The organism is Deferrisoma palaeochoriense (assembly GCF_054656955.1).
On the sequence record NZ_BAAHXI010000031.1, the window covers coordinates 1 to 45025 of the forward strand.

The window sequence follows — 45025 nt, forward strand, 5'->3', positions numbered from 1 at the left end:
ATACCAAGCTGCGTTCGGACGGACACTCATCCCGGGGGCCCGGCAAGGGGCCTGGTGGAGCGCCGGGCGTGAGTGCGGAACCCGGCTCTCCCCCAACCCCCACCCGTTGGTGCCCGTAGCAACACCGGAGATCTGGCGTTGGTATCAAAAACGGCCCCCCGGGGCTTCCGGGGGGCCGTTTCATTGCGCGATCCCCGTTTCGCCGTCCTACCCCAGGTAGTCCCGGATCAGGATCTCGGCGATCTGCACGGCGTTTAGGGCCGCGCCCTTCCGGATGTTGTCGGCGACCACCCAGAGGTTCAGCCCGTTCTCAATGCTCTCGTCCTCCCGGATCCGGCCCACGTACACCGGGTCCTTGCCGGCCGCGTCGATGGGCATGGGGTACCGGTTGGCCTTGGGGTCGTCCACCACCACCACGCCGGGCGCGGCCTCCAGGAGGGCCCGCGCCTCGTCGGCCGTGATCTTCTGCTCGAACTCCACGTTCACGGCCTCGGAGTGGCCGTAGAACACCGGCACCCGCACCGTGGTGGCCGTGACCCGCACCGTGTCGTCCTCGAAGATCTTCTTGGTCTCGTTGACCATCTTCATCTCTTCCTTGGTGTAGCCGTTCTCCAGGAAGACGTCGATGTGGGGCAGGCAGTTGAACGCGATCTGGTGCGGGTAGACATCCCGGGTGGGCTCCCGGAAGTTCAGCAGTTCCCGGCTCTGGCGCTCGAGCTCCTCGATGGCCCGCTTGCCGGTGCCCGAAACGGCCTGGTAGGTGCTCACCACGATCCGCCGGATGCGGGCCCGGTCGTGGAGGGGCTTGAGGGCCACCACCATCTGGATGGTGGAGCAGTTGGGGTTCGCGATGATGCCCCGCTTCGGGTACCCGGCGATGGCGTGGGGGTTCACCTCGGGCACCACCAGGGGCACGTCGGGGTCCATGCGGAAGTGGCTCGTGTTGTCCACCACCACGGCGCCCGCCGCGGCCGCCGCCGGGGCGAACCGGGCGCTCACCGAACCCCCGGCCGAGAAGAGCGCGATGTCGATCCCCTCGAAGCTCCCCTCCGTGAGCTCGGCCACCCGCACGGCCTCGCCCCGGAACCGCACCTCGGTGCCGGCGCTCCGGGCCGAGGCCAGGGGCCGCAGTTCGGCCACCGGGAACTCCCGCTCCTCCAGCACCCGGATCATCTCGGTTCCCACGGCGCCCGTGGCTCCAACCACCGCAACGTTGTACGTACGCTTCATCCTCATTCCTCTCCCGTTCCGCTGCGCTTTGGTCCCCTGAGATCCTCCGCCCCTCCCAGTTCCAGAAGAAGCCTCTTATACGCCGGCCGGGGAGCCCGGATCCAGGCCTCCCGGGCCTCGCGCCGGGCCTCGGTCACCCGGCCCACGGCCGCCAAGGCCACGGCCAGATTGTACCGGGCCCACGGCGCCTCGGGGGCAAGGCGCACGCACTCCTCCCACGTTTCCACGGCCTCCCGCCACCGGCCCTGGCTCGCGTGGAGGATGCCCAGCTCGTTGGCGTGCACCAGCGCCCGGCTCACCCCGAGCCCCACCACCTCGAAGGCCACCTCCCGCCGCTCGTGGTCCGGCACCAGGGCCCCCAGCACCCGCCGGTTGAGCTGGCCGAACAGGCGCTGCAGGAGCCGCCCCTGGGCGGCCCGGATCAGGCCGGCGGGCACGTCGCCCCGGTAGCAGAACGACGGCACCTCGGTGGTGAGGGCCCGGGGCAGGGTGGCGACCACCTCGCCGCGCTTCAGGTCCCACACCCGGTACTCGGCCCCCACGGTCCCGAGATCGGTCCGGCAGAACAGCGGCACGGGGCGGTACTCCACCCGCTCCCGATAGGCGATCTTCCCCTCCTCGGTCTGCTCGAACACGAACTCGCCCGTGGGGGTCGGGGTCCAGGTGAACTTCTCCTCCTCGAATCCCTCCACCCGGAACTCGGCCACCCGGCCGCCCACCACGGCGTCCACCCCGGTGCGGGCGTGGACCCATCGCAGGGCGTTGGGTGACTCGTCCCACCGCACCGCGAGCCCCGCACGCATGAGGCGCTCTTCCATGTCGTCGGGGCCCACCACGTGAAACGCCCCGGTCCGGGCCAACTGCCGGGCCAGGTCCCGGGCCAGCGCCTTCCCCTCGGGGCCCTCGAAGGGGATCACCCCGAGGACCTCGACCCTCCGGTCGTAAAGGTTCACCTCGGGCGGCCGCACCACCCGGGCCGTGATCCGGCGGAGCGGCGGGTCACCGGCCTCCCGGACGGGGCCGGGAGCGACGCACCCCGCGGCCAACCAAAGCGCGGCAAGCCACCACCCGGGCCCGTGCCCCCTACCGCGCCGCAAGAAGATACCGGTCCGATCAGCCTTCCTCACCCAGAATCCGCCCCACCACGAGATCGCCCACCTCCGAGGTGGTGAAGCCCATCTGGCCGGCCGAGAGGCTCTTGAGCTTGGTGGCCGTGACCCACTGCACCGCGTCCTCGATGGCCCGGGCCGCCTCGGCCTCGCCCAGGGTGTCGAGCATCATGGCGGCGGCGCAGATGGCGGCCAGGGGGTTGATCACATTCTTTCCCGTGTACTTCGGGGCCGAACCGCCGATCGGCTCGAACATGCTCACCCCCTCGGGGTTGATGTTGCCGCCCGCGGCGATGCCCATCCCCCCTTGGATCATGGCCCCCAGGTCGGTGATGATGTCGCCGAACATGTTGTCGGTGACGATCACGTCGAACCACTCCGGGTTTTTCACCATCCACATGCAGGCCGCGTCCACGTGGGCGTAGTCGCGCTCGATGTCGGGGTACTCGGCCCCCACCTCGTTGAACGCCCGTTCCCACAGGTCGAAGGCGTAGGTCAGCACGTTGGTCTTGCCGACCAGGGTCACCTTCTTCCTCTTGTTGCGGCGCCGGCAGTACTCGAACGCGAACCGGATGCACCGCTCGACGCCCTTCCGGGTGTTGATCGACTCCTGGATGGCCACCTCGTCGGGGGAGCCCTTTCGTAGAAACCCGCCCGCTCCCACGTAGAGCCCCTCGGTGTTCTCCCGGACCACCACGAAGTCGATGTCGTCGGGGCCCTTGTCTTTGATGGGGGTGTACACGCCCGGATAGAGCTTCACGGGCCGCAGATTCACATATTGGTCCAACGAAAACCGAAGCTTCAAAAGGATCCCCTGTTCCAGGATCCCCGGCTTCACGTCGGGGTGCCCGATGGCCCCCAACAGGATCGCGTCGGCGCCCCGCAGTTCCTCGACGGCGCCGTCGGGCAGGGTCTCCCCGGTTTTCAGGTAATGGTCGCCGCCGAACGGGTACGTCTTCGTCTTGTACCCAAACCCAAATCGCCTCGAGGCCGCCTCGAGGGCCCGAAGCGCCTGTTCCACCACCTCGGGGCCGGTTCCGTCGCCGGGGATCACCGCGATCCGATACTCTTTCGCCGCCATGCTGCCTCCGTCGTTTCGATCGAGTGGGGTGCTGGAAAGCGGCTAGAAATACACGGCCTCCGATCGGCGAGTCAAACGTAAATCTTCTTTGGGATGACCAAACCCTGGGCCCGCGGGCCGGCCCACCGACTGGAACCGGAGAGGCCACGGTCCGGTCTGAGTGTAGACCCCTTGCGTCTGTTTTTCGCACAGCCAAAAACACGTGTTCTTCTCTTTACATTCGGGGTTTCGTTTGGCTAAGATGTCGTTCGTCCGATTTCCCGCGGGGGGTCACCGCGGAGAAGAGGCCGTGTCCGTTGCCCATCGCATCCTGTACGTGGAAGACAACCCGGCCAACTACCGGCTCGTGGAGCGCATGCTCCGAGATCAGGGGTACGAGGTGCTCCACGCCCGCGACGGGTTCGAAGGCGTGCGGAAAGCGATCGAGGAGCGGGACCGCCTGGACCTCATCCTGCTCGACATCAACCTGCCCGGGATGGACGGGTACGAGACGGCCACCAAGCTCAAGGCGATCCCGGGCCTCGACCGGATCCCGGTGGTGGCCGTGACCGTGAACTCGATGGCCCACGACCGCAAGCGGTCGCTGGCCGCCGGGTGTGACGGCTACATCCCCAAACCCATCGCCCCCGACACGTTCCCCTCCCAGGTCCGCTCCTACCTGCGGGGCAAACGCGACCGGATCCAGCCGGCGGACGAACGGGTCTACCTGCGGGAGCACGCCCGCCGCCTGGTGGACCGCCTGGAATCGAGCCTGACCGAGCTCCAGGTGACCCACGAGCGCATGCGCCACGGGGACAAACTGGCCACCATCGGCGAGATGGCCGCCGGGTTCGCCCACGAGATCAACAACCCCCTGGCCTCGATCGCGGCGGCCGTGGAGATTCTGCTCCAGAAGACCGGCGAGGCGGACTCGGCTCGCCGCCACCTCGAGGTGATCGCCCGTAACGTGTCGCGGCTGCAGCGGCTCGCCTCGGGCCTGACCTCGTTCGCCCGGCCGTCGGAGGCCGAACGGGCGCTCCTGCCGGTGGGGCAGGCGGTGGAGGACGCGCTCGTGGTCACCCAGTACGAGATCCGAAAGGCCGGGATCGATCTCCAGGTCGAGGTCGATCCCGGGCTGCCCCCCCTCTGGGCGAGCCCCGACCACATCCAGCACGCCCTGGTGAACCTGATCCGGAACGCGGCCCAGGCCGTCAGGGAGAAGCTGGAGGCCCAGCCCGGGGCCGAGGCCCAGGTGCTCGTGAAGGCGACGCTGGATGACGGGCACATCGCGCTCTCGGTGACCGATACGGGAACGGGGATCGCGCCCGAGTACCAGGACCGGCTGTTCACGCCGTTCTTCACCACCAAACCCAAGGGCCGGGGCACGGGGCTCGGGCTCTACATCGTCAAGCAGATCGTGGACGACCTGGGCGGCCGGATCGAGGTGCGAACCCTACCGGGCCACGGGTCCACGTTTCGGCTTCATCTTCCGCCGGCCCGCCAGGGCGGCGGCCGGGCTCCCAAGGGCACCCCTTGATCGGCGCGACCCACCCCGCCCGGCCTCTTCCCAAGGCCCTTCCCACCCTGCCGGCCGTGGCGGCGCGCATCGTCGCCCTGTTCGCGTCCCCCGAGTTTGAGATCGCCGACGTGGTCGGCACGTTGGAGCACGACCCCCCCGTTTCGGCCCGTGTGCTGCGGCTCGCCAACTCGGCCTACTACGGATTTCCCGGCCGGGTCGACCGGCTGGACCGGGCCGTGGTGCTCCTGGGGGCCACCACGGTGCAGGCCCTGGCCCTGGCCACGGCCGTGATGGACCTCTGGAAAGACCCCCCGCCCGCTTCCGTGCGCGCCCTCTGGGTCCACAGCTACCTCGCGGCCGAGGGCTGCCGGTTTCTGGGCCGGCGGCATCCCGTGACCGGGTTCGAGCCCGACGCCCTGTTCGTCGCCGGGCTCGTCCACGACCTGGGGAAGTTCTGGTTTCTGTCCGAAGCGGCCGAGGCCTACGCCTCGGAACTCGCCGAACGCTCGGGACCGGAACTTCGGGCCGCCGAGGAGGAGCGGTTCGGCGAGGATCACGCGGCAGCGGGCCGGGCGCTCCTCGAGGCGTGGAACTTCCCCCCCGGCACCGCGGCCCTGGCCGGGTTCCACCACGGCCCGGCGCTCCGGGCCGAACTCCGGCCGGCCCAGTCGGTGGTGGCCGCGGCCAACCGGGCGGCGGGAGGATCGCCCGAGCCCTCCGACCTGCCCCCGGCCCTGGAGGAGGATTTGGCGCGCCACCTGGACGCGCGGCGGGGGGCGGCCGAGGCCTTCGTGGAGGCCCTCGTTTGACCCCACCGGGAGAGGCCCCGATGCCCGACACCGTTCCGACCACGGAGCACAAGCAGGAGCTTTTCGCCCAGGCGCTTCGCTCGGCCACCCGAGAGCTCGAGGCCCGCACCGAGGAACTCGGGGTGCTCCGGGATTTGGGAGCCCTGTTCGAGCGCTCGGCCGACCTGGAGCGCCTGATCTCCTACGCCCTGGGAAAGGTGTTTCGGCTGTCCCGGGCCCGAAACGCCTCGGTGCTCCTCGCGCGGGAGGCCGAAGGGGAGCTCGTGCTCGCCGTGGCGGCCTCCAGGGGCGACCGGGCGCCCGCCTACTACGGCCCCGACGGCCATCCCCGGCGGATGTTCTCGCCGGGGGAGGGGGTCGCCGGGTGGTGCGCCGCGGCCGGAGAGCCGGCGCTCCTGGAGCGCGCCGCCGAAGACCCCCGGTTCGTGCCCGTGCCGGGGGGCGTGCCGGTGGGGTCGCTTGCGACGTTCCCCCTCGTGGCCCAGGGCCGGTGCGTGGGGGTGCTCAACTTGAGCCACCCCGACCCCGGGGGCCTCGACCTTCACAACGCCCGGTTCTGGGCCATCTTGGCGAGCCACCTGGCCGTGGCCGTCTCCCACGCCCTCCTGTTCGAGGAGGTCCGCCGGGCCAACCGACGGCTCGAGGCCCAGGTGCGCGAGCGCACCCGGCGGCTCGAAACGGCCAACCGGGAGCTCGCCCAGGCCCGGGCCGCGCTCGAAGCCCAAAACCGCTCGCTCCACGAGCGGGTGGCGGCCCGGACCCGGGAACTCGAGGCCGCGCTGGAGGAGCTCCAGGTCCAGAACGTGAGGCTCGAGGAAGCCAACCGGGTCAAGGATGAGTTCCTGAACAACATCAACCACGAGCTCAAAACCCCGCTCAATGCCATCATCGGGTACGCCGGGCTCCTCCTGCAGGAACTCGGGCCCCGGCTCGACCCCGAGCACCGCACCGACCTCGAGCTCATCGCGGCCAACGGAAAGCACCTCCAGTCGATCCTCGAGAACATCTTCTGCCTCATGGACATCGAGGCCGGCACCCTGGAACCCGAACGGGAGGCCCTCGACCTGAACGAGCTCGTCTCGGCGGCGGTGCGCTCGGTGCGGCCCCGGGCCGCCGAGAAGGGCCTCGAGCTCGTCTTCGAGCCCATGGACGTCCCCCCGGTGCCGGCGGACGAGACCCTCGTGCTCCGGGTGCTCTACAACCTGCTGGACAACGCGGTGAAGTTCAGCGACCGGGGCACGATCCGGGTGCGGACCCGCACGGCCCGGCTCGACCCGCAAGACCCTTCCGCGCCCGAGCCCCCGGCCGCGGGCGGCGTGACGGCGGCCGTGGTCGAGGTGGAGGACCAGGGCCGGGGCATCCGGCCCGAGGACGTGGACCGGGTGTTCCAGAAGTTTCACCAGGCCGAGCCCCCCACCCGGAAGACCGAGGCCGGCTCGGGCCTGGGGCTCACCATCGCCAAGAACCTGGTGGAGCTCCACGGCGGCCGCATCTGGGTCCGGAGCGAACCCGGGGTGGGGAGCACGTTCTCGTTCTACCTGCCGCTGGAGGCGAACTAGCGCGTGCGGACGCGAGGACGTTGGGACGCGCGGACGCTCCCCCCGAAAGCTCCGGACCCGGCGCCGCCCAGCCGCCTGGCCGCCTAGCCGCCCAGCTGCCCAGCCGCCCAGCCGGAATTGACTTCGCTACCGTCCCCCCCGTACCCTACGGATCTCGTGCCAACCCCCACAAAGTCCGCCGGCCGGCACCCCGGCCCCGCTGCGAGGAGGAGGGCCCCGTGAACCGTTGGGACCGTAGGTCGTTTCTGAAACTCGGCGCGGCCGGAGCGGCCGGCGCCGCCCTCCCCGCGTTTGCCGTCGCCCGGCCCAAGGGCGCCGCGCCCCATCGAAGCCTCCGGAAGTACCGGAACCCCCTCCCGACCCTGTGCGGCATGTGCCCCGCCCGGTGCGCGGTGATCGCGTCTCGCGACGGCGATCGGGTGGTACAGATCGAGGGGAACCGGGGGTCTCCAACCAACGAAGGGGGCCTGTGCGCCCGGGCCTATGCCGAGCTCGAGCGGCTCTACGCCCCCGACCGGGTGCTTCGGCCGCTCCGGCGGGCCGGCCCCCGGGGGTCGGGCCGGTGGGAGCCGATCTCCTGGGCCGAGGCCCTGGACCGGATCGCCGCGGCGCTCGACGGCCGGGCCGTCTTGCACCTCTCCATGGACCGGTTCCTGGCGGGCGACCTCCAGGACCGGATCGGGTGGGAGCGGGTGCTCCTCGACCGCCGGCTTCCGGGCCGGCCGGGCCCGGACTCCGACGCCGACCTCTACGGGGCGCCGGTGGCCGACCCCGATCTCCGGCGGGCCGAAACCGTGTACCTCCTCGGGGCGCCGATCCTGGACGGCCGGTTCCGGGTGCCGCTTGCCCGAAGCCTCGTGGAGGCGCGGGCCCGGGGGGCCCGGGCGGTGCTCTTCGCCGAGGCCGTGGGGGCCACGGGCTCGGTGTGCGAGTGGGTCCCGGTACCCCCGGCCGCGGCGGCCTGGGTAGCCCTGGGCATGGCGCGCATCCTCTGGGACGAGGGCGAGGTGGACGCCGAGTTCCTGCGCGAGCGGACCCCGGAGTTCCCCGACGCCCTGGCCGAGGCCCTTCGCCCCTACGACGCCGGAACCGTGGCGGAGCGCACCGGCATCGGGCCCGAGCGCCTCCGGCGCCTGGCGCTGACCTTCGCCGGGCGCCGACCCTCGGTGGCCGTGGCCGCGCCCGGCACGCCCGAGGCCGCGGCGGCCGCGCTCCTCAATCATATCGTGGGGAACGTGAACCGCCCCGGCGGCGTCCAGACCGCCCGCGGCCCCTACTTCACGACCCCGGCACGGGCCGAGACCGCGCCCGCCGAGTGGTGGGAGGCGTTCCTGTCCGGCGGCGAGACGCTGGACCTCTACCTCGCGGCCGAGGCCAACCCGGCCTACGACGGCCCCCGGCCCGACGCCGTGGCCCGGGCCCTGGCGGATCCCGAGCGGGTGGGGCTCGTGGTGGCCCTCGACACCCACCTGACCGAGACGGCCCGGCTCGCAGACCTCGTGCTGCCCCTGGCCACGGCCTACGAGTGCTGGGACCTCGTGGAGGGAGCGCTCCCCGACGGCCGGCCGTACCTCGCCCTCCAGCAGCCGGCCACCCGGCCCGACTCCGAGCCGGACAAGCTCAAGGACCCGGCGGCGGAGCACCTCTCGCTCTTCGAGCCCTGGCCCCGACCCCTGGGGGAGGCCCGGGGCATCCCCGACGTGCTCCTGGACCTCGCCCGGCGGCGGCCGGGCCCCGAACTGCCCGCCACGGTGCGGGACGTGCTCGATGAACTGCTCCGGAAATCCTGGGGCCCGGGGAGCCTCCAGGCCCTGGCCCGCCGGGGGGTGTGGGTGGCCGAGGAGCCCAAGGCCCCGAACCCCCTCGAATCCGCCCGGCTGGCCCACCGCCTGACCCCGCCCGAGGTGCCCACCGAGGGGTTCCTGGCCCGGGTCGAGGCCCCGGCGGTGCTCCCCCGCACCTACGCGGGTACCCGGCGGGGCCGGGAGATCGCCCCCCACGCGGAGGCCTGGGTGCCGGCCGGGGCCGGGGTGCCCGACGGCGCCGAGGTGCTCGTCCGGTCCGACGCCGGAGAGGCCCGGTTCCCGGCCCGGGTCGTCCAGGGCCTCCACCCCCGGGCCGCCGTGCTGCCCGACGGCTACGGCCACGCCGAACCGGCGGACGGGACCGCCTGGTGGCGGGAGGCCGGCCCCGGCGCCTCGGCCCGGCGGGTGGTGCCGGCCGACGGCCGGCCCCACCCCGTGGAGATCGAACCGGCGGAGGGATGACGGGCGGGACGACCGCTGGGCGGCTGGGCTGCTTGGCGGCGAGGCGGCTGACATTCCCTGGGACGTCCGTGTATCAGCCGGTCCCCATGCCAGGGGTCAGAATTCAGAGGACAGGGGTCAGAACCACCCCGTCCTCTGTCCTCTGACACCTGACATCCGGCCCGGGGGGCGCTCCCGCGCCGGGACCTGCCCCGGCTCTTCCCTCGCGGAGGTGAGCTCCCCCCGGCCCCGCCTCTCAGAACAAGGTGAGCTGCCGGGGCGGGCGGGGTCCCCCGGCCACCGAGATCCGCTCCACACACGCCACGCCCTCTAGGAACGGGCTCTCCCCGGGCCGGCGCCGCTCCCCGTAGAGCCGGCGCTCCCGCGCCCGGGTGAGCACCAGCACCTCCCGGGCCCGGGTCATGCCGACGTAGAGGAGCCTTCGCTCCTCCTCCCGGTCGCCCTCCCGCCCGGGCGCCCGGTAGGGCAGGAGCCCGTCCTCGCACCCGGCGACGAACACCACGGGAAACTCGAGCCCCTTGGCGGCGTGGAGGGTGAGCACCGCGATCCGGTCCCCGGGCCGGTACGCGTCGCCCGCCTCGGCCAGGGCGGCCCGGTCGAGGAGTTCCCCCACCGCCCGGCAGCCGGCGGCGGCCGCAAGCCACGCCGTCGCCTCCACCGCCTCCGGATCGACCCCTTCGGCCTCCAGCGCCGCACGGGCGGCGTCCAGGGCCGGGGCCCCCGCATCGGCCCGCCGCAGCCGGTCGCGCACCCGGCGCCAGCCCGGCCCCACGGCCTCGCCGGCCTGCACCGGAAACCCCTGCCGCTCCAGGGCCTCGGCGATCACGGCCGCCTGGGCCCGGGTGCGCACCAAAACGGCCACGTCCCCGAACCCGTGGGCCGCGGCCGACTGGAGCGCCCCCCACCGGCTCCGGTGGGAAGTCCCGCCCAGGAGCCCCTCGATCTCCCGGGCGATCCACGCGGCCTCGTCCCGGTCGGTCGCGAGGTCCACGAGCCGCACGGCCGGCCCCGGCGGGGCCGCCGACACGAGGCCGTCCCGTCCCAGGGCCGCCCCGGCCGCCCGAAGGATCTCGGGCGAGCACCGGTAGGTGCGCCGGAGCCGCACCGTGCGAAGCCCGGGGTCCTCGGCGGCGAGCCGGTCGAACAGCCCCGGGTCCGCCCCCCGGAACCCGTAGATCGACTGGTCGGGATCGCCGATCACGGTGAGGTCGCCGTCGGACGGCACGAGCGCGCGCAGCAGCCGGTACTGGACCGGGTCGAGGTCCTGGAACTCGTCCACCGCCACCCAGCCGGCCCGCGCCCGCCAGGCCTCCCGGAGGGCCCCGTCCGCCTCCAGCGCCTCGGCCGCCCGGAGGACCAGCTGGTCCAGGTCCAGGGCGCCCCGCCGGGTCAGCGCCGCCTCGTAGGCCCGGGCCGCCTCGGCCAGGCCGGCGCCAAGGGGCGCCCCGCTGCGGCGGGCCCGGCTCAGGGCCTCGGCCGCCGCGGCGGCCTCCCGCCGGCCCAGGCCCGTGGCCTCCTGGAACACGGCCAGGGCCTCGTCCCGGTCGAGGAGGCGAAATCCGCCCGGAAGCCCCGCGGTCTCCGGTGCTTCCCTTAGGATCTCGAGGGCAAGCTTGTGTAATGTGGAGACCCGGATCCTTTCCCCGCCGAGCGCCCCCCCCAGACGCCCGGCCAGTTCGTCGGCGGCCCGGTTCGTGAACGTCACGGCGAGCCCCCGGTCCGGGTCCACCTCGCCCCGGGTCACCCGCCGGGCGATCCGCTCCACCAGGGTCCGGGTCTTCCCCGTGCCCGGCCCGGCCACGATCCGCAGCGGCCCGGCCGGAGCGGCGACGGCGGCCTCCTGTTCCGGGTCGAGGTCGCCGCCGGTCCGGTCCTCCGACCGGGGGACGAACACCTCCGGCGGCCGCGACGCGGCGGGCGGAACCGCCCCCCCCTGCGGTGGCTCCTCGGCGGTCCCGGGGGCGAACAAGACCCCCTGCCGCTCGATCTCCCGGCGCTCCTCGGGCGAGAAGATCCGCACCACCCCGAACGCCCCGTCGTAGCCCCCCTCCACGTGCACCCTCCCCTCGCGCACCCGCCCCACGGCCTCGGCCACCACCGGGCCGGCCGCCCGGGCCACCTCCCCGGGGTCGGCCCGCAACAGGATCGGGAGCTCCGGCCCCGCCTCCCGGGCCAGCCGGCCCAGGACCCGTCCCACCCGCTTCGTGCGGGGCCCGGTCCCCAGGGCTTCGGCCACCACCTCGGCCAGGGGGACCAGGGTTTGGAAGGGCTTCGCCCCGGGGGGCCTCGCCCCGGGCGGACGGTCGGCGAGCTCCTCCACCCGGTGGAGCACCCCCACCGTGAGCCGGCCGCCGCACGCCGGGCACCGGCCGCCAAGCTCCCGGGTCTCGGCCGGCGTGAGCCGCACCCCGCATTTTCGGTGGCCGTCCAGGTGGTACTTGCCCTCCTCGGGGAAGAACTCGAGGGTGCCCAGGAGCCCGGGCCGGCCCGGGGCCTCGAGGGCCCGGCGCAACGCCCCGAAGGAGGGATCGAGGGCGAATCGGCAGGCCTCCCGGCCGAGGTTGGCGGCGGAATGAGCGTCGGACGAGGAGATCAGGGCGAACCGGTCCAGGGCCGAGACCCGCCAGTTCATGGCCGGGTCCGAGGAGAGCCCGGTCTCCAGGGCGAACACCTCGCCGGCCAGGTCCTCGAAGCACGCCTCCACCGCGTCGTAGCCCGAGCGGGAGCCCAGGATCGAGAACCAGGGGGTCCAGACGTGGGCCGGCACGAGAAACGCGCCGGGGGCGGTTTCCAGGAGGATCTCGAGCACCTGCCGGCTCGAGAGGCCCAGGATCGGGCGGCCGTCGGAGCGCACGTGCCCCAGGCGGTCGAGGGCTGCCAGGAACCGGCCGGCGGCCTCCAGGTGGGGCAGGAACACCACGTGGTGGACCTTTCGCACCGCGCCGCCGTGCTTGTAGATGCAGCTCACCTCGCCCTGGAGCACGAACCGCACCGGCCCCCGGCACGCCGCCGGCACCCCGGCGTCGGCCTCCCGGGCCAGGGGGTCCCGCAGGCGGTAGAGCCCGGGCTCGGCCTCCACGAGCTGGTCGGAGAGTTCGGCGAACCAGGCCGGGTGGGTCACGTCCCCCGTGCCCACGAGGTAGAGCCCCTTGCGCTGGGCCCAGGCGTGGAGCTCCGGGAGGTTCAGGGACCGGCTGGTGGCCCGGGAGAACCGGGAGTGGATGTGGAGGTCGGCCAGGAACTCCACGGCCGGGTCACCGGGTCTCGGCGCGGATCCAGTCGAGGAAGGCGGGGTTTCCGGCCGCGATGGGAAGCGCCACCACGCACGGGCACGAGTAGGGGTGGAGCTCCCGAACCCTCTCCGTGAGCCGCTCCACGAGGTCGGCCCGGGATTTCAGGACCAGGGCGGCCTCGGGGTCCTCCTGGACCTCCCCCTCCCACCAGTACACGGATGTCAAACCCGGGAGCACGTTGGCGCAGGCCGCGAGCCGCTCCTCCACCAGGGCCCGCCCGATCCGCAGCCCCTCCTCCCGGCTGGGTACGGTCACATAGATCCACACGCAGTCCGTCATGGCACCCTCCTTCGCGGGGCGGTCCGGCCGCCGGGCGTGCGAACCCCCACTCTACCACACGCGGGGCGACCGTTCATGGGCCCGGAGGCGGCGGCCCCTCGTTCCGGAACCGCACCGCGCCGAGGTGGGCCTTCCGGACCCAGAGGGCACGGCCCCCGGCCCGCACCAAGAGCCACGCCCCCGGCGCCCGCAACGCGTCCACGGGCCGGCCCTCGGCCTCGAGCAGGAGGTCCCCCGCCACGGCGTGGCCCCCGGCCAGCTCCACCCGCACGGCCACGGCCCGGACCCAGGCGGACGCGGGGGCCGGGTCTTCCCTTTCGATCATGGCGATCTGCGCGGCTCCGACCAGACAGAACTCCCCGTCGGCCGACCGAAACGGAAGCACCGGGTCGGCCTCGTCCACGAGCTCCCACACCTCCTGGGGCCCGGAGCCCCGGGGCGAAACCGGCGACACGAACACCTCGCCCTCGAGCACGGCCCCCGTGGCCAGGCCGAGCCGCACCCGCACGGGCACCTTCTCCACCCTGAGCCGGCTCATCCCAGGGCCTCCCGCTCCTCCTCCGACAGGAACCGGAGGAAGGGCTCCTTGACCACCGCCTTCTCGTAGGCCTCTCGGGGCGAGATGATCTTCTGCTCCAGGAGCGCCAGGATCGCGGTCTCCAGGGACTGCATCCCGTGCTTCTTGCCCGTCTGGATGGCCGAGGGGATCTGGTACGTCTTGCCCTCCCGGATCAGGTTCGAGATGGCCGGGGTCACGATGAGCACCTCCAGGGCCGCCACCCGGCCCGGCTTGTCCTCCCGGCGAAAGAGGTTCTGGGCCACCACGGCCTTCAGGCTGTCGGCCAGGGTGGAGCGGATCTGGGGTTGTTCCTCGGCCGTGAACACCTCGATCACCCGGTCCACGGTCTTCGCCGCGTTCTGGGTGTGGAGCGTGCCGAACACCAGGTGCCCCGTGGCCGCCGCCTCGATCGCAAGCGCGATCGTCTCCTTGTCGCGCATCTCCCCCACCAGGAGGATGTCCGGGTCCTCCCGCAGGGCAGCCCGCAACGCCGTGGCGAAGCTGCGGGTGTGGGTGCCCACCTCCCGGTGGCTCACGAGGCACCCCTGGCTCTGGTGCACGAACTCGATGGGGTCCTCGATGGTGATGATGTTGTCCCGCCGGGTGCGGTTGGCCTCGTCGAGGATGGCGGCCAGGGTGGTGGACTTGCCCGAGCCCGTGGGCCCGGTCACGAGCACGAGCCCCTTTCGGAGCCCGGCCAGCCGGCGCACGGCGTCCGGGAGCCCCAGATCCTCGCAGGTCAGGATCTTCGAGGGGATCGTCCGGAACACCGCGGCCGCCCCGAACTTCTGCACGAAGTAGTTGGCCCGGAACCGGGCCACCCCCTCGAGCTCGTAGGCGAAGTCCACGTCGCCGGTCTCCTCGAACCGGGCCCAGGCATCCTCGGGGGCGATCTCCCGCAGGAGCTCCCGGAGCCCCTCGTCCGTCAAGGGCTCGGCCTTGAGCTTCTTGAGCTCGCCGTGGATCCGCATGGCCGGCAGATTTCCGGCCACAAGGTGGAGGTCCGAGGCGCCCTGCTGGACCATGGCGCGGAAATAGGCGTCGAGTTTCGGCATGGGGGAACCCTCCTCGGCTGGGCGGCCGGGCCGCCGGACGGCCCGGCGTCTCCCGCTACCGAATCGTCCGGAGGGGGGTGTTTCTTGAAGGGGAAAGAAAGGCAGGGGGGGAACGGCTCCCGATCCTCACGCAACGCGCGCCACGAGCGCCAGGGGGAAGGACCGGAGGCCGTGGGGCGCGGGCGTAGCACCCCTACCCTTGCGTATCCACGAACCGCCGGGTAGCATGGCCCGAGGTGATCCCAGGAACTCCCCCCCCAAGAGGCGTTTCCGGTGTCCATCGCCCTCGACATCTACCAGGCGTTCAAAGACGACGAGGTCAAGGCCCGGGCGCTGGCCGAGGCCTTCGACCGCCTAGAGCACCGCATCCCGGCCAACGTGGCCACCGAGGAGCACCTGGAGGCCACGAAACTCGCCCTCCAGAAGGAGATCGAACAGGTCCGCGCCGATCTTGCGAAGGAGATCGAACAGGTCCGGGCCGATCTTACGAAGGAGATCGAGCAGGTCCGGGCCGATCTCACCAAGGGCATCGAACAGGTCCGCGCGGACCTCACCGCTCGCATCGAAGAAAACCGCCTGAGTATCGAGCGGGTCCGCGCCGATCTCTCCGTCGAGATCGAAAAGGTCCGGGGCGAAATCGCCCGGACCCACGCGTCCACCCTGCGGTGGGTCACCGGCCTCCTCATCGCCCAGGCCGGCGTGATCGTCGCGCTGATCAAGATTCTCCCCTGACGACGCGGCCCCAGCCCGAGCCCACCCCGAAACAGGCCGTTCGTCGTGGACCGGCCGCCTTACGCCCCGCTGTCCGTCACCCGTCACCCGTCACCGGTCCCGTCTCCACAACGCTGCGCGCGGTGCGGGCGTGGCGTGAGCCCCCCAAGAACGGGGGGCATCCTGCGGCTCGTCGGCCGCAGGTGGTTGCTCGTGCGCCTGGGGCCGACAACCCGTCACTCGTCACGGATCACGTGTCACTGAAGGAATCACCCGTGACCGGTCCACCGTCACGGCACGATGCGGAGCCGGTAGATCGCGCTGTCCACCTTGGAGAGCGCAAAGAGGTCGCCGGTGCGGGGGTCCACGGCGGCCGACACGAGACCCCGGAGGTCGAGGTAGTCCTTGTCGCGGGAGTAGAACACCTCGCGGATCTCGCCAGAAAGCGAGAAGGTCTGGAGGCTCGAGCGGATGCCGTCCACCACCAGGAGGTCGCCCGCGGGGGTCACGCACACTCCCTTGGGGAGATCCAGGGGACCCTCCAGGGTTTTGGTTCGGGTCCAGTCGATCACCACCTGGCCGTCCCGGTCCAGCACGAAAAGCCGCGCGAGCAGGCTATCCACCACGACCACCCGCCCCATGGGGGTGTGGGCCGCCAGGAACGTCGGGCTCCGGAACGGTCCGGCATCGTCGGCAGGCCGAGGGATACCGGTCCGGCCGATCTCCCGGCCGGACCGGCCCAGGTGGACCACCTGGGCGAAGGTGTACTCGGTCACCCAGAGGCCGCCCTCGGCGTCCAGCGCCACGTCCATGGGCTGGGGCGGCTTGGGGTAGTCCTCGTACCCTTTGGGGGGCGGCACGGGAACGTCCAAGAGGAGATCCCCGGTGCGGGAAAACACCCGCACGTTGGGCGACCGCAGGAACGTCACCGCGATCCGCTCACCGTCGTCCGAAACTCCGATGCCCCAGGGGATGCCCCAGGCCCCCTCGTACCCCGGGGGCTCTGTGGCAAAGCGGTAGAGAAAGTTCCCGTCGCCGTCGAGCGCCACGACCGACCGGCTCCCCAGGTCGGTCACGAAGAGCGTCCGGTCGCTCCAGGTCAAATCCGTGGGCTCCCTCAGGCGGTAGGCGGTGGTCTCCCGGAACACCGCCGCCACCTCCACCGTGCGCCGCGTTGCCTTGGCCTCCCCCTCGGCCGCCCCGGCCTCCCCCACCCGCACGGAGAGGGGCTTCGAGTCGGCCGACTCCTGGCTCTGGAGCCCCACGGCGCGCACCGTGTAGGTGTAGGTCGCACCGGGCTCCACCGTGGCGTCCACGTACTTCACGTCCTGGACCGAGGCGAGGAGCGCCGGTTCCTCCCCCTGTTTGGACCGGTAGAGGTTGTAGAACACCGCCCCCTCCACGGCGCCCCACACTAGATGGACGCTCCGGCCCTCCACGTAGTGACCGCCCCACTCCGGCGGTTCCAGGGGCCGGAACCCCTCGAGCTTCTTGGGCTCCGACGTGGCGAGCACAGCGCCGGCCGGCCCCAGGGCCTCGACGGTGTAGAGGTATGTGGCCGTGGGCGGCGCCTCGGGGTCCACGTGCTGGGGCGCGGTCACCGTCCAGGTCCGCTCCTCCCGGGTGCGCAGGTCCCGCCGGACCACCCGGTAGGTCTGGGCACCGGGCACCGGGAGCCACATAAGGAGCACCTGGTTCCCCGCCCGCATGGGAAACCCCGGTTGCCACGAAAGCTCCGCCGCGCCGGCGTTGAGGGAAAGGAGCAACGCCCCCGCGAGCCCCAGGCACAAAACGGCCCCGAGGGCCCTCCGCGTCCACACGTCAATCCGTCCACCCATCCGAACGGTCTCCCCCTCACCAGTTGTGGGCGCTCTTGGCGAGCCCCACGTGGCAGTCGATGCAGGTGAGCCCGTCCGATAGGTCGCCCGGTTCCCCCGGCGCGGCGTACCAGGAGAGCTCCCGCCCCTGGAGAAACGCGCTCAGGTCCTCCGCCGATGTGAGGTGGTGGGCGTTCTCGCCCGAGACATCGTCGTTGGGCAGGTGGCACACGTCGCAAAGGTATTTTTTTCCACGATCCTCGGCCCGGAGGCACCGCGATCCCGGGCGGCCCTGATGCATCCGGTGGCAGGTGGCGCACAGGAGCCCTCCGCCGTCGGCCACGGGCCACTCCGGGGGAATCGCGATGTCGAGCCCCCTGTGGGGCACGGTCGAGGTCTCCCACGGGGGAACGGCCTCGTCCTGCACCGGATGGTAATAGAGCGTGCCGCCCGGGTTCTGGGGCTTACCCTCCTCGCCGTGGCATCCGGCGCAAAGGGGGTCCGTGCCCGAGGCCGTGTCGTAGGCCTCGATCACCAGCAGGTTCTCCTTCACGCTGTGGGCGCTGTGGCACGTGGAGCACATGACGCCCCCCTGGGGCGGGTCGTCACCGAACCCGGCCAGGTGCCCCCCGGTCGTCCAGTGGCGTGCCGGATCCGCCCGCTCCTCGGGCCCCAAACCGGGGACCCGAAGGCGCGGGTCCACGGCGTTGAACGCCATCTCGGGGCCCGGGAGATCGGGCCTCACCCGCTCGGCCCCGGAGAAGACCACAGGCATCCCCACCGGGTGGGCCCGGTTCCGGCCCCCCGTGTCCTCCACGGCGGTCCACCGCCCGTCTCCCGCCCGGTCGCCGCCCGAGTGGCACCGCTGGCAGAGCTCCTCGATCGGAACCTTCAGGAACGGCGGGTTTTGGTCGGAATGGGGGTCGTGGCAAGCCGTGCACTCCATGCGGGACGGAAGGGCCCCAGTCTCCGGGTCCGGAGGCACGAGCCCGCTCGCCTCCACGTTGGCCCGCCCCTCCAGCCCGCCCGTCGCCGCCGATAAGTCGTCGATGTCAAGCCCGTGGGAGCGGGTCAGGGCCTCGATGCCCAGGGTGCCGTCGGGCGCCTCCACCAGGGCCGTGGGCACCACGGTGCCGTCGTGACAGGTGTAGCAAAACGCCCCCACCCGGCCGAGCTCCGACACGTACACCCCCTCCCGGGCGAGCAGGCTCTCCTCCGACGAGGCCCGGTGGGGCACGTGGCAGTACGCGCACACGCTCTTTTCCTCGGCCAGGTTGTAGATGCGCATGTCGTGGTGGGTGCCCTCCACCCCGGCCCGGGCTCCCGCCGCCCCAAAAGCGGCCAGTCCCACGACGGCACCCACAGCGATCCGTTTCACGGCCCCTCCCCTACTCATGGCAGCTCCCGCAGAACTTCACGTCTGCGTACCGGCCCCACTCCTTGCCGTCAAAAATCCGGTCGATCCCGAGACCGCGATCCTTCCCGCCCAGGTTCTCCCCCCTCAGGATCGCCGCCCCCATGGAGGGATCGCCCCCGTGCCCGGGGGCGTGGCAGGTGACGCAGTGGAGGTTGTAGGGGTCGCTCGGGAGCACGATGGGGGGAAGGGGCACCTCCCGGATCGGCATGGTGCCCTTGCGCGAATCGGTCCGGATCGGCTTGCTCACCATGTTGGGGCTGAGCACATCCACGTCCCGCACCAGGAGCCCGGCCTCGGCCAGGGGGAAGTCGATCACGTCCCCGGTCATCACGTGGTGGTTCCGGGGCTTCGCGATCCCCCGGATGTAGTGGCGCTCGTTGTTCCCCCGCCGGCGCCCGGCCACGTGGCTCCAGTTCCGGGGGTCGTTCCAGTTGGAATGGAGCGAGTTGGCCTCGCCCCCGTCGTCCTGGTACAGGAACCCGTGGCAGCCCACGCAAAGGGGCGCGTGCCCCCCCTCCACCGTATCGTCGGGAACGGGGGAACTGGTGACCTTGGCGAGGAGGTTGTAGCGCCCCTCGATGTTTACCCGGAGGTTGTGGCACGACTCGCAGATGAGCTCCAGCGCCCCCATGGCCGCCGGGTTCGTCTCGGACCGGCAGGCCTCGGCCGCGATCACCGCCTCCCCCCCGGTGTAGACCACCGATTCCCAGGTGTCGGCGTCGCCGTACTTCGACGACCCGCCGTTCCCCCAGTCCTCCTCGAGCCAGGGGGTGATCTTGAAGAACTCGCCCGCGTCCCTCACCCCCCACATGGCGTCGGGCCACCCGCCGCCGGAGTTCGTGCGTCGGAGCGTACCGGTGAGCGCGTTCAGGACGAAATGGGTGCCCTTCCCGGGCGTGGGGTTCTCCGTGTGGCACTCCACGCACAGGGCCGACGCCCCGTTGTTCGGGATCCCCTTCTCGCCGTAAGCGTCGGCCTTGGCCAGCCCCGGGTCCGCCGGGTTGATGGCCGCCCCGGCCGCGGCGGCCCAGAGGGCGCCGGCGAGCGCCCAAACCAGTCTCCCCCGCATGGGCCCCTCCCTCAGTCGTTGGCCGTGTGGCACGCGTCGCACAGCGGGTCCGGGTTGGCCACCAGGCGCTTGCCCGCGCCCGCGGCCGCCTCCACGTCCACCTGCCGGTCGATCCCCGGCACCGTGTCGCCGGTGTTCCACTGCTTCACCGAGCCCGCCGTGTCGCCCGGCTCGGGCACGTTGTCGTAATAGATCACATTGACCGGCTGCCCGGCCACGCCCGGGATCGAGGTCACGGCCGACCAGCCCCGCTTCAGGATCCGGGCCCCGGTCTGCACCTGGGCCCCGTGGGGCCAATGGCACGAGGCGCAGTTCACGGCGTTCGCCGCCGGATAGGTCACCTCGCTTCCCGCCGTGGGGGTGGAGCGCACGTGGGAGGTATGCCCGGTGTTCAGGGTGTGGCTATTGGGGTCGTCGTCGTCGGGGCCCACCGTGTCGCCGGTCATCGGGTGATGCGCCGGCGGCCCCCCGGCCTGGGCCGCGTGGCATCCCTCGCACAGGGCCGAGGGGTCGAGATCGCGGCCGAAGGCCTCCAGCAGGTTGTTCCCGCCGGCCGCGTTCTTGACCAGGTTGTGGCACGACTCGCAGATGATCTCCCCGGTCTGACCCGTGACCGACTGGGCCGAGGGGTTCGGGGGGGAGGGAACGGCGTACTTCGAGAGATACGAGGCGCCGCCGCTCCAAGCGTCGGTTTTTTCGTACGTGGTGTTCTGGGTGGTGCGCACCGAGGCGCCGTCGTGGTGGGTCACGAAATGGGTGCCGCCGTTCGGCTTGGGATTGGCCGTGTGGCAGTCCACACAGAGGGCCGAGGCCGCGTTGTTCCCGTAGGTGGTTCCATAGGCCTGGGCGTTGGGCAACCCCGGGTTCGCCGGGTTGAGCCCTGCCCAGGCCGGCGCGGCCAATGCCACTGCGCCCCACACGAGCCATCGCGAGATCATGATGCGGACCCCTCCGTTCCCTACGCCAAAACTGTTTCCCGGCAACCCACGGCCCTTGTACCCCGCCGGCACCCCGGAAGTTTCGCCCCCACCTTAGCAGAACGCCCCCCCAAACAGGAAGGGGCCCGTTCGGGCCCCTTCCGTTCCGCGTCGATCCGGTCGCTGGGCTAGAGCGCCTTCAGAATCTCGTCCACGTCGCCCCGGTACCCGGTCTTCTTGAACAGGATCTTCCCGCCCTTGTCGAGAAGCAGGGTGGACGGGGTGGCGTAGAGCCCCACGGCCTCGCCGAACGAATACTCCGGGTCGTGGAGCAGACCGAACAGCTTCTGGAACTTCTCGTACACCTTCATGGCCCGCTCTTTGTTCTGGTCCACGCTCACCAGGTACACCTTCACCTTCTTGAGGCTGTCGGCGTTCTTGGCGAGGTCCTTCATCTCTTTGGCGCACAACCCGCAGATCGAGTTCACGAACACGAACAGGGTCTTCTCCTCGATCTTGCCCGTGTCGAACTCGTCGCCGTCCATGGTGTGGATCTTCACCGGTTTGGCCACGTCGCCCACGTTGGTACCGTACTTCGGCCCCTCCTGGGCTAGACCAGCCGTCCCCACCGCAACCACCGCCAGCGCCCCCACCAGCATCGTGAACAGTTTGCGCATGCTCGCTACCTCCCGTCGGGTTGGAAAACCGGGGCCCCTGCCCCGCAGGGGCCCCTCGTTGGCACGCCGCTTACGCTTCCGCGACCCCCGCTACTGGTGGCACTGGCCGCAGTAGGTCAGGTCGTCGATCTTCTTCCAGCCGCCCCGGTCGCTGATCCGGGAGATCGGCCCCAGCGCCGTGGGCGCCGCCGTGTAGGTGGCGTTCCGCAGGATCGACGCGGCCGGGCTCGCGCCCTGGCCGTGGGCGGGAGCGTGGCAGTTCGTGCAGGTGAGGCCGCCGCCCGAGGGCTTGGTGAGACCGTTGTCCCAGGTGGCCTTCTGGGGGTAAGTGCCCTGCGTCGAGGTGTTGCTGATCGGGCTGTCCGTGTAGCTCACCACGTCGTTGTCGGTCCAGAGCACCATGAGCCCCGCCTGGGTAGCGTCGATCACGTCGCCGGTCATCACGTGGTGGTTCTGGGGCCGGGCCACGCCCTTGACCCAGTGGTACTCGTTGTTGCCCTTCCGGCCGCCCGAGACCTCATTCGTGTTCCGGGCGTCGCCCCAGTTCGCCAGACCGCTGGCCGACTGGTCCACGGCCGCGGTGTACATGAACCCGTGGCAGCCCACGCACAGGTCGGCCACCGGGGTGTCCTCCCACTCGTTGTTGGCCTGGGCCTCGAGCAGATTGTTTCCGCCCGCGTCGTTGATCACGATGTTGTGGCAACTCTCGCAGACGATATCGTAGCCGGCGTAGTTCGACGCCGTGGCCTGCAGGGTGGCCGTGGTGACCCCGGCCACGGTGTTGTCCGGGACATAGCTCGCCGGCACGGAGGTGTCGGCGTACTTCGAGTAGGTGGCCGCGCCGGTGGAGCCGTTCGTGCTCCAGAGCGAGATCTTGAAGTAGGCGCCGTTGTCCCGGGCCGCGATGGCGCCGGTGTTGTCGATGCCGGAGCCGCCGGAGTTCGTCAAGCCGCCCGTGCTGGTCGGGTTCACGAAGTGGGACCCGCCGGCCTTGGGCTGCACGGTGTGGCAGTCCACGCACATGGCCGAGGCCTGGTTGTTCGTGGCCGTGAAGCCCGTGTAGGTGGACGCACCGTTGTTGTTAGACGTATCGGCCGTCGGGAGCCCCGGGTCGGCGGGGTTGATGCCGGCCAGGGCGGGCGCCGCCAGAAGCGACGCGCAAAGCACCGCAAGTACCTGTTTCGTCTTCATGATCCCCATCCTCCTTACCAGTTGTGGGCCGTGCTGTGGGTGGACCCGCCCGCCGTCGGGAACACGTGGCAGTCGGCGCAGCCGAGGCCGTTCGCGTGGTCGGCCGCGGTGAGCCAGGAGGCCGCGTTCGTGCCGTCGAGGTTCAGGGTGTCGCCGTCGGCGTCCGTGACCGTGGCGGTACCCCAGTCACCCGTCCTGGTGCGGTGGTGGCTGTTGGCCGGCTCACCCGCGCTGCCCGCGTTGTCGGCCACGTCGGGCAGGCCCACGCCGGTGTGGCAGGCGTCGCAGATCTTGCCGGTGAACGCGCCGTCGCGGGCGCCATCGAGGTCCACCAGGGCCATGGAGTTGTTGATGCCGCCGTGCACGTCGTGGCAGGAGCCGCAGCGGGGCTTTCCGGTGGTGCCTTCGATCCCCACCACGTTGTCGGCGATGCCGTTCTGGCCCCCACCCGACGCCGCGTTGATGGCCGAGAGGTCCACCTGGAACGAGAAGTTCCCGGTGCTCGTGGTGTAGGTGTAGATGTTGCCGGCGCCAGCCGTGCCAGCGTTTGCCGCCGACCCCACCGGGTGGTAGTAGGCCGTGGTGCCGGGGTTCGGGTCGTCGACGCCGGTGGCGTCGGTACCGTGGCAGCCCACGCAGATCGGGTTCCAGGTGCCGTCAGCGCTCACGGCGTCCCGCAGGATCAGGTTCGGCTGACCCGGCCGGTCGTTGGTGGGCACGTGCACGCCGTGGCAGGTGTAGCACCCGAAGGTCTCGCCGCCCGCGGCGTTCGCCCAGGTGCTCACCTTGCCGCCGGGCGTGTAGTGCTGGGCCGGGTCGTTCAGGGCCGCGCCGTTCGCGGTGGCCACGTCGAAGATGTTCCCGTCGAGGTTGATGTACCGGCCGTAGCGCTCGGCGTTCGTGCGGTTTCCGGCGCTGGTTCCCACGTTGGCGTTCAGAATCAGCGCGAAGTTCACCGGGTGCTCGCCGTTGGGGGCGGCCTCACCGCCCACCCAGCTGTTCCCGCGGTCGGTGTGGCAGGCCTCGCAGAAGCTCTCGCCGCCGGGGCCGCCGGTGAAGAGGTCCAGCTGCAGGAACGGGGTGTTCGTGTTGTCGTGCACGTTGTGGCAGCTCGTGCACTCGAGCTGGGTGGCCGTGCCGTAGGGCAGCCCCTGCCCGACGGCGTCGAAGGTGACTTGGGCGCCCGTGGTCGACACGAGCAGGTCGGCGGGGTTGAGCCCGTGGGCGAACCCGTTCGTCACGTTGACGGCGTTCACGCTGTAGGAGACGGGTACCACCGTTCCGCTCTCATCGAGCGTGGCCGCGATTTCCGGAACCACCGTCGCCGTAGTGACATAGGCCGTGCCGCCGCGGTGGCAGCGCGACAGGCACAGTTCGCCGACGTTCCCGTAGTTCCCGGTGGCGGCCGTGGTGTCGAGCACGCCGTGGCAGTACAGGCACACCTCGGTGGCGCCCTGGTAGGCGCTCAGGTCGTGGTGGCTCCCGTTGACCGCCGCGTTCGCCGAGGCAGCGGCCAGCACGGCGGCCGCGGCTCCGGCCAGAAGGATCCTCATCGTTTTCACGGCTTTTCCTCCTCTGTTCATGGTTGAACCCGCGGTTCACATGGGGTGGGCCTGCGGCCTCGGCCGCCTCGGCCCCGTCTCAAGACTTTGTCCGCGGGCCCGGCCCAGCCCGCTTGTGGTGGATCGCTTCGCCTCTAACCTCCTTTCGCGCCGGTGGGAGGGGCCTCGCGCGGCCGCACCCCGGGTCCCCTGCCGTCAGGGCAGGTCGTAGACGGCCACTTCCTTACCCTGCACCGACAACACGTACAAACGGCGTCGCTGCGGGTCGAACTGCACAATGGTCGGATTCGCTGACATGGACTGGAGCTTTGGTGTTTTCCCTTCCGGATCGTCGACGAGGTTCGCCAGGTAGTCCCCGTTCGTGTCGTCGCCCGGCTTCGTCACCTTCACCTGTTTGATCTCGCCCCGCAGCGAGTCCACGATCAGGATCGAAGAGTCGTCGTAAGGCGAGAAATCCGAAAGCTGCGACACCTGGTTTCTGGCCCCGCCGATTCCGAGAATCGAGAACACCTTCTTGTGTTCCTGGAGGTCCACGGCGCTGAGGCGCCCCTCCCCTGATTCCAACACGAACATCCAGTCCGGAAACGCGGGCAGAAATCGCGGGCGGGACGGGGCGATGAACCGGTCTCCGTGCTTCGCCGGATCGTACTTCTCGCTGGACACCCTCGGGAATCCCACGCGTTCCGGTTCCGTCGCGCCTCGGGAGAAGATCTCCAGCAGACCATAGTTACCGTCCACCACCCAGAGCGCACCATCCGGAGCCTGGGCGATGCCCACCGGACCGGGTTTGTCGCGCATTCCCTCCATCGGGGGCACGACGATTTCGCGCACGAGCGCATCACCGGCCGGGTTCACCTCCCGGATGGCCGTGTCACCCAGAAACGAGAACAGCAGGTTCCCGTCAGCCGACACGCCCATCATCCACGGTCGGCTCCACTCCCGGCTCCCCACCTTCTCCTGGAGAAGCGGCAGTCGCTCGAGGTAGTTGCCGTCCGCGTCCAAGACCTGGACGCCGTCCTGGCAGGCCACGTAGAGTCGGCCGTTGTGGAACAGGATGTCGCTCGGGTTCTGGAACTCGTCAAACTCCTCGCCCCGGGTGGTCTTGACGAGCTTCATCACGATGGCCTTGAACTCGAACTGCTTGACCTGCTGGATCTTCGGGAACTTGACCTCGACCTTGAGCGGTTCCCCGCGCTTCGACTCCTGCCCGGTGGTGCTCACCGCGGTGACGAAGTAGTAGTACGTCTTGCCGTCCTCCACCTTGGCATCGGTGTGCTTGGGCTCCTGCACCGAGCCGAGCAGGGTCCCGGCCTGGTCCGGGGCGTCGGCCCGGTACACGTTATAGAACGACGCGCCCTCCGATAGCCCCCAGCGGAGGTGGACCGCCTTGTTGATGGCGTCGAGCCGGAACGTGAGCTCCTTGGGCGGCTCGATGGGCTTCTGCCCCTTCAGCACGGCCACCGGCGAGGGGTCGGTCTCGGCCCCGCCCACCACGGCCGTGACCTTGTAGGCCACGTCCTGGTCGGCCGGCGCCGTCGGGTCCTGGAAGTTGTTCATGGGCCCCTTGTACACCACCTCCCACTCGCCCTGGCCGATCTTGCGGTAAACTTTGTACTCCGAGGCGCCCGGAACCGGCATCCACATGCCCATGGCCCCCGCAGCCCCAAGGCGCATCGGGAAATTGGGCATCCAGTTCGGCCCCGCCGCGGCCTGCGCCGGCCGGACCCCGGCCCCGAGCCCCATCCCCAGCACCAACAGAAGAACCCCGAGTCCCCACATCCACCGAGCCTGTTGTTTCATCGCCTCACTCCGTACGAAAAAGGTGAACCGCCTTCCGTTCCCCCGCTCAGAGAACGTCTCCGAGCAACTCGATCTCCACCCCGCTGCGCGCCCGCTCCACAAGGGCGCTCAGCCTCTCTTTGCGCTTTTCGGCCATGATCATCGACCGGACCCCGCCGATCACCTCCTCCCCCAGGTTCTCCCGGGTGCCCTGTTCGGCCGGGTAGTACCGGTAGAGCTTGAACACGTAGTAGCCGGGGGCCTCGCCCTGGTCGATGTACACCGGGTCGAGCACCGTGCCCGGGGCCACCGAGGACAGATCGCCCTCGACCCCGCGCAGGGGCACCACGCCGACCCGTCCGCCCTTGGCGGCCAGCCTCTTGTCCTGGCTCCAGCCCTTTGCGACGGTCTCGAAGTCCTCGACCTTGAGCCGCTCCAGCACCTGGTCGAGCCGTTTTTCGGTTTTCACGTAGATTACGCCGAGGTCGGCCCGTTCCGGGAGGGCGTACTTGTCCTGGTGCTCGGCCAGGTACCGGTCCACTTCTTCCTCGCTGACCGTGAGATCGTCCGTTTTCTCCCGGAACCACAGCCGGACCGCGTAGTGTTTGAGCAGCGCATTTTTGCGATGGGTGAACGCCTCGTGCTCCCCGAACCGGTCCACGAAGAGCTTCATGAGGATCAGGTCACGAAAGGAGTTTTCGGCAATCGTGGTGATATCCTTTAGGCTGTGCACGGAACCGCCCGACCGCGCCAGGAGGTCGCGCACCGTGTAGGCCACCCCGTCCACCCGCAGGGCCACCCGGTCCGGGTCGTCCACGAACGCCTGGGCCTCGGCCTCGGTGACGTAGAGTTCGGTGTCGGCGTGGGCATGGTCGTATTCGTGGACCCGGTCCCAGCAGTACGCCTTCGCGTCGGCTTCCACGTAATCGCCGAGCACGCTTTCGGCCTCGGCCCGGCGGACCTCCTCGGCGGTTTTCCGGTCCTTCACCCAGAACACGGCGTACCCGAGCCGCTCCTTGACCACAGGGGTTATCTCCCCCACCGGGGTCTCGTCGAAAATCAGGCGGAGGGTTTCCGGATAGTACCGGTCGTCGGTGCGCTTGATGCCGCCCACCTCGCCCCCCACCCGGGCCGTGATCCCCTCGCTGAAGGACCGCGCCGCGTTCTCGAAGGTGAGTTCACCCGCCACAATCCGCTCCCGGATCCGCTCCAACTCGGTCCGGTCGGACATGGTGATCTGGAAGATGTACGCAAGGTCCTCGCGTTCGGGAATCTTCTCGATCACCTTCTCCAGCGTCATGCGCTCCCGCGCCGCCGGCATGGCCACCCGGGCATAGTAGGCCCGGTAGTAATCGCGCGCCGCAGCCAAGGTGGCCGCCCGCTCCGCGTGCGGAAGGAGCTCCGGCGCCTCCTTCTGCACCAGCCGGAAGACCGCGTGATTCGTGACCGCCTTCTTGAGGGCGTCCAGGTACCGGGCCCCCTTCACCTCGTCGCGCTCCAGCCCGAGTTCGAACCGGGCCAGATGGAGGACCTCCTCCCTGTAGATGGGCTCGCCGCCCACCCGGGCCACCACCTCGTCGGGGGCTCCGCCCCGCGCCCCGGCGACGGCAGACGCGGCGAGCAGCGCGACCAGCGCGCCGACCCCCGCCAAACTTCGAAAACAAGCCGAAATGTTCATCCCTTCTCCTCACTGGGGCCGGTGCGCAGCACCGGCCGGGTGGACGTCCATGCAAGACCTCTGCCACCCGGGCCGCGCCGGCACCGTGATGGCAACCTTCCGAAAGTGCAACAACTTTTTCTCGCGGCCGAAACGTGAGTCCCCAACCCCAAGCGTGAAATCGCCCACCCCCATGTGCGCCAAATCACCAACGGGGAAACCGCCCCGCGCTCAGTGGGGCAGCAGCACCTCCACCTTGGCCTCCCGGCCGGCCTGCTTCAGGGTCCTTTCCACGGCCCGTCGCAGCTTGATCCGGCGGGCGTTGGCGAACGCCTCCTCCCGGACCTCCTCGAACGAGCGATTCTCGGGGGGAACCACCTCGGTCACTAAGAACATGTGGTAGCCGAACCGGGTTTCCACCACGGGGGTCAGTTCCCCGGGCTCTACGGAGAAACAGGCCTCGGCCACCTCGGGAGGAAGGTCGTCCCGGGTGCGGTAGCCCATGAACCCGCCTTGGAGCCGGCTCGAGGGCTCGTCGGAGAACTCCCTCGCCAGAGGGGCGAAGCCCTCCCCTTTTTCGAATCGCTCGCGAACCTCCTCGAGGCGTTGGAGGGCGGCCTCCTTGCCTCGGCTCCCTGCGGCCAAGATTCCGTAGATCTTTCGTTCCTCGGGGTGGACGTACTTCTTCTTGTTCGCCTCGTAATAGGAGCGGGCCTCGTCCTCGGTCACCTCGACATCCCGGCCGATCACGTTCTCCACATACCACGAGTTCGCCAGTTCGCGGCGGATGATGTGCCGCACCCGTTCCTCGTTGAGGCGCTGGAGAGCCGCCTGGCGCTCGAACGCCTCCGGCCCGCCCACGCGCTCCACGAAGGACTGGAACCTGCGCTCCACCTCCTCGTCCAGCCCCGGGATCTCCTCGCGCATGGCCAGATCGTAGAGGAGCTCCTGCTCCACCAGGCGCTCCATGGCCTTTTCACGAATCATCTTGTTGTCCACCCCGTGGGCCTCCGACGCCCCTTGGAGTTCGGCTGCGGTTTCAGCAAGCGCCCGCTCGTACCAGATCTCCCCGATGTCCCGGCCGTTGATCCGCAAAATGGGGGTATCCGGGTCGATGGGAGGAGCCTGTTCTTCCGTCCGGGGCGGCGCTTCCTCTTTCCCCCCCGTTTCGGACGCGTCGGCCTGGCCTCCCAGAGCGGCCCCGCCTGAAATCGCCAAGATGGCCAGCAAAACCAGCGACAAGCGTATCCTCTGCGCCATGCGTCTCACCTCCTAGTCGATGAGTAGGTCCCATGGCGTGTCGTCAAGCAGTCTCCGGCGAACCGCCTCGCGCAAGCCAAGGTCCATGAGGTCGATGGGGTTGTGTTCGTCGGTCAGGACGGGCCCCGGGAGCTTTCGCCCCCGAACCGACACCCGACGGGTCCAAAACCCGTTGAGGCCCGCCAGGGCGATGGGGTGGATCGGCCGGCCCCGTAGGACCTCGGGGCCCACGGGGGCGGGCGGCCCGTCGTAGCCGATAATGGCAACGTTTCCGTGCTCGTGCCGGCTGGGGTCGAAGGTGGGATAGAGGTCCACGTTCTCGAACACCCGGGCCAGGGTGCGGGCCACCGCGGCGGTGCCGCCCCGCTCCAGGTCCAGCCGGCCGTGAAAGTTGAGGGCCAGCACCCCGCCGGGCACGAGCCGCGCCTTGGCCTGGCGGAATGCCTCGAGGGTGACCATGTGGGCCGGAACGCCGTCGCCGTTGAAGACGTCCACGACGACGTAGTCGTATCGGTCATCGGAGCGGCCGAGATGAACCCGGGCGTCCTCGAGGAACACCCTCCCGGCCGTTCGAAACCCGAAGTGCCGGCGCGCCAGGTCGAGCACGTTGGGATCGAGTTCCACCGCGTCGGCCTGCACGCCCGCTGCCTCGTAGAGCCGGGGCACCAGGCCCGCGCCCAACCCGAGCACCAGGCAGCGCCGCCCCTGGGGCCGGATGGCCCGGGGGATGCGCTCCATGAGGTAGAGGTACTCGTACACCGGCAGGCCGGACGCGGGGTCCATGCCCCCCTGGATCAGGCCGTCGATGGTGAGTTCCCGCACCGCTTTGGGGCCGTACCGGTACTCGATGACCCGGACCTCCCCGTAGAGGCCACTGCGGGCGTCCAGCAGGGCGGCGACCGTGCCGGACGGCAGCACCCGTTCCACCTTTCCGGGCGCCGGCCGGGCCGGCCACAGGGCCGCGCCAGCCGCCGCCAGGAGGCACACGGCGGCAAACCCGGGCCGCTTTCTGAGAAAGAGATACCAGCCGCACAGCCCGAGCAGTACCGCGCCCGAGAGATAGAAAATCCTTGAGACCCCGAAGGCTCCGATGAGCACGAACCCGGTAAGCACGGTCCCGAGAACGCTTCCCACGGTGGACAGCGCGTACACCCCACCGGCCGTGCGCCCCACCCGCTCGAGTCGCCGCGCCGCCAGGCGGATGACGCCGGGCGACACGCAGCCCAGGCAAAGGAGCGGCGGGCCAAACAGCACCGAGGCCGACACGAGGGCACCCCCGCGCAACCCGAACCCTAGGCCCCAGGGGAGAACAGCATTCTTGAGGTGGGGCACGAGGAACAGCCAGAGGGCCGAGGCGGCCACCAGGCCGAACAGGACGTCCGCGTCCTCCCGGCGATCGGTGAGAACCCCTCCCAGGGCGTAGCCGGCTGCGAGCGCGACCATGGCCACGGCAATCTGGGCGGTCCAGACGAAAAGCCCCACGCCGAAAAGGGGCCCCAGGACGCGGGCTCCCAGGATCTCGACCACCATGATGAGGCCGCCGCACACGAACGCGGTGAGGTAGAGGAACCCCACTGGGCAGGGTGGAGGCAGCGGACCGACACCGGCGCGGTCAGTCACGAACCACCTCCACACTCCCGAAGTTGCAAACTTCGTGCACGCCGGAAGGATGAGCGATGGGCAAGGTCAGGTGTCCTCGCGGGGCAGAGGGTTTAGCGAACGGGCGGCAGCCCCCTCCTTGTTCCTCCGTGGGCACCCGTCTCCGTCGTCCGTATCACGGAGTAGCAACATCGTAGAAGGTTGCCCCAGCTCGCACAACCGGCGATTTCCCCCAGTGCTGCGCAATTTCACGCAACCGCCGAAAGAGCGGCGGGCGGGGGGGGCGTCCAGCAGAAGAATCACCTGGGGCCGGGCCCGAGGCCCGTGGACCTCGTCGCGGCGGAGACTCCGGGCGAGCAGCAAGGCGAGTGCGCAGGCAAACGCGATGGGCAGGAGGCTCAAGGGACTCCTTGGAACCGCGAGTGAACGGTGCGGGGCGTGAATTTCATCACAACCCGTCGGCGGGGACACCCCCCGAGGAACGGGCCGAAGCCGGAGTACGGGGGCGGGGAGGAATAGTTTCGAAGAATTCTAGGCAAAGGCCGGGGGTCGCAGGTCGTTGGTCGTGGGTCGTGGGTCGTTCGTCGTAGGTCGCAGGTCGTTGGTCGTGGATCGCGGGTGCCGGTGGCGGCCTCGTGGACTCGCACGACCCGTTTCGCTCCGCCCCGGGCCGAGGCCTTACCGCAGCGGCCAGGCGCCCTTGACCCCCACCAAGGGGCACCCTAGGATGAGGGTAGTACTTCGGCGGGAGGTAAGGAGCATGCCTGTAACGGTGACCGCAAAAGGCCAGGTGACCATCCCCAAGCCGATCCGTGACTTCCTCCGGATCGGCCCCCGCGATCGCGTGGAGTTCGTGCTGGAAGACGGCCGCGTGGTTCTACAACCCGTGAAAACCCTGCGGGACCTGAGGGGTGCCGTGCCTCCGAAGGGGACGGGCGATTTCGAAGAGGAGCGCGCCCGCGCCAAACACGCGGTGGCCCGGCGGGTGACGGAGGAAACGGCGTGACCCGGGTGTTCGTCGACACGAACCTGTTCCTCCGCTACCTCACGAACGATGATCCGGCGAAGGCCGACCGCGTGGAACGCCTCCTGGACCAAGCCCAGGACGGCGAGGTGAGGTTGGTCACGGCGGAGATGGTGATCGCCGAGATCGTGTGGGTGCTGGAGTCGTACTACGGCCTCGGGAGGGCCGAGGTGGCCCCCCTCGTGCGCGGAATTTTGGCCACTCCGGGCCTTGAGGTGGTCAACGGAAACCTGGTCGCCCGGGCACTCGACCATTACGAAACGCTGAACATCGATTTTGTCGACGGCTACATCGCCGCCCTCATGGAACACCTGGGGATCGAGGATCTCTACTCGTTCGACAAGAAGCACGCCGATCGCCTCCGGGGAATCCGGCGTCTGGAACCGTGAATCCCGGGGTTCGTCCGAGCAAGGGATTCCCGGGGTAGACCGAACTCCGGAGCGCCAAAACGCCGGCAGGCGGGGCGCGCCTTCTCCCCCCTTGCGCACCGGGGAACCGCCGGGTAGCATGGCCCGAGGTGATCCCAAAAACTCCCCACCCCGCGAGGCGTTTTCGGTGTCCATCGCCCTCGACATCTACCAGGCGTTCAAGGACGACGAGGTCAAGGCCCGGGCGCTGGCCGAGGCCTTCGACCGCCTGGAGCACCGCATCCCGGCGAACGTGGCCACCGAGGAGCACCTGGAGACCACGAAGCTCGCCCTCCAGAAGGAGATCGAGCAACTTCGGGCCGATCTCACGAAGGAGATCGAGCATGTCCGCGCCGACCTCACCAAGGAGATCCATCAAGTCCGGGCCGACCTCACCGCCCGGATCGAAGAAAACCGCCTGAGCATCGAACGGGTCCGGGCCGATCTCACCAAGGAGATCGAGCAGGTCCGCGCCGACCTCACCGCCCAGATCGAAGAAAACCGCCTGAGCATCGAGCAGGTCCGGGCCGAAATCGCCCGAACCCACGCGTCCACCGTGCGGTGGGTCACCGGCCTCCTCATCGCCCAAGCCGGCGTGATCGTCGCGCTGATCAAGATTCTCCCCTGACGACTCCGCACTCGCGCGACGAGCGCCGAGGGTTGTAATAGGTCGTTTGTCGCGGATCGTGGATCGTTTGTCGTAGGTCGTGAGTCGTTGGTCGTTGGTCCTGGACGGTTGGGCACCGACCGGACGGGGCGGTTCGCCGGGCGGCGACCTCTCGGGCCCGTCACCCGTCACCGATCACCCTTCACCCGAGGCGCCGTCAGGCGACGCGGCTCTTGAGGTGCTCGACCTCGCTTTCGACCGAGGTGATGCGCCGCTCCATATGGCGGATGATGCGGTCGTACTCGTCGCGGCGCACGATGGCCTCGCCGAGCCGGTCCATCCGCTCGGAGAGCTTGTCGTAGCGGTGGGTGAGGTCGGAGCGGACGGACTCGATTCTCTCGGTCAGTTCGGCCCTCACGGACTCGATCTTCTCCGTCAACTCGACCCGGACGGACTCGATTCTCTCCGTCAACTCCGTGCGCACCGCGTCGATCCGCGCGTTCGTCTCGTCGATTCGCTTGTTCGTCTCGTCGATCCGTTTGTTCGTCTCGTCGATCCGGCGGCTCAGGTCGGCAAGCTGCACCTGCATGTCCGAGAGGCGCTGGTTCGTGACGGCGAGGCCACCCTTCACCTCGGCCACGCCGAGCTGGAGCGTCTCGAACTGGGGCACCACCAGGTCCTGGATCGCCTTCTGGATGACCTCGGCCACGTCCATCGCGCGCCTCCCGGCAGTTCGCGGAATCTCTGGCCAGGCTACCCCCCGCGGGGCGATTTGGCAAGCGGGGCATGGGCCTTCGGCGTCGGCCTCCGGCCACCTTGGCCCTGTAGGAGCCTGCTCCCGCAGGCGACCCCCGCGGGCGGGCCCCGGCGCCCTGGGCGGGCCTTCGGCCCGGGTCGCCACCGGGAGGTGGCTCCTACGGGGGCGGCAACCCGGGTCGGCCCGCCGTGTAGGAGCCTGCTCCTGCAGGCGCCGCCCGCGGGCGGCCCCCGGCACCCGGGGCGGGCCTGCGGCCCGGGTCGCCACCGGGAGGTGGCTCCTACAGGGGCGGCGGGCCGAGGCCCGCCCAGGGCCACGCCTCGGGTCTTTCGACAAGGCCCTTTCGCACCGGGTTCTCCAACACGTAACGGGCCACAGCCTCCCACGACTCGTCCTTTCTGAGAGCATGGTCGTAGAAGCCCCGTTGCCATACGCCGGGGCCCCCGACCCCCAATTGACGAATGTGCCTCGACGTGAACGTTTTGAACCGCTGCACACAGGTCGAGAGATCGAGTTCGGCGCCCAGCGTGACCACCAGATGGAGGTGGTCGGGCATCAGGCAGTAGGCCAAACATTCCCACACCCCGCGTTCGTGCATCCACCGGATCGAGCCCAGGACCACCCTGGCGGCCCTCGTGTCCTCCCCCACGCCCGGAAACAAACGCGCCCGGTCCGCCGTGCAAAGGGTCAGGGCGTACCACTGACCGGGGATGGACACCCTGCCCTTTCGCAGCCGCCATTGGTGGGGAAGCGATTCCATGCGGCACCCCGTCACAGGCCCTCGTTGCCCACCTCGGATGCGCAACCTACCGCAGACGGCGTGAAACGGAAGCGCCGCCCCGCCCGGCCCCGCATTCCCTCCATTCCCGGCAGGCGTGGCGCCGTGGGCGCGCTTTGGCGGGCCTGCGGCCCGGGTCGCCACCGGGAGGTGGCTCCTACGGGGGCGGCAACCCGGGTCGGCCCGCCGTGTAGGAGCCTGCTCCCGCAGGCGACCCCCGCGGGCGCGCGCTCGGCGCCCCGGGCGGGCCTTCGGCCCGGATCGCCACCGGGAGGTGGCTCCTACGGGAGGGGGGTGGGGGGCATGGCGATGGGGCGCGGGGTCCGGAAACGGGGCCCTGGTGGGGCGGGGTTGCCCCCCGTACGGGGCTCGGGGGCCCGAGATCGCCGCGTTTCCGGGGTGGCACGGGGATTGTATGGGGTGGGATGCGGCCGGGCGGCGGGGGCCAAAAAATTTCTCGGGGCCCCTAAAGGTTTCCGCCGCGCCGGCCGATCGGTGGGCCAGACGGAGGAAACGGGCGGACCCGCCGGGCCACGGACGGCCCGGCCCAGCCGCGAAAGGAGGTGAAACCGGGTAGACGCGCAAGCAGCCGAGACGGCCCGCGGGAGGGGCCGAGGAACTCCCGGGGGAACGCCGCCCCCCTGAAGGCGGCTCGCAAAACGGCACGGACGCCGGAAGAACCCAAACCCAACTTTCACGGAGGAAAGTCATGAGCCTCAGCATCAACAACAACATCACCTCTCTGAACGCCTGGCGGAACCTCAAGCAGACCGATATGCGCATGTCGAAGACCATGGAGAAGCTCTCCAGCGGTCTTCGGATCAACCGCGCCGCCGACGACCCGGCCGGCCTCGTGATCAGCGAGAAGATGCGCGCCCAGCTCGTGGGCCTCGACGCCGCCGTCAAGAACTCGGAGAAGGCCATCAACATGATCCAGACGGCCGAGGCGGCGCTCGACCAGGTGCAGAAGCTCCTGGACAAGATGCGGCAACTCGCCATCGACACGGCCAACCTGGGCGTGAACGACGACGCCATGCGCCAGGCGAACCAGGACGAATTGAGCGAGGCGATCGATTCGATCACCCGCATCGCCAACTACACCCAGTTCGGCACCAAGAAGCTCCTGGACGGCTCGAACGCCCTGACCGCCCAGGTCACCGACAACGCCGGCACCGACGTGGACGTGGTGAAGTCCACGCTGGAGGGCGGCTCGTACAAGCTGAACGTGGCCGTGGACACCGCGGGCACCACCACGGGCACCTTCACGAACACCGGCGCCGCGGTGGTCGACGCGGCACAAACCGCCGAGGATCTGAGCGAGGGGTCCCACACCCTGACGGTGAGCGGTGAGTTCGAGAAATTTGCGAGTTCCAACGAAGCCGGGGGCGCCACCGTTTCGAACATCACGCCTGCAGACGGGACCAACGCGTATTCTGATGGCACCTATAGCACCATTTACTTCCGGACCCAGGACAATGGCGGTGGCGGCACCAAGCTCCAGTACAGCACCGACAACTCCACTTGGAACGACGTGACGGGTGCGGGGGCCATCACGAGCGGTGACACGATCAACTTCACCGACGTGAGTGGTACGAAACTCCAGTTTGATCTCGCGTTCGACGGCGGAAACGACGAAACCTTCCAGATCGACATCACCGCCAGCACCGCCCAGGCGTCCCTGGACAGCGGGACGGCCGTTTCCTTCTACAGCGGCTCGACGCTGACCAGCGTCAACCTGACCAGCGGGGACGCGGGCGGCGGCACGACGGCGTTCGACCTGAGCGGGGTCTCGTTCAACGGAACCAGCAAGAGCGACACGTTCAGCGTCACGAAGACCGTGTACACCGGCACGCTGTCGAAGGCCGACGGGTCCGACGCCGGCGCCTCGGTGAACTTCAAGGCCAACGACACGAACGTGCTCTTCACCGCCGGGGCCGAGGGCGAACTCGGCACCCTCACCGTGAACTTCGGGTCGACGGTCGCGGCCGGGGACATCACGCTCTCCACCGACGACAGCAACGGGCTCCTGTTCCAGGTGGGCGCCAACGAGAACCAGACCATCAAGGTGGGCATCCAGAGCGTGAAGGCCGCGGACCTCGGCAAGGGCGCCTACTACACGAACGCCGACGGCGTGAAGACCCGGGTCACCGCGTTTGCGAGCGTGGTGGAACTCAAGACCAAGCTCGTCCTGAAGGACGGCTCGGCCGACGACATCGCCCAAGCCGTGGGCGTGATCGACAAGGCCCTCGAGGAGGTGTCGAACATCCGGGGCACCCTGGGGGCGGTGCAGGCCGACAACCTCCAGGTGCAGCTCGACAGCCTGCGGGTCAGCTACGAGAACCTGCAGGCCGCGGAGAGCACCATCCGCGACACCGACATGACGCTGGAGATGGCCCAGTTCACGAAGTACCAGATCATGATGCAGGCCGGCACGGCGATGCTCGCCCAGGCCAACCAGATCCCGAACAACATTCTCCAGCTCCTGAGGTAGTGAGCAAACCGAGGGGGGCCTCGGCCCCCCTCGGTTTGCGCTAGGAGGCTAGAAGGCTAGGAAGCTGGAAGGCTGGAAGGCTGGAAGGCTGCGGCCCTTCGGGCCGGGTCGCCGCCGGGAGGCGGCTCCTACAGGACGGCGACGGGTTACGCGTTACGAATCACCCGTCACGGGGCGCGAAGCGCCCGACGATTCACGATTCACGGAACCTAGCGCATGGAGGCGTAGGCCATGAACGTACAGGCGATCACGGAGATTGCGATCCGCGGGTCGCCCCAGAGCGGGGGCGCCCAGAACCAGGAGATCCAGCGGGCCCAGGAGGCCGTGGGCCGGGCCGTGGAGGCGGCCCGGGAGGAGCGCCAGCCCTCGGCCGACGAGCTCGCCCAGGCCGTGGAGGCCATGAACGGGTTCCTGAAGGCGAACAACAGCCACATCCAGTTCGCCCTCCACGACAAGGCGAAGCAGCTCATGGTGCAGGTGGTGGACAACCGCACCTCCGAGGTGATCAAGACGTTCCCGCCCAAGGAGCTCCTCGACCTCGCGGCAAAGATCGGGGAGATGGTGGGGGCGCTGTTGGACAGGAAAGGCTGAGGAGCGCAGGTCGTTCGTCGCGGGTCGTTGGTCGTGTAGAACCCCTTCCACCGGCCTTTCCACGACGAACGAGCCCCGACCGACGACAAACGGACTTCCACCATGCCTGGGACGATCAGTTTCGACGGGCTTGCGACCGGGATCAACACCACCGAGACGGTGGACAAGCTGATCGAGGTCGAAAGCCGCCCGAAGATCCTGAAGGAGGCCGAGAAGGCCCGGCTGGAGAACCAGCTCACGGCCTGGCAGGAGGTGAACTCCAAGCTCCTCGATCTCCGGACCCAGGCCCAGGAGATCTGGAAGTCGTCCACCTGGGCCACGCTCACGGCCACGAGCTCCAACGAGAGCATCCTCACGGCCACGGCGTCGGCCGACGCCCAGGCCGGCACCTACACCGTCGAGGTGACCCAGCTCGCCCGGGCGCACCAGATCTCCACCGGCGGCTATGCCTCGGACCTCGACACCGTGGGCACGGGCACCCTCACCGTGACCGTGGGGGCCAAATCGGCCGAGATCACGGTGGACGCCTCCAACAACACCCTCAGGGGCCTGGCCGACGCGATCAACCAGGCCGACGTGGGGGCCACGGCCTCGGTGATCTACGACGGGTCCCAGTACCGGCTCCTCGTGACCTCGGACGAGACCGGCACGGCGAACACCGTGAGCCTCGCGGCCTCGGGGTTCACGCTCACCACCTCCACGGTGCAGGACGCCCAGGACGCCCAGATCCGGTTTGGCTCCGGCGCCGGCGCAATCACGATCACCTCGTCGTCGAACCAGATCGACGACGTGATTCCCGGGGTGACCCTGAACCTGGTGAACGCGAGCCCGGGCACCCAGGTGACCGTCTCGATGAGCCGGGACACCTCGGACGTGGAGGAGAAGATCCAGGCGTTCATGGACGCCTACAACACCGCCATGGGGTTCATCGGGGAGCAGTTCGACTTCGACCCCCAGAAGAACCAGGGCGGCATCCTCATGGGGGACCGCACGCTTCTCACGATCCAGACCCGGATCCAGTCCATCGTCTCGAGCCCGGTGGCCACGGGCGGGGATTTCACCTCGCTTCGGTCGGTGGGGCTCGAGCTCGACGACGACGGGCTCCTGAGTTTCGACGCCTCCAAGTTCCAGGAGGCGGTGGCCCAGGACCCGGACGCGGTGAAGAACCTGTTTCGGACCTCGGGCCGCACCGAGCACGCCAAGGTGTCGTTCGTGTACGCGGGCAAGGACACGGTGGAGCCCGCAAGCTCGGGCTACTCCGTGGTCATCACCCAGGCCGCCGAACGGGCCGCCGTGACCGGGGCCTCGGCCGTGGGCTCGCTCACCATCGACGCGACCAACGACACCCTCACCCTGGCCCTCGACGGGGCGGGCTCGTTCACGGTGACCCTGGAGCACAAGACCTACACGTCGGTGGCGGACCTGGCGGCCGAGATCCAGGCCAAGGCGAACGCGGCCGCCCCCGACGGCACGGAACTCGCCGTGTCGGAGAGCGGGGGCATGCTCACCCTGACCTCCCAGCGGTACGGGTCGGCCTCGAAGGTGGAGCTCGTGGGCGGGAACGCCCTGGCGAACCTGGGGTTCACGGCCGGCGACTCGGACACCGGGGTGGACGTGGCGGGCACGATCAACGGCGAGAGCGCCACGGGCACGGGGCAAACGCTCACCGGCGACAAGGGGAACCCGAAAACGAGCGGGGTGGTTCTGAAGGTGGAGCTCACGGCCGCCGATCTCGCGGCGGCCGGGGGCTCGGTCACGACCACGCTCCACTTCGCCAAGGGCGTGGGGAACCAGTTCGACGAGTACCTCCAGGGCCTCACTCAGCCCCTGATCGGCACGATCGGGATGAAGCAGACGGCGCTCGAGGACTCCATCGACTCCATGGCCGAGTACATCGCCGAATTGGAGGAACGGCTCGACCAGCGGCGAGAAAGCCTGCTCGGGCAGTTCTACCGCATGGAACAGGCGGTCAACGAGTTCAACAGCCAGGGCAACTACCTGGTGAACGCCCTGTCGGGGCTCAACGCAAACTGGAAGTGGAATGGGTGAGGACGCTTCGCGTCCGCTGGGACGCGAGGACGTTAGGACGTTGGGACGGGAAAAACCTTAAATCGTGAATCGTCGCGGCCCTGCGGGCCGGGTCGCCGTCAGGAGGCGGCTCTTGCAAGGCTAGAAGGCTGGAAAGCTGGACAGGCTAGAAAGCTAAAAGGCCATGGCCCTTCGGGCCAGGTCGCCGCCAGGAGGCGGCTCCTACAATGGAAAGACGCCGCCCCTCACCCCGGCCCTCTCCCCCTGAGGGGGAGAGGGAGACAGAGGGCAGGTGTTTCCTGCCGCGCAACGCGGTTCCCCCTCCCCTCGTGGGAGGGGGACAGGGGGAGGGGGAGGGGTTCACGACCAGCGACCTGAGACCAACGACCTGCTGCCGTTCCACCCTTCACGGCACTTCACAGAACCCACAAGGAGGTGGCGTTCATGACCTACGGACCGGGAGCTTCGGCGTACCGGCAGACCCAGGTGGCCACCACGACGAGCCAGCAGAAGCTCATCGTGATGGCCTACGACGGGGTGCTGCGGTTCCTGAACCAGGCCATCGAGCACATGGAGAAGCGGGAGATCGAAGCCAAGCACGAAAAGCTCACGAAGGCCCGCGCCGTGATCCAGGAACTCGCGAGCACGCTCAACATGGAGGCCGGAGGCGAGATCGCCCGGAACCTCTGGAACCTCTACGTGTTCTTCATGCAGAAGATCACCGAGGCCAACCTGACGAACGACCCCGAGCCCGTGCGGGGCATCCTGCCCGCGATCCGGGAACTCCGGGACGCCTGGGCGGAACTGAAGCTCGAGGAGGCCGACGAGGACGTGAAGGCCCTCGACCGCCGGGTGCCCGTGGCCGAGGAGGGGGCGAGGCTGAGCGTCACGGGCTGAGGGCGGGGAAAAGGCCGTGAATCGTGAATCGTAAATCGTGAATGGTTCACGGCCCTGCGGGCCGGCCCCCCTCGCCCCGGCCCTCTCCCCCCTCGTGGGGAGAGGGAGACAGACGGCGGGGATCCCTGCCGGGACAAAGCGGTTCCCCCTCCCCTCGTGGGAGGGGGACAGGGGGAGGGGGGAGCAACGACGGCCCTCCCGACCTTCTCCCCCCGGCGAGGGGAGAGGGAAAGAGGAAGGACGCACGACCGACGACCGACGACGAACGACCTGCGGCCGTTCCACTATTCCCCATTCACGGACCGTACCGATGGCCCACACCGCGAACCGAGAACCCGCCGATCCCCGGGGGGAGACGCTCAAAGCGATTCTGGTGGCCGAGATCCGGCTGTGCCGGGAGATCCTCGAGGCCACCCGAGCCGCGGCGCTGGCGGCCGAGGCCCTCGACATCCCGGGCATCGAGGCCGCGATGGCCCGCCGGGGGCGGGCCCTCGGGGAACTCGAGCACCTCGAGGCCGAGGCCGAGGGCCTGCGGGGCCAGGATTTCGCGCCCCCTCCCCTTTTGGCCGAGCACCTGGCGGCCCTGTCGGACCTGACGGTCCGGATCCGCCAGGCCGACGCCGAGGCCCGGTGCGCGGCCGAACGGGCCCAGGAGGAAATCCAGCGGCGGGTCCGGGAACTCCAGAGGGGCCGACGGGGGCTCGCCGGGTACCGCGGCCCCACCGACCCCACGCCCCGGTTCGCGGACCGCAAGGGATGACCCGGGATCCCGGGGTGGTCCGCGGCTAGGCTGCGAGGCGGCCGGGCGGCGAGGCCGCTGGAGGCCCTCGGGATTCCGGCGCAACCGCTTCTCCGGACCGTGGGAGCGGCTTTCGAGCCGCGAGCGCTCTTTTTGCGGGCCTTCGGCCCGGATCGCGCCCTGGAGGGCGCTCCCACGAGTTGCCTTCCCGCGTCGGAGGGCCCCGTAGCGGGCGACAGAGGCTCCCGAACGAAAAAACGCCCCGGCGTCAGGCGCCGGGGCGTTTTTTGGTGCGGGTGGTGGAGATGAGCGGGATCGAACCGCCGACCTCTGCGTTGCGAACGCAGCGCTCTCCCAGCTGAGCTACATCCCCACGCGGGAAGCCGGGTGTATACCACACCGGGCCGAGGCGGGGCAAGGGGGGTTTCGCACGCCGCGCGTGCGTGCGCGGACGCGGGGACGCTGGACGCGCGGACGGAAAGCGCCCGGGGCGCCCGCCGACGGCGGTCTTTCCCTGCGCGCAGATCCCGGGTGCGCCCCTCTGCTTGACACGTTGCGCGGTGCGCCGGAAGAATACGGGATTCTTTGCCGGGTCGGGCCTGGACTTCTGGTCCGGGTGCGATCGGGGCGGGGCCCGGGCGCCCGGAAGACCGGCGGCTCGTTTGCCGCCCGACCGCCGCGCCGCCAAGCCACCCAGCAAGCGAGGGCTTCCATGGACCATCCCATCCGCCACAAGCTCGACCACCTCCTGCCCCACTGGATCGAGCACAACGCCTCCCATGCCGAGACGTACCAGGACTGGGCCGGGAAGGCCCGCGCCGCGGGACTCGACGACGTGGCCGCCGCCCTCGACCGGGCCGTGGAGGCGGCCGGCGCGCTCGACGGGGCGCTCCGGCAGGCACTCGCGGTACTGGGAGGCGGTTCGGGGCACCCCCCCCTCAAGAATTCGCACCAAAGCGACGAAGGATAGGAAGGACCGCTTCCGAGGGGCGCCCGCGTGGAACTTCGGGGAACACTCCGGGACTTCAGCCTGGCCGACATCATCCAACTGGTCGCCTTCGGCCAGAAGACGGGGGTGCTGCGGGTGGTGTGGCCCGAGGGCCGGGCCGCCATCTATTTCGATGGAGGGGCCGTGGTCCACGCCGAGGCCCCCGGGTGCGCGGGTGCGGAGGCCGTGTACCGGATGTTCCGGATTGGGGACGGGGAGTTCCAGTTCCACAACAGCGACGACCCCCCTCCGGCGCGCACGATTACGGTGGACCCCACGAACCTCGTGATGGAGGCGGCCCGGCTTCTCGACGAGGCGGGCCGGTCGAACGGCGGCCCCCCCGAAGGCGAGGCAACCGAGGGGGACGGGGAGGAGATGTTGGAGGATTTCGGCGACCTCTCGTTCGACCTCCCCGGGGAGGAGGCGGACGCCGAACCCGACCCCGCTGCGGCAAAGGAACAGATCCGGGACCTGTTGCGCCGGCGCTTCGGCCGGCGTGCCAAGCGAATGATCGAGGCGGTGGACCGATGCGGAGATTCGAAAGAGGACCTGCTGGATCTCGCGGACCGGGTGGAGAAGTACGTCCGGGTGTTCCTGGACGAGTCCGCCGCGCCTGCGGTCGGCGAGGAGATCCGGCGGCTGGTCACCGGCGGGCGTGGGGGTTCGGCATCCTGACCCTCCTGGCGGTGCTCCTCCTGGCCGCCGCGACCCCGGCGGCGGACCTCGCACTCCGGTTCGACAAGGACACCCTCTACGACATCGCCTCCGACTCCCAGAACCGCCGCTACATGGAACTGCGAAACCGGGTCAAGGAACTCAACCCGGGACTCGCCCACTTCGACATTGTGCGGGAGGGGGACTCGATCACCCTGGAGATGGGATTTCGGGAAGGGCCCGACCGGGCCGATTTCCGGCTCCTCGGGTCGAAGCACGACTACTACCGCCTGGCCATGGGCGTGCGGCTCGACGAGACCCTGGAGATCCTGTGCCGGGCGGATCCCGTGGTGGAGCCCGCGGGGGTCGAGCGGGAGGGGAATGTGTTCGTGCTGAAACTCCGGTACCTCGGAGAGTTCCCGACCGCCGGGGCCCAACCCGCCGCCTCCCCACCGGCGCCCTCCCCCTCCCGGGCCGCAACGCCCAACCCGCAGCCCCAGGCGGCCGAACCCGAGGGGGTCGAGAAACGGGTGAAAATCCCCGCGGCCCCGGCGCCGGCTCCCGAGCCCGTGGCCGAGGCCGAGGCGCCGCCCCCTCCCCCGCCCCCGCCCCCGCCGGAACCCACCCCGGAGGAACAGGCGGCCGCCGCCTGGGAGGAGGCCAGGCGCGAGGACACCCTCCAGGCCTACGTCCGGTTCCTCGAACTCCACCCCGACGCGCCCCAGGCCGACCAGGCCCGAGCCCGGGCCGACGAACTTCGGGAGAGCCTCGCCTACCGGCAGGCCCTCCGCCGGGACACCGAGGAGGTGTACCGGGCGTTCCTCGACCACTTCCCGAACTCGTCCCACCGGGCCGAGATCGAGGCCCGGCTCCAGGCGATGGAGGCCGAGCGCGAGCGGCGCAGGGCCCAGGAAGAGGCCCAGGCCGCCGAGCGGCAGCGAAGGGCCAAGGCCTACGCCGAGGCACGGAAGATCGACACGGCGGAGGCTTACCGCATCTTCCTGGCGGCCTACCCCGACGCCCCCGAGGCGAAGGAGGCCCGGCGCCGGCTCAAGGAGATCGAGGCCGACGATCAGGCCTACGCCGAGGCCCGGGGCGACGAGCAAAAACTCGAGGGGTACCTGGCCCGCTTCCCGGAGGGGCGCCACCGGGCCGAGGCCCAAGACGAGCTCAAGACGCTCAAGCGCCAGCGGCTCGAGGCCGACTACCGGGAGGCCCTCGCGAAGGGCACCGAGGAGGCGCTGGAGGCGTTCCTCAAGGCGTGGCCCCGAAGCCCCTACGAGAGCGACGTGCGCCGCCGGCTGGCCGAGATGCGAAAACCCCCGGAACCACCGCCGGCCCCCAAGCCCGAACCGGCCGGCCGGCCGGAACCGGGCTCGCCGGGCACGGTGAAGGCCGTGCGCGTGGCCTCCCTGCCCGAGGCCGACGGGAACCCGGCCGACGACGCGTGGGCCCGGGCACCCGAGGCGACGGTGCCCCTCCTGGGCACGGAAAAGGATCTGCGCGTGCGGGCCGCCCACGACGGCCGGGACATCGTGGTGCTGGTGCGGTGGAGCGACCCCACCCGCGACGCCCTCTACCGCCCCTGGGTGTGGGACCCGTCGCGAAACGCCTACCGCCAAAACGAGCAGGCCGACGACGGGCTCGCCCTCGCCATCTACGCCAACGGCGACGTGGCGGATCCGTGCATGCTCCAAGGGCGCGACCTCGAGGCCGACATGTGGATCTGGCGGGCCTTCTGGTCGGAGCTCACCGGGTACGCCTCGGACGGCCGGCTCCAGATCAGCCGCAGCCGGATGCCCCGGTCGAACCCCTACCCCGCCCGGGACGGCTCGGGCCAGCTCTGGATCCGGGAGGAGCCCGACGTGGGGGCGTTTCCCTGGTCGTTCTTCGTGCCGGTGGAGTTTCAGGGCGCGGTGGTGGCGAGCTACAAGCCCTCCCGGGCCGCCGGAAGCCGGGCCGACGTGACGGCGCGGGCCACCTGGACCGATGGCGTGTGGACCGTGGAGTTCAAGCGCCGGCTCGACACCGGGAACGACGACGACATCGCCCTGAAGCCGGGGCTCGTCTATTCCACTGCCTTCGCCGTGTACGACCGGGCCGAGAAGGACCGCCACGCCACCACGGGAATGGTTCGCCTCGAACTGGAAGGGGGCCGCTGATGGCTAAGCCGGCAGGGGTGCAGATCCGCCGCTGGTTCTTCTTTCTCATGATCCTGCTCGTGGGCACGAATGGGGGGGTCCTTGCGGGGAGTTGGCTCGTGGAGCGGGCCATCACCGAGGCCGTGCGCACGGCCCAGCCCGTGGTGGAGACGACCGGGCGGATCCGCGCCGCGATCCTCGAGGCCCAGCGGGAGATGTTCCGGTACCTCGCCGAGTTCTCCGACGACGTGTCGGGGGCCCTGGCACACCTGGACCGGGTTCGGGCCGAGGTGGAGCGGGCCCGGGCGCTCCCCGGCGCCCGCGGCTTGGAAGGCGATCTCAAGGCCATCGAGACCGGGGTGGAGCAGTACCGGAAGGTCCTCGAACTCCTGCCGGGGGGGGGGGGGGGGGGGGGGGGCGGGGGGGGGGGCCCGGGGTCGGGGTGCGCCGCGCGCTTTTTCAAATATAATAAAACAACACACCAAACCCCTCATGTGCTATTGCTTCTTCTGCTTGTGTAAAATGTGG

37 protein-coding genes and 1 tRNA gene are annotated in these 45025 nt (G+C 70.1%); 17 read left to right on the forward strand and 21 right to left on the reverse strand.

The window, feature by feature from the left end; all coding sequences use genetic code 11:
• Positions 1–207: 207 nt before the first annotated feature.
• From ACYQ8L_RS10000 to ACYQ8L_RS10010, 3 genes are read right to left on the reverse strand one after another with little or no spacing between them, the layout of a single operon-like run.
• The gene (locus ACYQ8L_RS10000; RefSeq protein WP_459941650.1) at positions 208–1230 is read right to left on the reverse strand and encodes an aspartate-semialdehyde dehydrogenase; all 1023 of its coding nucleotides are present in this window, start codon (positions 1228–1230) and stop codon (positions 208–210) included.
• Positions 1231–1232: 2 nt separating this feature from the next.
• A complete protein-coding gene (locus ACYQ8L_RS10005; RefSeq protein WP_459941651.1) occupies positions 1233–2357 on the reverse strand; it encodes a tetratricopeptide repeat protein in 1125 nt (374 codons plus the stop codon).
• Entirely contained in the window at positions 2344–3420 is a 1077-nt protein-coding gene (locus tag ACYQ8L_RS10010) for a 3-isopropylmalate dehydrogenase (protein ID WP_459941652.1), read from the reverse strand. Before ACYQ8L_RS10010 ends, ACYQ8L_RS10005 begins: the two co-directional genes overlap by 14 nt.
• Positions 3421–3709: 289 nt before the next feature.
• Here ACYQ8L_RS10010 and ACYQ8L_RS10015 point away from each other — a divergent pair, with 289 nt between their 5' ends.
• From ACYQ8L_RS10015 to ACYQ8L_RS10030, 4 genes are all read left to right on the forward strand, one after another.
• Positions 3710–4936 carry a hybrid sensor histidine kinase/response regulator gene (locus ACYQ8L_RS10015; RefSeq protein ID WP_459941653.1) on the forward strand — a complete coding sequence of 409 codons (1227 nt, stop codon included), beginning with the start codon at positions 3710–3712 and terminating at the stop codon, positions 4934–4936.
• A complete protein-coding gene (locus ACYQ8L_RS10020) occupies positions 4933–5727 on the forward strand; it encodes an HDOD domain-containing protein (protein ID WP_459941654.1) in 795 nt (264 codons plus the stop codon). The genes ACYQ8L_RS10015 and ACYQ8L_RS10020 overlap by 4 nt, the downstream gene beginning before the upstream one ends.
• A 20-nt stretch (positions 5728–5747) precedes the next feature.
• The gene (locus ACYQ8L_RS10025; RefSeq protein WP_459941655.1) at positions 5748–7286 is read left to right on the forward strand and encodes an ATP-binding protein; all 1539 of its coding nucleotides are present in this window, start codon (positions 5748–5750) and stop codon (positions 7284–7286) included.
• Between the two features lie 218 nt (positions 7287–7504).
• A complete protein-coding gene (locus ACYQ8L_RS10030; protein ID WP_459941656.1) occupies positions 7505–9553 on the forward strand; it encodes a molybdopterin-dependent oxidoreductase in 2049 nt (682 codons plus the stop codon).
• Positions 9554–9788: 235 nt separating this feature from the next.
• Here ACYQ8L_RS10030 and ACYQ8L_RS10035 read toward each other — a convergent pair whose 3' ends face one another.
• From ACYQ8L_RS10035 to ACYQ8L_RS10050, 4 genes are all read right to left on the reverse strand, one after another.
• Positions 9789–12800: a UvrD-helicase domain-containing protein gene (locus ACYQ8L_RS10035; protein ID WP_459941657.1), complete on the reverse strand. Its 3012-nt coding sequence runs from the start codon at positions 12798–12800 to the stop codon at positions 9789–9791.
• A gap of 7 nt (positions 12801–12807) precedes the next feature.
• A complete protein-coding gene (gene cutA, locus ACYQ8L_RS10040; protein WP_459941658.1) occupies positions 12808–13125 on the reverse strand; it encodes a divalent-cation tolerance protein CutA in 318 nt (105 codons plus the stop codon).
• Between the two features lie 73 nt (positions 13126–13198).
• Entirely contained in the window at positions 13199–13663 is a 465-nt protein-coding gene (locus tag ACYQ8L_RS10045) for a hypothetical protein (RefSeq protein WP_459941659.1), read from the reverse strand.
• Positions 13660–14739 (reverse strand): type IV pilus twitching motility protein PilT, encoded by a 1080-nt coding sequence (locus ACYQ8L_RS10050; protein ID WP_459941660.1) that lies wholly within the window; start codon positions 14737–14739, stop codon positions 13660–13662. The genes ACYQ8L_RS10045 and ACYQ8L_RS10050 overlap by 4 nt, the downstream gene beginning before the upstream one ends.
• A 273-nt stretch (positions 14740–15012) precedes the next feature.
• Here ACYQ8L_RS10050 and ACYQ8L_RS10055 point away from each other — a divergent pair, with 273 nt between their 5' ends.
• The gene (locus tag ACYQ8L_RS10055; RefSeq protein ID WP_459941661.1) at positions 15013–15471 is read left to right on the forward strand and encodes a DUF1640 domain-containing protein; all 459 of its coding nucleotides are present in this window, start codon (positions 15013–15015) and stop codon (positions 15469–15471) included.
• Positions 15472–15740: 269 nt separating this feature from the next.
• Here the strand turns inward: ACYQ8L_RS10055 and ACYQ8L_RS10060 are convergent, their stop codons facing one another.
• From ACYQ8L_RS10060 to ACYQ8L_RS10110, 11 genes are all read right to left on the reverse strand, one after another.
• Positions 15741–17288, reverse strand: a complete 1548-nt coding sequence (locus ACYQ8L_RS10060) for an NHL repeat-containing protein (RefSeq protein WP_459941662.1) — start codon at positions 17286–17288, stop codon at positions 15741–15743.
• Between the two features lie 16 nt (positions 17289–17304).
• On the reverse strand, positions 17305–18645 hold the full coding sequence (locus tag ACYQ8L_RS10065) for a cytochrome c3 family protein (protein ID WP_459941663.1): 1341 nt from the start codon (positions 18643–18645) through the stop codon (positions 17305–17307).
• Between the two features lie 10 nt (positions 18646–18655).
• A complete protein-coding gene (locus ACYQ8L_RS10070) occupies positions 18656–19753 on the reverse strand; it encodes a hypothetical protein (protein WP_459941664.1) in 1098 nt (365 codons plus the stop codon).
• 11 nt (positions 19754–19764) lie between these two features.
• Positions 19765–20691: a hypothetical protein gene (locus ACYQ8L_RS10075; RefSeq protein WP_459941665.1), complete on the reverse strand. Its 927-nt coding sequence runs from the start codon at positions 20689–20691 to the stop codon at positions 19765–19767.
• A gap of 167 nt (positions 20692–20858) precedes the next feature.
• Complete coding sequence (locus tag ACYQ8L_RS10080; RefSeq protein WP_459941666.1) at positions 20859–21347, reverse strand: TlpA family protein disulfide reductase; 489 nt, start codon at positions 21345–21347, stop codon at positions 20859–20861.
• 90 nt (positions 21348–21437) lie between these two features.
• The gene (locus ACYQ8L_RS10085) at positions 21438–22538 is read right to left on the reverse strand and encodes a hypothetical protein (RefSeq protein ID WP_459941667.1); all 1101 of its coding nucleotides are present in this window, start codon (positions 22536–22538) and stop codon (positions 21438–21440) included.
• A 14-nt stretch (positions 22539–22552) separates the two neighbouring features.
• Complete coding sequence (locus ACYQ8L_RS10090; protein ID WP_459941668.1) at positions 22553–24100, reverse strand: hypothetical protein; 1548 nt, start codon at positions 24098–24100, stop codon at positions 22553–22555.
• Positions 24101–24295: 195 nt separating this feature from the next.
• Complete coding sequence (locus ACYQ8L_RS10095) at positions 24296–25900, reverse strand: hypothetical protein (protein ID WP_459941669.1); 1605 nt, start codon at positions 25898–25900, stop codon at positions 24296–24298.
• 46 nt (positions 25901–25946) lie between these two features.
• On the reverse strand, positions 25947–27557 hold the full coding sequence (locus tag ACYQ8L_RS10100) for a peptidylprolyl isomerase (protein WP_459941670.1): 1611 nt from the start codon (positions 27555–27557) through the stop codon (positions 25947–25949).
• A gap of 210 nt (positions 27558–27767) precedes the next feature.
• A complete protein-coding gene (locus tag ACYQ8L_RS10105; protein ID WP_459941671.1) occupies positions 27768–28796 on the reverse strand; it encodes a peptidylprolyl isomerase in 1029 nt (342 codons plus the stop codon).
• Positions 28797–28808: 12 nt separating this feature from the next.
• Positions 28809–30416: a fused MFS/spermidine synthase gene (locus tag ACYQ8L_RS10110; RefSeq protein ID WP_459941672.1), complete on the reverse strand. Its 1608-nt coding sequence runs from the start codon at positions 30414–30416 to the stop codon at positions 28809–28811.
• 751 nt (positions 30417–31167) lie between these two features.
• On the opposite strand from ACYQ8L_RS10110, the gene ACYQ8L_RS10115 reads away from it, so the two are divergent.
• The 3 genes from ACYQ8L_RS10115 (at position 31168) to ACYQ8L_RS10125 (ending at position 32454) form a co-directional block, all read left to right on the forward strand.
• Complete coding sequence (locus ACYQ8L_RS10115) at positions 31168–31401, forward strand: AbrB/MazE/SpoVT family DNA-binding domain-containing protein (protein ID WP_459941673.1); 234 nt, start codon at positions 31168–31170, stop codon at positions 31399–31401.
• On the forward strand, positions 31398–31808 hold the full coding sequence (locus ACYQ8L_RS10120) for a type II toxin-antitoxin system VapC family toxin (RefSeq protein ID WP_459941674.1): 411 nt from the start codon (positions 31398–31400) through the stop codon (positions 31806–31808). The genes ACYQ8L_RS10115 and ACYQ8L_RS10120 overlap by 4 nt, the downstream gene beginning before the upstream one ends.
• 118 nt (positions 31809–31926) lie before the next feature.
• Positions 31927–32454 carry a DUF1640 domain-containing protein gene (locus ACYQ8L_RS10125; protein ID WP_459941675.1) on the forward strand — a complete coding sequence of 176 codons (528 nt, stop codon included), beginning with the start codon at positions 31927–31929 and terminating at the stop codon, positions 32452–32454.
• Between the two features lie 196 nt (positions 32455–32650).
• On the opposite strand, the gene ACYQ8L_RS10130 is transcribed toward ACYQ8L_RS10125, so the two are convergent.
• The gene (locus ACYQ8L_RS10130; RefSeq protein WP_459941676.1) at positions 32651–33148 is read right to left on the reverse strand and encodes a coiled-coil domain-containing protein; all 498 of its coding nucleotides are present in this window, start codon (positions 33146–33148) and stop codon (positions 32651–32653) included.
• Positions 33149–33470: 322 nt separating this feature from the next.
• Positions 33471–33950: an REP-associated tyrosine transposase gene (locus ACYQ8L_RS10135; protein ID WP_459941677.1), complete on the reverse strand. Its 480-nt coding sequence runs from the start codon at positions 33948–33950 to the stop codon at positions 33471–33473.
• 727 nt (positions 33951–34677) lie between these two features.
• On the opposite strand from ACYQ8L_RS10135, the gene ACYQ8L_RS10140 reads away from it, so the two are divergent.
• The 5 genes from ACYQ8L_RS10140 (at position 34678) to ACYQ8L_RS10160 (ending at position 40735) form a co-directional block, all read left to right on the forward strand.
• Complete coding sequence (locus tag ACYQ8L_RS10140; RefSeq protein WP_459941678.1) at positions 34678–36459, forward strand: flagellin N-terminal helical domain-containing protein; 1782 nt, start codon at positions 34678–34680, stop codon at positions 36457–36459.
• A 231-nt stretch (positions 36460–36690) separates the two neighbouring features.
• Entirely contained in the window at positions 36691–37050 is a 360-nt protein-coding gene (locus tag ACYQ8L_RS10145) for a flagellar protein FlaG (RefSeq protein WP_459941679.1), read from the forward strand.
• A gap of 102 nt (positions 37051–37152) precedes the next feature.
• The gene (fliD, locus tag ACYQ8L_RS10150; protein ID WP_459941680.1) at positions 37153–39099 is read left to right on the forward strand and encodes a flagellar filament capping protein FliD; all 1947 of its coding nucleotides are present in this window, start codon (positions 37153–37155) and stop codon (positions 39097–39099) included.
• 423 nt (positions 39100–39522) lie between these two features.
• Positions 39523–39975: a flagellar export chaperone FliS gene (gene fliS, locus ACYQ8L_RS10155; RefSeq protein WP_459941681.1), complete on the forward strand. Its 453-nt coding sequence runs from the start codon at positions 39523–39525 to the stop codon at positions 39973–39975.
• 310 nt (positions 39976–40285) lie between these two features.
• On the forward strand, positions 40286–40735 hold the full coding sequence (locus ACYQ8L_RS10160; protein WP_459941682.1) for a hypothetical protein: 450 nt from the start codon (positions 40286–40288) through the stop codon (positions 40733–40735).
• A 276-nt stretch (positions 40736–41011) separates the two neighbouring features.
• Here the strand turns inward: ACYQ8L_RS10160 and ACYQ8L_RS10165 are convergent.
• Positions 41012–41087, reverse strand: a tRNA-Ala gene (locus tag ACYQ8L_RS10165).
• A 339-nt stretch (positions 41088–41426) separates the two neighbouring features.
• Between ACYQ8L_RS10165 and ACYQ8L_RS10170 the strand changes: the two genes are divergently transcribed.
• From ACYQ8L_RS10170 to ACYQ8L_RS10185, 4 genes are read left to right on the forward strand one after another with little or no spacing between them, the layout of a single operon-like run.
• Positions 41427–41684 carry a DUF8180 domain-containing protein gene (locus tag ACYQ8L_RS10170; RefSeq protein WP_459941683.1) on the forward strand — a complete coding sequence of 86 codons (258 nt, stop codon included), beginning with the start codon at positions 41427–41429 and terminating at the stop codon, positions 41682–41684.
• Positions 41685–41711: 27 nt separating this feature from the next.
• On the forward strand, positions 41712–42377 hold the full coding sequence (locus ACYQ8L_RS10175; protein ID WP_459941684.1) for a DUF4388 domain-containing protein: 666 nt from the start codon (positions 41712–41714) through the stop codon (positions 42375–42377).
• Positions 42378–42388: 11 nt separating this feature from the next.
• Positions 42389–44518 (forward strand): ethylbenzene dehydrogenase-related protein, encoded by a 2130-nt coding sequence (locus tag ACYQ8L_RS10180; RefSeq protein ID WP_459941685.1) that lies wholly within the window; start codon positions 42389–42391, stop codon positions 44516–44518.
• Positions 44518–45018, forward strand: coding sequence for a hypothetical protein (locus ACYQ8L_RS10185; RefSeq protein WP_459941686.1), 501 nt, complete (start codon positions 44518–44520; stop codon positions 45016–45018). The genes ACYQ8L_RS10180 and ACYQ8L_RS10185 overlap by 1 nt, the downstream gene beginning before the upstream one ends.
• Positions 45019–45025: the final 7 nt, after the last annotated feature.

Bases quoted from the DNA above. Each gene is read 5' to 3' on its own strand.
- ACYQ8L_RS10000 (WP_459941650.1), bottom strand. From the start codon at position 1,230: ATGAAGCGTACGTACAACGTTGCGGTGGTTGGAGCCACGGGCGCCGTG.
- ACYQ8L_RS10010 (WP_459941652.1), bottom strand. From the start codon at position 3,420: ATGGCGGCGAAAGAGTATCGGATCGCGGTGATCCCCGGCGACGGAACC.
- ACYQ8L_RS10025 (WP_459941655.1), top strand. From the start codon at position 5,748: ATGCCCGACACCGTTCCGACCACGGAGCACAAGCAGGAGCTTTTCGCC.
- cutA (WP_459941658.1), bottom strand. From the start codon at position 13,125: ATGACGGACTGCGTGTGGATCTATGTGACCGTACCCAGCCGGGAGGAG.
- ACYQ8L_RS10045 (WP_459941659.1), bottom strand. From the start codon at position 13,663: ATGAGCCGGCTCAGGGTGGAGAAGGTGCCCGTGCGGGTGCGGCTCGGC.
- ACYQ8L_RS10050 (WP_459941660.1), bottom strand. From the start codon at position 14,739: ATGCCGAAACTCGACGCCTATTTCCGCGCCATGGTCCAGCAGGGCGCC.
- ACYQ8L_RS10060 (WP_459941662.1), bottom strand. From the start codon at position 17,288: ATGGGTGGACGGATTGACGTGTGGACGCGGAGGGCCCTCGGGGCCGTT.
- ACYQ8L_RS10070 (WP_459941664.1), bottom strand. From the start codon at position 19,753: ATGCGGGGGAGACTGGTTTGGGCGCTCGCCGGCGCCCTCTGGGCCGCC.
- ACYQ8L_RS10075 (WP_459941665.1), bottom strand. From the start codon at position 20,691: ATGATCTCGCGATGGCTCGTGTGGGGCGCAGTGGCATTGGCCGCGCCG.
- ACYQ8L_RS10080 (WP_459941666.1), bottom strand. From the start codon at position 21,347: ATGCGCAAACTGTTCACGATGCTGGTGGGGGCGCTGGCGGTGGTTGCG.
- ACYQ8L_RS10085 (WP_459941667.1), bottom strand. From the start codon at position 22,538: ATGAAGACGAAACAGGTACTTGCGGTGCTTTGCGCGTCGCTTCTGGCG.
- ACYQ8L_RS10095 (WP_459941669.1), bottom strand. From the start codon at position 25,900: ATGAAACAACAGGCTCGGTGGATGTGGGGACTCGGGGTTCTTCTGTTG.
- ACYQ8L_RS10100 (WP_459941670.1), bottom strand. From the start codon at position 27,557: ATGAACATTTCGGCTTGTTTTCGAAGTTTGGCGGGGGTCGGCGCGCTG.
- ACYQ8L_RS10105 (WP_459941671.1), bottom strand. From the start codon at position 28,796: ATGGCGCAGAGGATACGCTTGTCGCTGGTTTTGCTGGCCATCTTGGCG.
- ACYQ8L_RS10125 (WP_459941675.1), top strand. From the start codon at position 31,927: ATGGCCCGAGGTGATCCCAAAAACTCCCCACCCCGCGAGGCGTTTTCG.
- ACYQ8L_RS10130 (WP_459941676.1), bottom strand. From the start codon at position 33,148: ATGGACGTGGCCGAGGTCATCCAGAAGGCGATCCAGGACCTGGTGGTG.
- ACYQ8L_RS10135 (WP_459941677.1), bottom strand. From the start codon at position 33,950: ATGGAATCGCTTCCCCACCAATGGCGGCTGCGAAAGGGCAGGGTGTCC.
- ACYQ8L_RS10140 (WP_459941678.1), top strand. From the start codon at position 34,678: ATGAGCCTCAGCATCAACAACAACATCACCTCTCTGAACGCCTGGCGG.
- ACYQ8L_RS10145 (WP_459941679.1), top strand. From the start codon at position 36,691: ATGAACGTACAGGCGATCACGGAGATTGCGATCCGCGGGTCGCCCCAG.
- fliD (WP_459941680.1), top strand. From the start codon at position 37,153: ATGCCTGGGACGATCAGTTTCGACGGGCTTGCGACCGGGATCAACACC.
- fliS (WP_459941681.1), top strand. From the start codon at position 39,523: ATGACCTACGGACCGGGAGCTTCGGCGTACCGGCAGACCCAGGTGGCC.
- ACYQ8L_RS10160 (WP_459941682.1), top strand. From the start codon at position 40,286: ATGGCCCACACCGCGAACCGAGAACCCGCCGATCCCCGGGGGGAGACG.
- ACYQ8L_RS10170 (WP_459941683.1), top strand. From the start codon at position 41,427: ATGGACCATCCCATCCGCCACAAGCTCGACCACCTCCTGCCCCACTGG.
- ACYQ8L_RS10185 (WP_459941686.1), top strand. From the start codon at position 44,518: ATGGCTAAGCCGGCAGGGGTGCAGATCCGCCGCTGGTTCTTCTTTCTC.